Below are 54,392 nucleotides of genomic sequence, written 5' to 3'. Positions count from 1 at the left end.
GCCCCGGAGCCCGCCTGATTTCGCCATAGGTAAGCAATCTGTCGCCCACCGTGACATAGCGAGTCGGCGGGTCGCGTTTCCCGGACCGCCGGAACTGGAATGGTGGGTACGTGCTCCGGGCCGGAAAGCTCCTGGTCGCGCTGGTCACCGCCGGCGCGCTGACGTCCTGCGCCCAGCCGCCGCCCTCGGCCGTCGCGCCCGTGCCCGTGGCCGAGCGCGTGGACGACAGGACCCGCCGCGCCCTGGTCAGGGCGGCGGAACGCTACCTGGAGGGCGACCCCGCCCAGACGGCGGACGGCCTCCTCGCGACGAGGCATTCCTACCTCCAGCCCCGGACCTTCTGCCGGGTGGAGTTCATCGAGACCCGCCGCGTGGCCGCCGCCCGGCTCCTCGCCGTCTACGCCTTCTGCGAGGAACTGGCCCGCTCCGGCGAGGCCCTCATGGTCGGCTCCGGCTTCGCCCGCCTCTACCTCTTCTCCCTCCACGAGACCCCCAGCGGCCGGTTCCAGGTGCGGGACGCCCAGTTCCCGCCCGACGGCCCGGACTACCACGCCTGGATCACCCGGGCCTTCACCCCGCCCGCCGTGCACCGCGCCCTCCGCCTGGATCACGGGGGCACGAACAGCGACCTCCTCCACGCCCAGGCCCGCCGCGTGTTCGGCCTGCCCGCCTACGCACCGGCCGTCTACCCCCGCTGACGGCCGTACGGCGCCGCGCCCGCCGTACTGCCCGCGCCCCTGCGTACTGCCCCGTGCCCCGCCGTACGGCGTCGCGCCGGCCGTGCCGGGACCCGGTGGGGGCGGGGAGTGCGGCGGGACTGTCGGTGGGGGCGGTTAGGGTGCGGGGTATGCGGAGTGCGGGGTCGTTGCGGCTCAGTGTGGTTCCCTCGGTGTTCGCGGTGGAGCATCTGCCGCACGCGACGTTCCCCGAGGACGACGAGTGGGTCGCGCTGGTGCGCGCGCCCGAGGGGCTGACCGTGGTGCGGGAGACGTGGCCCACCGGCGCGGGGGAGCGCTGGGTGGGGTTCTACGCGACCCAGCCGGGCACGGGCCCGGGGGCGGCCGGCGTGCTGCTCGCGATGCTGGAGCCGCTGGAGGAGATGCCCGCCTTCGTGGCCTCGACCTACCACGCCGACCTGGTGCTGGTGCCCGAGCACCGGGCGAAGGAGGCGGTGGCGGCGCTGGAGCACGCCGGGCACCGGGTGGACACGAGGCATCTGCCGGCCGGGTGACCGGCGGACGCGCCCCTCCGGCTCGGGCCGCCGTCGGCGAAGCTCAGGCCACCATCAGCGAGCCCGGCGGCGAGGGCTTCTTCTCGCGGCTTTTGGAGCAGGCCGGGCAGTAGTAGATCGTGCGCGGACGCCACCAGTCGAGGGGGGAGTGGGCGAACTCCGGCTGAGGGGCGTCCCAGGTCCAGTGCGCCAGATCACGGGGTTCGCGGAGTGTGTGCGCCTCCCCGCATCCTCCGCATATCACCGAAACCATCTGTTCTCCTCTCGCGCGCCTCGGCCGTCGCGGCCTCGTCCGTGTTTGTCCGGGAAAACGGCTGGTGAGCGGGCGACGTTCACCACGATCGCATGGTCTGCGCGCGCGGAAGAGCCGTACGCGGGCCTGTTCACTATTTTGAAATGATCGACATGGTGGTGGACATGCGCCGATCGTGTCAAGAGGCTGGTGAAGCGCGGTCATGGGCACAGGTCGGAGCGGCGCGCGCCCCGCCGTTGAAGATCCGCCCCAGCCTCACTAGCCTGATCACGTCGGCCCGCAGGCAGCGGGGGCCCGACCGTTCGGAGAATCACTTGCGCCCGACCTTCGCCGACAAGCTGGATCTGCTGTTCACCACGACGTTGACGACCGACAGGGCGACCGGGCGACGCCGCGAACACCATTACCGCGAGGTGTCCGAGGGCATCGCCGCCGAGACCGGCGTCTCGGTCGCGATCGGCCTGTTGCACAAGCTCCGCCACGGCGGCCAGCAGACCACGACAATCGAACGAGCCGAGGCCATCGCCTCCTGGTTCGGCGAGATCCCCGACTACTTCCTGAACACGCCCGCAGCCGACGCGGCGTACGCCCGCCGTCTGTGGGTCAAGCTACACCGCGAGCGGTCCGCCGGAGAGCACAACGGAAATCCCGATCCGGTCTCCTCCCCGATCCGCCACCGCCGGGCCGTCCTGGCCGGCCGCCTCCGCGCCCTCCGCGAGGCCGCCACCCTCACCCCGGCCCAGGTGGACCACGCGCTCGGCCGGCGGCCCGCCGTACTGTCGGCCCTCGAGAACGGCGACGCCGAGCCGACCCCCACCCTCGTGGGCCGGCTGCTCACGTTGTACGGCGTCCGCGAGCCCCACCAGCGCGAATGCGTCCTGTCCCTGGCCCGGGGCGAACGCGAGCCGCTCTGGTGCGACGACCCCGTGATCCCGTTGTGGCTCGCCACGACGTGCCGCCTGGAGCAGCAGGCGGCGGTGATCCGGACCTACCAGACGCAGTTCATCCCGCCGCTGCTCCAGACCGAGGAGTACGCCAGGGCGGTCGTGTCGGCGGCCACGTCCCAGCCCCTCGACACGGAGTCGGTGGAGGCCGGCCTCCGCCTGACCCTGGCCCGCCAGGACCTCCTGATCCGCCAGGACAGCCCGGTGATCTGGGCGATCGTGGACCAGAGCGCCCTGCGCCGCCGCCTCACCGGCCCCGGCCCCTGGCAGCGCCAGCTCGACGCCCTCATCCTGCACGCCAAGAACCCCAGGATCACCCTGCAGATCGCCCCGATGGAGGCCCCGGCCTACCTCCCGAGGAGCGGGCCCTTCACCCTGATGCGCTTCGCCCGGCCGTACGCCCCCGAGGTCTTCTGCATGCACTCCTTCGAGTCCGACGTCCTCCTCACCAACCCCTCCGACGTCGAGTCCGGGCACAAGGCCTTCACGCGCCTCAGCACCACCGCCACCATGCCCGACGAGACCCTCGCCCTGCTCCACCGCCTCAGGGACGAGGAGATCTGAGCACCGTGCCCGGGGACGGCACGACCCGCGCGGCGAACGCCTCGATCCCGTTGATCACGGCGTGGAAGCGCGCCGAGTCGAACAGGTCGAAGGCGTGCTGCCCGCCGGGGAGCTCGGCGTAGACCACCGGCCGGGCCGAGACGGCGCGCAGCCGTCCGGCGAACAACCGCGCGGACTCCGCCGGGACCACGGTGTCGCGGTCCCCGTGGGCGAGGAAGAACGGCGGCGCGTCCGGGTGGACCCGCGCGACGGGCGAGGTCTCCTGGCCCCGGCCGTAGTAGGGGCCGTAGTAGCCGCCCAGGCCGATCACCGCCGACACGGACGTGTCCGCCTCCTCGAAGCCGGGCTGGAGGGCGGGGTCGTCCGGAGTCAGCGCGGCCAGGGCCGCCATGTGCGCCCCGGCCGAGCTGCCGGCCAGGAAGATCCGGCCGGGGTCGGCGCCGTGGGCCGGACCGTGCTCCCGCACCCAGGCGATCACCCGCTTGGCGTCGATCAGGTGGTCCTCAAGGCCCGCGTCCGGGCGCAGGCGGTAGTTCGCGCTGACGCACACCCAGCCCCGGCCGGCCAGGTGCCGCAGGAGCGGCAGCGACTGGCTGTTCTTCCGACCGGCCGTGTAGCCGCCCCCGTGCAGGTGGATCAGGACGGGCGCGCCGGAGGGACGGGACCGGTGCCGGTGGACGTCCAGCAGGTTGCGCCGCCCGCCAGGGCCGTACGGCAGGTCGGCGATCCGCTCGACGGCGCGGTGCCGCCGCAGGAAGGGGCCGAGCGCGATGCGCGCGTACGGCATGCGCCCGGAGACCGGCACCGGCCCCATGGCACGCCGTACGGCGGGCAGCGCCCGGACGCCGCGCCAGGCGACGAGGCCCAGGCCCGCCGTGGTCGCGGCCGCCGCCCCGGCGAGGACGGGCGAGGAGAGGTCACCCTCGGCGAGCGCGAGGGACGTGGCGGTCAGGAGGTAGGCCGCCGCCAGGAAGGGCAGCTCGTTCAGGGCCACCCCGAGGCGGAAGGCGAGCGCGGCCAGCGGCCGGGGCCCGCGCGGCGCGGCCAGCGCGAACACGGTGGCGGCCGCGATGGGGACCAGGGTGGCCAGGTATCCGTAGGGAATCGTCATCGCCGCGCCTTTCTGCTGGGGGTTCTCACACCGGCACCCTGTCCCGGCGCGGCCGCCGCCCGCATCGGCCGGGCGGTCGCGGCCCGTCCTTCCCCGGCGGGCCCCGGGTCCTACTTCGGTAGGTGCCGGCCCCGCCGCCCGCATGACTAGCCTGAGCTGGTGAGACAGAGGCGATCCCCGGGACCCGCGGCCGTGGCGGCCGTGGTCCTGGGCGTGGGCGCGCTGACCGGCCTGGCGCTGTGGGGACCGGCCGGCGGCCGGATGACGGGCCTGGACGCCGTGGCCGCGGCGGCGGGGCTGGCCTCGGCGGTCGCCCAGTTGTGGTGGCCGGTCTCCGGGGCGCTGACCGCCACGGTCCTGGCCGCGCTCTCCCCGGCGGCCACCCCCGCCGCGTCGCTGGGCGCGTTGCAGACCGCCCAGCGCAGGAGGCCGCCCGTCGCCGCGGCGGTGGCGGCGGCGGGCGTCGGCGCCCACCTGGTCCAGGGGTTGTGGCGGCCGAACTCCGGCATCTCCCTCGGCTGGTGGCTGCTGCTGATCTGCGCCGCCTACGGCGCGCTGCTCGGCTGGGGCGCGCTCGCCCGGTCCCGCCGCGCGCTGCTCGACTCGCTGCGCGAGCGCGCCCGCCGCGCCGAGGCCGAACAGGGCAGGCGGGTCGCCGAGGCGCGGATGGCCGAGCGCCGCAGGCTCGCCAGGGAGATGCACGACGTGCTGGCGCACCGCCTGTCGCTGGTGGCCACCCACGCCGGGGCGCTGGAGTACCGCCCGGACTCCTCGCCCGAACAGCTCGCCCGGGCCGCCGGGGTGGTCCGCGCCGGGGTGCGCCAGGCGCTGGAGGAACTGCGCCAGGTCATCGGCCTGCTCCGCGAGGACGGCGACCTCACGGACGGGCCGGGGTCCCCGCCCGCCCCGCCCGTCCTGGCCGACCTGCCGCGCCTGGTCGCCGAGGCGCGTGACGCGGGGCAGGAGGTGCGGCTCCGCGACGAGACCGGCGAGGAGCCGCCTCCCGCCGTCGGGAGGACCGGCTACCGGGTGGTCCAGGAGGGGCTGACCAACGCGCGCAAGCACGCCCCCGGCCGCCCGGTGGAGGTGCTGCTGCGCGGCGCTCCCGGCGGGGACCTGGAGATCGGCATCCGCAACCCGCTGCCGGAGACGTCCCCGGCCGTGGGGTTCCCGGGGGACGAGCCGCCCGGCGGCGGCCTCGGGCTGGTCGGGCTCACCGAACGGGTCCGGCTGGCCGGCGGGCGGCTGGACCACGAGCGCGCCGGCGGGGAGTTCCGGCTGCGGGCCCGGTTACCATGGCCCGCGTGATCCGCGTGCTCCTGGTCGACGACGACGCCCTGGTCCGCGCGGGGCTGTCCATGATGCTGGACGGCGTCGCCGGCATCACCGTCGTCGGCGAGGCTGGCGACGGCGGGGAGGCGATCGCGGCCGTCGACGCCCACGCCCCCGACGTCGTCCTGATGGACCTGCGGATGCCCGGCGTGGACGGCATCACCGCCACCCGGCGGCTGCGCGCCCGCGCCCGCCCGCTGGAGGTGATCGTGCTGACCACCTTCGACACCGACGAGAACATCCTGCTCGCACTGCGCGCGGGGGCCGGCGGCTTCCTGCTCAAGGACACCCCGCCGCAGCGGATCGTGGAGGCCGTGACGCGGGTCGCCGAGGGAGACCCCATCCTGTCCCCGCAGGTCACGAGGCGGCTGATGGACGACGCCCTCACCCGCGCCGGCGCCTACGAGCACGCCCGCGCCGCGCTGGCCGCTCTCACCCCGCGCGAGCGGGAGGTGGCCCTCGCGATCGCGCACGGCCGGTCGAACGCCGAGATCGGCGCCGAACTCGCCATGGGCGTCACCACCGTGAAGGCCCACGTCTCCAGCATCCTCACCAAGCTGGACCTGGACAACCGCACGCAGATAGCCCTCCTGGCCCACGACGCCGGCCTGGCCTGACCCGGCCGGGTCCGCGCCCGGCCCGCCTCAGCCGTGGAAGAGGGCGGTGAAGGTGCGGCCGCGGGCGTTGCCGTACCAGCCCCACTCGGAGGCGGTGGCGGCGACCGTGAGCAGGCCGCGCCCGCCCTCGCGCAGTTCGTCGGCCGAGCGGGCGTACGGCAGGGGCGAGGGCTCGCTCTCCCCGCCCTCGTCGGACACGGCCACGGTGACCGCGTCGCCCCAGCGGCACACCTCCACGACGTACGCGCCGCCGGGCGCCCCGCTCGCGGTGTGCTGGAGCGCGTTGGCCACGAACTCCGCCACGACCTGCACGACGTCATCGCGCCTGGGGAACCCCTCCAGCAGGAACCGCACGAACCCGCGCGCCGCCCCCGCCTCACGCGGATCCCCCGCGAAAGCGCGCCTCCAGGACTCCCCCTCCGCGCGCGCCCCCCGGCCGTACGGCGGCCCGCCGTACCTCGGGGAGGGGAGGAGTGCGGCGTCGGCGTTCCGGCGGATGACGTCGATGGGCATACGAGCCTCCAGAAGCTTCCGGGATACAAGGAGCGCGGAGCACGAATCCATCCCGGCGACGCGCCTGCCGGGGACCGGCGAGCGGCCCAAGGCGTGATACCGGGGCTCTCACCTGCTCGTGATCACATGGAGTGAGTGATTCGACACGGAAAGAGTCGCAGGCAAGTCTGTGGATGGCAACCTTGCCTGAGAAATTGGGCCAGAAATGCCGAACGGCTTGCCCGCCGTCCGATGCCTCGGGACACTGCTCTCTGGCGCAACTGGAGGTGATGGCATGGTCGCAGCGCGTGCGGAGACCTTTCGCGCACGCCAGCTACGCCTGGAACTCCTGCGCCTCCGCACGACCGCACGGCTGACCCTCGACGACGTCGCCGCCGAACTCGACTGGTCCTCGTCCAAGATCTCGCGTATCGAGTCCGGCCGGAACGGCGTGAGCCCCAGCGACGTCCGCCTCCTCCTCGACGTCTACGGCGTGCGCGATCACGCAACCCGGGAGAAGCTCGTCGAGCTGGCGCGAGCCGCCCGGAGAAAGGGATGGTGGCACGCCTACCCTGAGGTCTTCAGGAGCGCGTACGCCACGGCGGAAGCGGACGCCGTGACCATCTCCACATACGAGAGCGATCTCGTGCCGGGCCTGTTGCAGACGGCGGACTACCAGACGGCGCTTCTCCGGGCTTGCCGGCCGGACCTGCGCGACGCGGAGATCGAGCGCCGTCTCGCGGCCCGCGCCGAAAGGCGCGCCATCCTCACTCGGAGTGATCCGCCCCGCCTGATGGTGGTGGTCGGTGAGGCGGTGTTACGGCGGCCGGTGGGCGGACGGAAGGTCATGCGCGGCCAACTGACCTATCTCATCGAACTCGCCGAGTCGCCCTGGATGTCGTTCCAGATCCTGCCCTCGAACTCGGGATCACACGCGGGCAGGGGCGTTTCCTTCGTGCTCCTCGATCTCGCGGAGGGCGGCCGGCTCGGGGTGGTGTTCCTGGAACACCTCACCGGCCACCTCTTCCTTGAAGCCGAGACGGATGTGGCTCGCTATAGGGAGGAGTTTTCGGTACTGGTGAAGGAGGCGATGGATCCCGAGGAATCCATCGCACTGATTCGGCGGTCGCTGGCGGAGATGTGAGCGAGGGGACGCTTCGAATGATCGTTTGGCGTAGGAGTTCGCGTAGTCAGCCGGATGGTGAGAACTGTGTGGAGGTCGCCGGGGTGGGGGCGGCGGTGGCCGTGCGGGACTCGAAGGATCCGGAGGGGCCGTGGCTGGAGTTCACGCGGGGGGAGTGGGGCGAGTTCCTGGGGCGGATCAAGGGGTGACCCGCGGTCTCACCGGATGAGCGGGTCGGCTTCGCCTGGAGCGCGTTACCGGGGCCGGTAGGGTCGGGGGATGTCTCGGGTGTCGGTTCTGCTGGCCGCGCTGGTCACCGTGGCGGCGGGGCTGGGGGTTCGGGCGCTTCTCGACGGCGGGGTCGCCAAGTACGGCGGGGACCTGCTCTACGCGGTGCTCGTCCACTGGGTGATCCTGTTCTGCCGGCCCCGGTGGCGGCCTCCGGTCGTGGGGGGCCTGGCGGCGGCCGTCTGCTGGGTGATCGAGTTCGCGCAGCTCGGGGAGATCCCGGCGGTCCTGCGGCCCGTCCTGGGGAGCACCTTCAACGCGCCCGACCTGTTCTGGTACCTCGTAGGGGCCGCCCTCGCCACGGCCGCCCACGCCTTCTGGGCCCGGCGCGCCCGCGGCTGAGCCGAGGCGATCGCGGCGGCCGTACGGCTAGCGCCGGACGCAGCAGGTGGCGCAGACCTTGGCGTCGGGCACCGTCACGTAGAGGCAGCAGGTGCGGCGGCGGAACTCGGGGGCGAACTCGACCAGGTGGTCCAGGGCCAGGAGGGACAGGAGCTCCTCGGCCTCGCGCCTGCCGTCGCCGTCGAGGATCAGGGGGGCCAGGCTCAGGAGGGGGTGGGCGAACGCCTCGGCCACGGTGCCCCAGAGGTTGCGCTCACCGGCCCGGGTGGCCGCGTTGATGACCTTGATCAGCGGCGTGAAGTGGCCCTCCAGGATCTCGCGCCGGATCACCCCGGCCAGCGCCCGGCCGGAGGGCACGGCGACCGTGCCCGGCCCGTCGGCGTGCGCGTCCCCGGCCACCAGGGCCGCGCGCGGCGCCCGGATCGCCACCGAGACGCGCGGGTCGCCCACCCGGAAGACCGCGTTGTCCCAGGTGAACAGGGGGACCCGGCGGTTGAGGGCCCAGCCGAGGGCGATGGGGTACGCCGTCCAGTAGGCGTAGGACTTCCAGAGGAACGAGGCGCCCACGTGGCGCGGAGCGCCGTAGCCCGCGGCGATCTCGTCGGACAGGGAGGTCACCAGGCCGGGCGTGAGATCCGCGGGGGAGGACCAGTCCCCGGGGTCGGCGGCCACCAGCGGCGCGTGCACGCCCAGGGGCGCGCCGCGCAGCCGCTCGGCCTCGGCCAGGAGGTCGAGCAGGGGATCGAGCGCCGCCGTCCGTGACAGGGTCCTCATGTTAGGGAAGCCTAACCTATGACGATCATCGCCGGGACAGGACCCGGGTGATGCCGGCCGCGATCGTGGTCGCCGGCATCCAGCCCGCGAGGATGAGCGGCCACGCCCCCCACTGCGCGACGCCGTACGGCGGGCCGGGGCGGGGGGTCCGGGGATGGGTGGGGCCGGGGCCTGAGGGGGCGGAAGGGGACGTACAGTGAAGCCCACCGTTTTCCGCACGAAAGGGTCCCCGGCGTTCTCGTGGACAGCTCTCTGTACGTCTTCGTGGAGGATCTGCGCGGCGAGGGGGCCGCGGCGGTGGTGGACCGGGCGGTGGGGGAGTACGGCGTGCGCGGGGTGACCGTAGGCGCGGCGTACCACCGGACGCGGGACGTGACGCCCCACGGGGCCCGGCGGGTGACCCCGCGGCGGGACGGGGCGCACTTCCCGATCCCTGACGGGCTGTTCACGGGACGCCTGCGGCCGCCGGTCCAGCCCGGCGCGGAGGGGCGCCCCCTCGACGACGCGCGGCGGGAGACGGCCCGGCGGGGCGCGGCCCTGCACGGGTGGGCGGTGTTCCTCCGCAACGAGACCCTCGGCGAGGCGCACCCCGACCTGACCCCCGAGGACTGCTTCGGGGACCGGGGCGCGCCGGCCGACCTGTGCCCGGCGAACCCGCCGGTGCGGGAGTACGCCGTGGACCTGGCGCGGGCGGTGGCGCGGCAGGGCGTGGACACGGTGGCCGCCGAGGCGCTGCACTTCGGGGAGTTCGGCGCGGAGGCGTGCGCCGTCCCGCTGGGGCCGATGGACGCCTTCCTGTTCGGCCTGTGCTTCTGCGAGTGGTGCCTGCGGCAGGCCGAGGACTTCGGCGTGGACGCCGCGGCCGCGCGCCAGGAGTGCCGCCGCGTCGTCGGCGCGGTGCTCGACGGCGGGCCCCCGGCGGAGGGGGCCGTCACCCGGGCGGCGCTCACGGCGTACGCGGGGCCGGAGGTCGTCGCCTACGCCCGCGCCCGGACCGAGACCGTGACCTCGCTGGTCTCGGAGGTGACCGCGGCGGTGCGGGCCGAGGGCGCGAGGCTGGTGTACCTCGACCCGGCCGGGGCCGCCAAGGGGTCCGCCGACGGCGCGCCGACCGGCCCGTACGCCGCCCACGAGGCGTGGCGCTTCGGCGTGGACGTGGTCGCGCTCGGCGACATCGTCCCGTCGTACGGCGTGCGCGCCTACGCCCGCGACCCGAGCCGGGTGGGCGGGGACGTGTCGGCCTACCGGCGTTCGCTGGGCGCGGGCACGGAACTGCGCGTCGTGCTGCGGCCGGGCGCGCCCGACACCGACTCGGCGGAGCACCTGGGGGCCAAGGTCGCGGCGGCACGGGCGGCCGGCGCGGACGCGGTGGACTTCTACCACTACGGGCTGGTTCCGTACGCGGTGCTCGAACGCATCCCCGAAGCCCTCGTTCGGCAGTAGAGTGAGCGCCCATGGCGGCACGACCTCTCCATGAAATCGTCGAAGAAGGCTGGGCCAAGGCCCTCGACCCGGTCGCGGACAAGATCGCCGCGATGGGCGACTTCCTCCGGGCGGAACTCGCCGCCCAGCGGTCCTACCTCCCCGCGGGCGAGAACGTCCTTCGCGCGTTCAAGCAGCCCTTCGACGACGTCCGGGTCCTGATCGTCGGCCAGGACCCCTATCCGACCCCCGGCCACGCGGTCGGCCTGAGCTTCTCGGTCGCCCCCGACGTGCGCCCGCTGCCGCCGAGCCTGGTCAACATCTACAAGGAGTACGTCGCCGACCTGGGCTACCCGATGCCCTCCAACGGCGACCTCACCCCGTGGGCCGAGCGCGGCGTCCTCCTCCTCAACAGGGCGCTCACGGTCATGCCCGGCAAGCCCAACTCGCACCAGGGCAAGGGCTGGGAGGAGATCACCGAGCAGGCCATCCGCGCCCTCGCCGCGCGCGGCCGCCCGATGGTCGCCATCCTCTGGGGCCGCAACGCCCGCAACCTCGCCCCCCTCCTCAAGCCCGTCCCCTGTATCGAGTCCGCCCACCCGAGCCCCCTGTCGGCCCGTTCCGGCTTCTTCGGCTCCCGCCCCTTCAGCCGCACCAACGAGCTCCTGGCCCAGCAGGGCGCCGACCCCATCGACTGGCGCCTCCCGTAACCCCCCGGACCAGCGCAGGCGCGGGACCCGTTCCCGCGCCTTCTTCCTTTTCACCCCCTTCTCGTACGGCTCCCGCCGGGCCGGATCCCCGGGCGGCGCGCCACCTTATTTGACCGATCGTTCTAGATACGGCTAGGGTCCGTCATGAGGCGCGGGACTCGCCGCGGCTCTATCTAGAACGATCGGTCAAATAAGAGGCGAAGGAGCGGGAAGATGCGGTTCACCGGAAAGGTCGCGCTGGTCACCGGGGCGGGGTCGGGCATCGGGCAGGCCACCGCGCGGGCGCTCGCGCGGGAAGGCGCGACCGTCGTCGTGGCGGGCCGCCGGCGCGAGGCCCTGGACGAGACCGTCGCGCTGATCGCGGAGGAGGGCGGCCGGGCCGACGCGATCACCGCCGACGTGACCCGGGCGGCCGACATGGAGCGGCTGGTCGCCGAGACCGTCGCCCGTCACGGCGGCCTGCACGTGGCAGTCAACAACGCCGGGATCTTCACCGCCGGGCGGGTCCACGAGATCGACGAGGCCGACTGGGCCCGCACCTTCGAGGTCAACGTCACCGGCGTGATGCTGGCCATGAAGTACGAGATCGCCCACATGCGCCGGAACGGCGGCGGCACCATCGTCAACGTCTCCTCGAACATCGGCGCCCACCGCAGGCTCCCCGGCCTCGGGGCCTACGCCGCCTCCAAGGCCGCCGTCAGCGCCCTCACCCGCGCGGCCGCCCTGGAGTACATCTCCGAGAACGTCCGCGTCAACGCCGTCAGCCCCGGCCCGCACGCCACCGCCATGTCCCTCTACCCGGGCGAGAGCGAGGCCGAGCGCGTGGCCCGCATGAAGGACGAGTCCCCGATCGGCCGCGTGGGCACCCTGGAGGAGGCCGCCGCCGGCATCCTCTGGCTGGCCGGCCCCGACTCGGCCTACACCGTCGGCCACGACCTGGTCATGGACGGCGCCGCCACCGCCTGATCCCCGCCCCGCCAGGTCCCTCCCCGCGAGGGGAGGGGGAGGGACGGCGGGGGGGCATTTTCGGGCGGAGCGGTCCATAGGGTGGGATTCGGTGAGAGGATCGCGCCTCAGGGGGTGCGGATCATGAGGGCGCTCACGGGGATCCTGGCGGGGGTCGCGCTGGTCGTGGTGGCGTCGGCGCCGCTTCGGGAGTCCACGCAGGACCGGGTGGTGGCCTTCGCGCACGCGGTCCTCACCGGCCGGGTCGAACCCGCGGACTGGGACGGGCGCGACATCCCGTACTCCTGGGGCGGCGGCCACGCCAAGGCCCCCGGGCCCTCCACCGGGACCTGCCGGGGGTACCGGGGCTCCATCCGGCCCTGCCCGGCGGAGCGGACGCGCGGGCTGGACTGCTCGGGTCTCACGCGCTGGGTCTACCACCTCGCCCACGGCCGGGACGTGCTCGGGCCGGGCAACACCAACGACCACCTCGCCCGGCTCCGGCGGGTCCCGGCGGACGAGGCGGTGCCCGGCGACCTCGTCTTCTACGGCCAGGTCACCCCGCGCCGCCGTACCCACCACGTCGGCGTCTACATCGGCGGCGGCCGCATGATCAACGCCCTGAAGACCGGGACCGTAGTCCGCGTGGACCCCATCACCGCGGTCAAGGGCCTGGCCGGCTTCTACCGCTACGACCGCCCCGCACGCCGCCCGGCCGCCCGCTGACCTCCGCCGCCGCGCGCCCCGCCGTACCGGAGGGTCAGCGGATGGCGAGGTAGAGGTCCGCGCCCTCCTCGTGGTGGATCTCCACGTCGGTGGTGAAGGAGCGGGCGGGCGAGCCGCCCGACTCGGTGTGCTTCCAGACCTCGGCCCAGGTGTCGAGCAGCGCCTGCGGCATGGGGCCGCGGGCCGAGAGGCGCAGGCAGCGCGCCGCCGGGACGCGGACCGCGACCAGGTTCTCCGGGATCGCGGCGGGCGAGGTGACCGCGACTCCGACGATCTGGGTGTAGGCCCCGCGGTGGTCGCTCTCGTAGTCCGTCAGCACGGCGTACAGGTTCTCGTCCATCCGGCCCGGCACGTGCGCGAACGCGCCTGGTTGGGACGCGCGCCCCCACAGGGCGGGGAGCAGGGCGCGGGCCGGGTCGGCCTCCGCGGCGTTCGAGGTGCGCACGGCGTAGCCGACGACGAAGAACTCCGCACGGTCGAGGACGAGCAACGTGATCTCCTTACTGAACCCTGTGACTAACCCTGAGCGTGCCGGCCGCGGTACTGGGCCTTGGACATGAACGTCGCGAACTCGTCGAGGGAGATCCGCCCGTCGCCGTTCCGGTCGATGCTCGCCACCGCCTCCAGGGCGGCGGCGACGCTGAACTCCAGGCCGAGGGCGGCCATCAGCCGCTGCATCTCCTCGGCGGAGATCCGTCCGTCGCCGTCGGTGTCGACCAACTGGAAGGTCGCCGCGTACTCGTTCGTGTCCGCCATCGTCTCCCCCTCGCTCGGGCCGGGCTCCCGGCCGACGCGAAATCAGCCGGGAGAACAATATCCGTAAGGGGTCGGGCAGGGTTAAGGAGGTCGGTCAGGCGGCCGCTCGCAGGTCCGTCCCGGCCCGCAGGTCCGTCCCGGCGTCGTGGAGGTGCCGCAGCATCTCGCGGTACGACTCGGTCAGGCTCGTCTCGGTGTACGGCACGCCGACCTCCTCGCAGTAGGCGCGCACGATGGGCTGGGCCCGGTGCAGGTTGCCGCTCGGCATGCTCGGGAAGAGGTGGTGCTCGACCTGGTAGTTGAGGCCGCCCATGAGGTGGTCGGTCAGGCGCCCGCCGCGGACGTTGCGCGAGGTGAGCACCTGGCGGCGCAGGAAGTCCAGCTCCTCCTCGGGGCCGACCATCTTCATGCCCTTGTGGTTGGGCGCGAACACCGAGCCCATGTAGAGCCCCCACAGGCCCTTGTTCACGGCCGCGAACGCCAGCGCCTTGCCCGGGGGCAGCACCAGGGCCAGCGCCCCGACGTACGTCACGAAGTGGCCGACCAGGAGGCCGCCCTCCAGCAGCGGGCGCCGCACGACGCCCCTGAACAGCGCCTGCATGGCGCCGAGGTGCAGGTTGAGCCCCTCCAGGAGGCACAGCGGGAAGAACAGCGGGGCCTGGTGGCGGTTGATGAAGCCGACCACGCCGCGCCCGCCCTGGCCGCGGGCCTGGCCGCGGGTCCAGACGAGCACGCCGGGCGCCACGTCGGGGTCGCGCTCCTCGTGGTTGGGGTTGGCGTGGTGCCGGTTGTGCTTGTCCATCCACCAGCCGTAGCCGAGGCCGATGCCGATGTTGCCCAGGAGGCCGGCGTTCTCGGCCGTGCGCCGCGACTTGAAGACCTGCCGGTGCCCGATGTCGTGCCCGAGGAACGCCGCCTGCGCGAACGCGTACGCCAGCACGACCGCCACGGCGAGCGTCCACCACGAGTCGCCGACGACGAAGAACGCCGCCCAGCCGCCGACGAACATCACCAGCACGAACACGGCCCGGGCGAGGTGGTACCCCGGTCGTCGTTCCAGCAGCCCGGCCCGCTTGATGCGCTGGGAGAGCTCCGCGAAGTCGCTCCCCCGGCGAGTCCCGATCACCGCTGTCTGTTCCCGCACTTTCGCTCCGTCCTGAAGTCCGACAAGGCCTCTATGGACCGGAACGGTACGCATCAGCCCAGCTCAGCACGTCACCTCGCAGAGCCATCTCCCATCTACCCCAGCAGTACCCCCTACCCTCGACCCCTCCCCGCGACGGCTCTTCCGTCGCAGGTGGGCGGGGGCGCGGGGGTGGTGTAGGGGTCGGCGGGCCGCGGGCCGGCGCGGGCGGGGCCGGCGCGGTCAGCTCTCGGTGGGGGCGGGGTTGGGGGCGTCGCTGGGCTCGGGCTTGGGGGAGTCGTCCGGCTTGGGCGGGTCGCTCGGCTTCGGAGAGTCGTCCGGCTTGGGGGATTCGTCCGGCTTCGGGGACTCGGAGGGCTTGGGGCTCTCGCTGGGCTTGGGGGTCTCCGAGGGCTTGGGGTTCTGCGAGGGCTTGGGCCGGCCGGTGGGCTTGCCGGTGGGCTTGGGCCTGGCGGTGGGGGCGGCGGCGCGGGCCGGGTCCGCCGGGCGGTCGGCGAAGGAGCGGGGCGGGGAGGCCGGGGCGCCGGTGGTGGCCCCCGCCGGGGCCGGCCTCGGCGTCCTGGGCGAGGCCGGGGCGGTCACCGGGGTGCCGGTCGCGGAGAGGGGGACGACCGTCGTGGTGTCACCCGGGGCGGTGGCAACCGGGCGGGCCTCGGCGCCCGTGCGCTCCGCCAGGGCGCTCCCGCCGTAGAAGGCCACGGCGGTCGCCGACGCCACGGCCAGCACGCGCAGGGCCGCGTTGCGGAGCGGACCGATGATCGTCTCGCGGCCGGCCAGCAGCGCCCGGGGGAACTCGGTGGCCTGGAGCGTCGCGCGGATGCCCAGCTCCGCCGCGCCCACCCGCCGCCAGTCGGCCCCGAGGTGCAGGTCCGCCAGGTCCTCCAGCTCCGCGAGGTACACCTCGGGGTCCGCGGGGCGGGCCGAGGGCTCCTTCGCCAGGCCGCGCCGGACCGCCGGCCGCAGCTCCGCCGGCACCCGCTCCACCGGGATCGGGGCCCGCTCGTGCCGCCCGCGCGGGTCGTCCCCGACGTACGGCGGGGCGCCCGTGAGGCACTCGAAGAAGACGGCCGCGGCGGCGTACATCGAGGTCTGGAGGGTGACCGGCCGCTCGGCCCACTGCTCGGGCGCGGTGTAGGGGTTGCGCTCCAGGGACGGCACGTCCAGGCAGAACCCGCTGAGCCGGACCGTGCCGCGCGAGTCGAGCAGGATCTTGCCCGGCGTCAGCGAGGGGTGCGGCAGCCCGGCGTCGCCGGCGGCGCCCAGGCCGCGCAGCACCTGGCCGAGCAGCACGACCGCCGCCTCGGGGCCGAGGGGGCCGCGCGCGGAGAGCACCGTGCGCAGGGACACGCCCTGGACCAGCTCCATGACCAGCGCCGCGCCGCGCTCATGCCGTACGAAACCGCGGACGCGGACGACGTGCGGGTCCTCGACCGAGGCGAGCAGCCGGGCGCGCTTCTCGACGTCGCCCAGGAACCGGGGGACGGTGATCAGCTCGGCGGGCAACTGCTTGATCGCGACGAGCGCGCCGCTGTCCTGATGGCGGGCGATCACCACCCGGCCGGAACCGCCCCGGTCGAGCTCCCGGATCTCCTGGAAGCCGACGATGCCCGGATTCACGCTCACACTCCTGTTCGCCACGATCTCACGGAAACACGTCGCGGTCGCGTTCTGGTCACAGACCCCTTTATAGGACGCAATTCTCGTGATTTCCGGAGAATCCCCCGACTTTGTGACCACCCCGAGTCCTTGACCCCGTCACTCGGAGCTGAGTAGGTTCGCGTAGAGAACGTCGGTTCGACAGGCGAACACGGAGGAGGCGGCGTGGCTCGGGTGGTTCCGCTGGCGGACGCCGTGGCGGAGCTGGTGCGCGACGGGGACTCGGTGGCCCTGGAGGGGTTCACCCACCTCATCCCGTTCGCGGCCGGGCACGAGATCATCCGGCAGGGGCGGCGTGACCTGACGCTGATCCGCATGACGCCGGACCTCGTGTACGACCAGCTCATCGGCATGGGGTGCGCGCGCAAGCTGGTCTTCTCCTGGGGCGGCAACCCGGGGGTGGGCTCGCTGCACCGCTTCCGCGACGCCGTGCAGAACTCCTGGCCGCGCCCGCTGGAGATCGAGGAGCACAGCCACGCCGGGATGGTGAACCGGTACGTCGCGGGCGCGTCGGGCCTGCCGTTCGCCGTGCTCCGGGGGTACGCCGGGACCGGGCTGGCCGAGCACACGGAGACGGTCAAGCCGATCACCTGCCCGTTCACCGGCGAGGAGCTGACGGCGGTGCCCGCGCTCAACCCGGACGTGTCGATCGTGCACGCCCAGCGCGCGGACCGGCGGGGCAACGTGCAGCTCTGGGGCATCACCGGCGTGCAGAAGGAGGCCGTGCTGGCCGCGCGCAGGTCGCTGGTGACCGTCGAGGAGGTCGTGGACGAGCTGGACGACCGGCGCGGCGCGATCGTGCTGCCCTCGTGGGCGATCTCCCTGGTCAGCCACGCGCCGCGCGGCTCGCACCCGTCGTACAGCCTGGGATACACCGTCCGCGACAACGACTTCTACGTCGCCTGGGACGCGATCAGCCGCGACCGCGACGCCTTCACCGCCTGGATGAGGGAGCACGTCCTGTGAGCGCCGAGAATCCCCTGACCCCGGGCGGCCCGGTGACCCCCGACGAGATGATGACCGTCACCGCCGCCCGCCGGCTGCGCGACGGCCGGTCCTGCTTCGTCGGCATCGGCCTGCCGAGCACCGCCGCCAACCTGGCCCGCCGCACCCACGCTCCGGAGCTGGTGCTGATCTACGAGTCGGGCACGATCGGGGCCAAGCCGGACCGGCTGCCGCTGTCGATCGGCGACGGCAACCTCGCCGAGACCGCCGACACCGTGGTCGGCGTCGCCGAGATCTTCAACTACTGGCTCCAGCCGGGCCGGATCGAGGTCGGCTTCCTCGGCGCCGCCCAGATCGACCGGTACGGCCGCGTCAACACCACGGTCATCGGCGACTACGCCGATCCCGAGGTCCGCCTCCCCGGCGCCGGCGGAGCGCCCGAGATCGCCTCGGCCTGCCGCGAGGTGATCGTGATCGTGCGCCAGACGCCGCGCTCCTTCGTGGAGCGGGTGGACTTCGTGACCTCGGTCATCCGCGGCCCGCTCACGGTGATCACCGACCTCGGGGTCCTGGAGCCCGACCCGGAGACCCGCGAACTCCGCCTGACCGCGCTCCACCCCGGTGCCACCCTGGAGGAGGCGCGCGAGAAGACCGGCTGGGACCTTTCGGCGGTCCCCGGCCTGGCGGTCACCGAGCCTCCCACCGAGGCGGAGCTGACCGCCCTGCGGAACCTGGAATGAGCGGCGGCGCCTCCGGTACGGCGGGCGGCCGGGCCCCGCGGCGGAGCGGGCCGCGCCCCGCCGGGAAGGCGGGCGGAAGCCGTACGGACGGCTCAGGGAGGGCGAAGTGAACGACGTGTTCATCCTGGACGCGGTGCGGACGCCGATCGGGCGGTACGGCGGGGCGCTGGCGGACGTGCGGCCGGACGACCTCGCGGCGGAGGTGGTGCGCGGGATCGCCGAGCGCGGCCCCGGGCTGGACCCGGCGGCCGTGGACGACGTGTTCTTCGGGGCCGCGAACGGCGCGGGCGAGGACAACCGGAACGTCGCGCGCATGGCCGCGCTGCTGGCCGGGCTGCCGCCGACGGTGCCGGGGACGACCGTGAACCGGCTCTGCGGGTCCGGCCTGGAGGCCGTGATCGGCGCGAGCCGCGCGGTGGCGGTCGGGGACGCCGAGCTGGTGATCGCGGGCGGCTCCGAGTCGATGAGCCGCGCGCCGTGGGTCATGCCGAAGCCGGAGAAGGGGTTCGCGCGCGGCCCGCGGACGATGTACGACACGGCCCTGGGCTGGCGCATGGTCAACCCGCGCATGCCGGCGGAGTGGACGGTGGCCCTCGGCGAGGGCGCGGAGATCCTGGCCGGCCGGTACGGCCTGAGCCGCGCCGCGCAGGACGAGTTCGCGCTGCGCAGCCACCAGCGGGCGGCGGCGGCCTGGGAAGCGGACCGGTTCGCCGACGAGATCCGGCCGCTCGACGGGCTGGATCGCGACGAGAGCGTGCGAGCGGACACCACGCTCGCGGCTCTCGCCCGGCTGAAGCCCGTCTTCAGGAAGGACGGGACGGTCACCGCCGGGAACTCCTCCCCGCTGAACGACGGCGCGGCGGCGCTGCTCGTCGGCGACGAGCGCGGGGCCGCCAAGGCCGGGCAGGCGCCGCTGGCGCGCGTCGCGGCGCGGGCGGCGACCGGCGTGGAGCCGCACCTGTTCGGAGTCGGGCCGGTCGAGGCGGCGCGGATCGCGCTCAAGCGGGCCGGGATCGGCTGGGGCGACCTGGCGGTGGTGGAGCTGAACGAGGCGTTCGCCGCGCAGTCGCTCGCCTGCCTGGCCGAGTGGCCCGACCTCGACCCCGAGATCGTCAACCCGAACGGCGGGGCCATCGCGCTCGGCCACCCCCTCGGGTGCTCCGGCGCCCGCATCCTCGGCTCCCTGGCCTGGGAGCTGCACCGCCGCGGGGGCGGCTACGGCCTCGCGGCCATCTGCATCGGCGTGGGCCAGGGCCTCGCCGTCGTACTCGAAGGAGCCTGATGGACGAGCTCGACGAGCTGGGCGTCCACCCCCCGCTGGACTGGCCCGACTACAGGTCCACGCGGCTGCGCCACCCGAAGCGCCCGCTGGTCCAGCCCCGGCTGGGCGCGGCCGACCTGGCGTCGCCGTACCTCGGGCACGAGCGGGTCGGGGAGCTGGACCACGACCTGACGCGGCAGCACGCGGGGGAGCCGCTGGGGGAGCGGATCATCGTGACCGGGCGGGTGACGGACGCCGACGGGCGGCCGGTGCGGAACCAGCTCGTGGAGGTCTGGCAGGCGAACGCCGCCGGGCGGTACGTCCAGAAGGAGGACCAGCACCCGGCGCCGCTGGACCCGAACTTCACCGGCGTGGGGCGGTGCCTGACCGACGACGATGGGGCGTACCGATTTATCACGATAAAGCCGGGCGCTTATCCGTGGCGGAACCACGAGAACGCCTGGCGCCCGGCGCACATCCACTTCTCGGTCTTCGGCACGGCGTTCGTGCAGCGGCTCGTCACGCAGATGTACTTCCCCGGCGACCCGCTCTTCGAGCACGACCCGATCTTCAACTCGATCCGCGACCCGAAGGCCAGGGACCTCCTCGTGTCCCGCTTCGACCTGGACACCACCGTGCCGGAGTGGGCGCTGGGCTACCGGTTCGACATCGTGCTCGGCCGTACCCCGATGGAGGACTCGTGATCACGCCGTCGCAGACCGTGGGCCCGTTCTTCAAGTTCGCGCTGCCGTACGACAAGGGTCCGCACGTCGGGGAGGGCGGCACCGTGCGCCTGTCCGGGACGGTGTACGACGGGGCGGGGGAGCCGGTGCCGGACGCGCTGATCGAGGTGAACCACCCCGGCGGGTACGGCCGGTGCGAGACGGACGAGTCCGGGAACTTCCACTTCGTCACCGCGCGGCCGGACGCCGGGCACCTCAGCGTGATCGTGAACGCGCGCGGGCTGCTGCGGCACCTGGTCACCCGCGTCTACTTCCCCGGGGCGCGGGACGAACTGCTCGAATCCCTCGGGGAGAGGGCCGCCACGTTGGTCGCCGCCGGGGACGGGGATGATCTGCGGTGGGACATCAGGCTGCAGGGGGACCGGGAGACGGTCTTCTTCCGGGTCTGAGGTACCGTCGATCAAGGTCGCCCCGCCTGGAGGTCCGATGTTCGAGTCCCCCGCCGACGTCCGCGCACGCCTGACCAGGGCGGGATACCTCCCCGACGAGGCGATCGCCACCACCGTCTTCCTCGCCGCCGCCCTCGGCAAGCCGCTGCTCGTCGAGGGCCCGGCCGGCGTCGGCAAGACCGAGCTGGCCAAGGCGGTGGCGGCCGCGACGGGCGCGGAGCTGGTCCGCCTGCAGTGCTACGAGGGCCTGGACGAGCCCCGGGCCCTGTACGAGTGGAACTACAAGAAGCAGCTCCTCCGCATCCAGGCGGCCCCCGACGACCAGACCTGGCAGGACGTCCACGACGACATCTTCACCGAGGAGTTCCTGCTGGAACGCCCGCTCCTCGCCGCCATCCGCCGCGAGGGCCCCACGGTCCTGCTCATCGACGAGACCGACAAGGCGGACGTCGAGGTGGAGGGGCTGCTCCTGGAGATCCTGTCCGACTACCAGGTCACGATCCCCGAGCTGGGCACCATCAAGGCGGCCTCGACGCCCTTCGTCGTCCTCACGTCCAACGCCACGCGCGACCTCTCCGAGGCCCTGAAGCGCCGCTGCCTGTTCCTCCACATCGACTACCCGGCCGCCGACCGCGAGCGGGACATCGTGCTGACCCGGGTCCCGGGGATCTCGGAGTCGCTGGCCGCGCAGGTGGTCAACATGGTGGGCACCCTCCGCTCCCTGGAGCTGAAGAAGTCGCCCTCGATCGCCGAGACCATCGACTGGGCCCGGACCCTCATCGCCCTCTCCCTCCCCGCCCTCGACGCCGCGGCCGTCTCCGCGACGCTGGGCGTGGTCCTCAAGCACGCGAGCGACCAGGAGCGCGCGGTGAAGGAACTCGCCCTCGATGCCTGACCGCCCCGGCCGCCGGTCACGGCGAGAGTCCCCCGGCGAGCGCCCGGCGGAGGCCCCGCCGGGGAACCCTGCCGGCCACCCGCCCGAGGCCCCGCGCGAGGTCCCGACCCGGGTCCCGTCTGAGGTCCCGTCTGAGGCCCCGCCCGCCCCCGTCGAGTCACGGCGAGAATTCCCCGGCGGGAACCCGCACGAGACCTTGCCGGGGAATTCCGGCGGGCGCCCGCCCGAGGCCCCGCCCGGGGTACTGCCTGTGGCGTCGCATGCCTCCGCCTCCGCGGACGAGCCGCGCGATTCGCCGTCCGAGGCCCGGGCCGGGGTCTCGCCCGCCGCCGCCTTCGCGGGCGAGTCCCGGGATCATCCGTCCCGGCCCGCGGTCGCGGGGGCGGGGCCGCTGGTGGAGCGGCACGTGGGGTTCCTCGGGGCGTTGCGGGACGCGGGCGTGCCGGTCTCGCTCGCCGAGGGGCTGGACGCGGCGCGGGCGCTCGCGGTGATCGACGTCGCGGACCGGTGGGCCTTCCGGGAGGCGTACGCCGCGACCCTGGTGAAGCGGGCGTCGCACCGGCCGGCGTTCGACACGCTCTTCGACCTGTGGTTCCCGGCGGCGGTCGGGGACGGCACGCCGTACCGGATCGCCGGGCACGGCGAGCGGGGCCGCGACCGGGACCGCGACCGGGACGTCGCGGCGATGCGGGACGAACTGGCCGAGCTGCTGCTGAGCGGGGACGAGGCCGCGCTGGCCGGGTTCGCGCGGGAGGCGGTGCGGCTGTTCGGGCGCGCGCCGGCGGAGCGCGGGCGGCAGGCGTGGTTCTCCTACGACGTGATGCGCGAGCTGTCGCCCGAGACGCTCATGTCGCGGCTGCTGGCGGAGGTGCTCACCGGGCAGGAGCGCGGCGGGCTGGCCGAGAGGGTCGCCCGGCAGCGGCTCGGGGCGCGGATGCGGCGGTTCGAGGACCTGGTCGGCACCGAGGTGCGGCGGCGCATCGCGGAGGACTCGGGCATCGAGAAGATCGCGCGGACGGCCGTGAAGCCGCCGCTGGAGCAGGTGGACTTCCTGCGCGCGACCCGGGCCGACCTGGCGCGGCTGCGGCGCGAGGTGCAGCCGCTGGCCCGGCGGCTGGCGGCCCGGCTGCGGATCAAGCACGGCGCGCGCGGGCGGCTGGACTTCCGGCGCACCGTCCGGGCCTCCCTGTCCACCGGCGGCGTCCCCGTCGTGACCCACCACCGGCCGCGCCGCCCGCACCGGCCGGAACTGGTCATCCTGTGCGACGCCAGCGACTCGGTCTCCTCGTTCGCGCACTTCACGCTGCTGCTGACGTTCGCGCTGCGGGAGCAGTTCAGCAAGGTGCGCGCGTTCGCGTTCATCGACACCGTGGACGAGATCACCCGCTTCTTCGCCCCCGGCGCGGACGTGGTGGACGCCATGACGCGCATGACGCGCGAGGCCGACCTGGTGTGGATCACCGGCCACAGCAACTACGGCAACGCGTTCAAGGTCTTCGAGGAGCGGTACGGCGACGCGGTCGGCCCCCGCACGTCGCTGCTGGTCCTGGGCGACGCCCGGTCCAACTACTCCGAGCTGTCCCTCCCGGTGGTACGGCGCCTCGCCGACGCCGCGCGCGGCGCGTACTGGCTGAACCCCGAGCCCCGCAGGGACTGGGACACGGGGGACTCGGCCGCCACGCCGTACGGCGAGATCATTCCCATGCACGAGTGCCGCAACGTGCGGCAACTGTCCGGGTTCATCGAGGAGATCGGCTGAGACCCTCGACCTTGGCTGAGGTTTGGCTAGCATGGCGGGCATGGCTCACCTTCCCGCGGACGTCCACGAGCTCACCGTCGGCCAGCTCGCCGCGCGCAGCGGCGTCGCCGTCTCGGCCCTGCACTTCTACGAGGCCAAGGGCCTGATCCGCAGCCGCCGCACGGCGGGCAACCAGCGGCGCTACAGCCGCGACACCCTGCGCCGGGTGGCCTTCATCCGGGTCTCCCAGCGCGTGGGCATCCCCCTGAAGACCATCCGGGAGGCCCTGGACCGGCTCCCCGAGGAGCGGACCCCCACCCGCCGCGACTGGATCCGCCTCTCCTCGGTCTGGCGGACCGAGCTGGACGAGCGCATCGACCAGCTCACCCGGCTCCGCGACGACCTGACCGAGTGCATCGGCTGCGGGTGCCTGTCGCTGGGCCGGTGCAAGCTGGCCAACCGCGATGACACGCTCGGCGACGACGGTCCCGGTCCCCGCAGGCTCCTGACCGCCGCCGCCTCGGAGAACGAGGCCGCCGCCGCCCCGGCCGCCGCCCCCGAGGAGGCGGCGGAGGCCGCGGACGGCGACGCCGAGCCGCTGCCGGTGGACGTCCCGTCGGCGAGCTCCGATCCGGCGGCGGTGCTGTCCGGCGTGGGGGCTCGGGGCGGGGAGCCCTGCGCGCCGTTCATCTGCGACCCCGAGGTCTGATCCGCTTCACGCCTCCCGGGCTCCCGGGCTCCCGGCCTCGCCGGGCTCCCGGGTTCCCTGGCTGGCAGCCTCCGGGGCCCGTGGCCTCCTGGGCTCGGGGGTTCCTGGGCTCCCGGTTCCCCGGGCTCCCGGGTTCCCTGGCCGGCGAGCCTCCGGGGCTCGTGGCCTCCGGAGTCTCGTGGCCTCGTGGCTTCCTGGGCTCACTGGACTCCCGGGCTCCCGGGTTTCCTGGCCGGCGAGCCTCCGGGGCTCGTGGCTTCCGGAGGCTCGGGGCCTCCTGGGCTCGGGGGCCGGGGCCGGTCAGTAGGCGCGGGCGAAGATGACGCGCTTGCCGTAGGCGGACGGGCGGTGGCAGCGGACGCACTCGCCCGTCTCCTCCGGGGCGTTCAGGGGGACGCAGCGGGGCGTCGCCTTGGTCTCGGCCTTGATCTCGTCCTCGCAGGCGGGGACGCCGCAGTGCAGGGCGCGGGCCCAGCCGGTGGACACGGCGGATGCGAAGGAGTCCCAGTCGTCCACCGTCGCGGTGTTGGCGTCGCGGAACTCGGTGGCGCGCCGCAGCAGGTAGGCCTGGAAGTCGTCGAGCACGCCGGTGATCATCCCGGGGAGGCGGTCCAGCGGGACCGGCTCCTTGGGGTGGTCGCCGAGGCGGCGGGCCATGACGGCGGTGCCGGCGGCGAGATCGCGGGGGCCCAGTTCGAGGCGGACCGGGACGCCGCGCATCTCCCAGTCGTTGAACTTGAAGCCGGGGGACAGGTGCGTGCGGTCGTCCACGTGGACGCGCACGCCCGCCGTGCGCAGGGACGCGGCCAGCTCCACGGCGGCGGGCATGACCTCGGCGGCGTCGCGGCCGACGGGGACGATCACGACCTGGTGCGGCGCGAGACGCGGCGGGAGGACGAGCCCCTTGTCGTCGCCGTGGGTCATGACCACCGCGCCGATCATGCGGGTCGTCATGCCCCAGGACGTCGTGTGGCAGTACTCCAGGCGGCCCTCCTCGCCGGTGTACTGGATGTCGAAGGCGCGCGCGAAGTTCGTGCCCATGTAGTGGGAGGTCCCGGCCTGGAGGGCGCGGCCGTCGCGCATCATGCCCTCGATCGTGAACGTGCGCGCGGCGCCCGCGAACCGCTCGCCCGGGGTCTTCTCCCCGGGCACGACGGGGAGGGCCGCGAGGTTGGTCGCGACGTCGTCGTACAGGTCGAGGGCGAGCATCGTCTCGCGCATCGCGTCGTCCTCGCCGGCGTGCGCGGTGTGCCCCTCCTGCCAGAGGAACTCGGTGGTCCGCAGGAACGTGCGCGGCCGCAGCTCCCACCGCACCACGTTGGCCCACTGGTTGAGCAGCAGCGGCAGGTCCCGGTGGGAGCTGATCCACTTCGACATCATCTCGCCGATGACGGTCTCGGAGGTTGGCCGCACCACCAGCGGCTCGTCCAGTTCCTTGCCGCCCGCGTGCGTGACGACGGCCAGCTCCGGCGCGAACCCCTCGACGTGCTCGGCCTCCCGCTTCAGGTAGCTCTCCGGGATGAGCATCGGGAAGTAGGCGTTCTCGTGCCCGGTCTCCTTGATGCGCCCGTCCAGCTCCGCCTGCAGCAGCTCCCACATGCGGTAGCCGTAGGGCCGGATGACCATCGTGCCCTTGACCGGCCCCCGGTCCACCAGGCCGGCCTTGGCGACCAGCTCGTTGTACCAGGCGGAAAAGTCCTCGCTCTGGGGGGTCACCCCACGTTCATCACGCGCCATCCTCAGAGCGTAGCGCCCCCTCCACGCCGTTTTTCCGTCCTCGTACGGCCGCGAGGCCGGTGACGCGCCCGGCGCTCCGGCGGGGGCCCGGCGCGGCCCGGGTGCGGACGCGCCGTGGCCGGGACCCGGTGCGGGCGGGTTGCGCTGTGGCCCGGGTCCGGGGGTGCGTGTGGCGGTGTGCGGTGGTCGGTCAGGATTCGGCGGTGGCGGCCAGGCGGGCGCGGCGGGCCTCGCGGCGCTCCTCGAAGCGGGTCGCCGTCTTGTCGAGGTCGCCGAGGAAGGTGGCGAGCTCCTCGCGGGCGCGCTCGCCGTCGCCGGACAGGCCGGTGCGGTCGAAGACGTTCCACTGGCGGAGGACGGGGGAGAGCACGTCGTCGTGGTGGAGGCGCAGGTCGTAGATGCCCTCCATGGCGATGTTGAACGCCTTGCGGGTGAAGCCGGGGATGCCGTGGCCCGGCATCTGGAATGCCTTTACGACGTCGGTGACCGCGCGCATCGTCTGGTCCGGGGAGATGTCGAACGCCGCGTTCAGCAGGTTGCGGTAGAAGAGCATGTGCAGGTTCTCGTCGGCGGCGACGCGGGCGAGGAGCTGCTCGCAGAGCGGGTCGCCGGCGGCCCTGCCCGTGTTGCGGTGGGCGATCCGGGTCGCGAGCTCCTGGAACGACACGTAGGCCAGGGCGTGCAGCATCTGCCCGTCGTGGTCGTTGGTGTAGCCCTCCTGCATGTGGCTCATGCGGGCGCGCTCCAGCTCGACCGGGTCCACGATGCGCTTGACCGTCAGGTAGTCGCGGATCGCGATGCCGTGCCGGGCCTCCTCGGCGGTCCACCGGTGCACCCAGGTGCCCCAGGCCCCGTCGCGCCCGAACGTCGTCGCGATCTCGAAGTGGTAGCTCGGCAGGTTGTCCTCGGTGAGCAGGTTGACGATCAGCGAGTCCCGCACCGTCGTCGGCATGTCCGAGTCCTCGGGTGACCAGGCCTCACCCCCCATGAGCCCGTCATAGTTGCGCCCCTCGCTCCACGGCACGTAGTCGTGGGGGAACCACTCCTTCGCCGTGGCGAGGTGGCGGTTCAGCTCCGTCTCGACGACGGGCTCCAGCGCGTGCAGCAACTCGACAGTGGTCTTGGCGGTCGACCCCATGCCATCCCTTCCCGCGAAAACCCGGTACGAATGGCGACATTACGCCATTCTTGCCCCTTCTCGCCCCATTCCGCGTCGCAGCCCCGCGCGGTGGGCCCCTCTATTTCACACCGCCCGTGCGCCCGCATCGCGGCGAACACTCACGTTGCCCCGAGAACCACGCGGTCAGGGCCGGGGCCGGACGGCTCCCCGATAGATGGAGGCGTAGTGGCGGGAGTGCGTGAACCGGGTGCGCCTGACGACGTCGCCCGTGCGGGGAGCATGGATCATGACGCCCCGGCCGAGGTAGAGGCCCACGTGTGTGGGGGCGCCCCGGGAACCTCCGCCGAAGAAGACGAGGTCGCCTCGGCGCAGGTCGGAGAAGCGGACGCGCCTGCCGTGTCGGAACTGCGCGCCGGTGTAGTGGCCCAGCCTGACCCCCGCCTTGGACCAGGCGTGGAGGGTCAGCCCCGAGCAGTCGAAGCCGACGCGCCGCGCCCCGTGCGCGACCCCCCTCGTGGGCCCCGCCGTCCCGCCCCCACCCCAGGTATAGGGGGTGCCCAGCCAGCGCAACGCCGCCCGCGCGGCGACCTCCCCCGGTGACACCCGCCGCATCTGCCGTCGCTGTGGCCGCTTCGCCTTCCTCGCGTCCCCGCCCGCCTTCTCGCCCCGGGCGGCCGCGCCCCTTCGTCCCGCCCCGGCCCTCTCAGCCGGCCGGCCCCGGGGACCCGCGCCGCCGGAACCGCCGGAGGCGCTCACGCTTCCCGGCCGGCTCACCCCGCTCCGGCCGCCGCGCGCCTCGCCCGCTCCGCTGGAGACTCCTCCGCCCATTCCGCCGAAGGCGCCCTGACCGCCGGAGGAGTCTTCCTCCAGGCCGCCGTACGCGCCGGCCTCCCGGCCGCCGGCAAGGCCCTCGCCCGGGCCGCCGGCAGGGGCTTCGCCCGGGCCGGCGGAGACGATCCCGCCCAGGCCGCCGGGCATGCCTCCATCCGAGTCGCCGTGGGCTCCACCCGCGCCCTCCACGTCATCGCCGCCGGTGACGCCGCCCGGGGGCGCGTCCGGGGCCGCGCCCGGCGCGGGCATGTGGGGAAGCGGGATGCCGGCCACGGCGCGAGGTGCGGGGACCACCGGGACATGGGGAGGCGGGCTGACCAGGTCCCTCCCCGGCAGCGGCCAGGGTGGAGCGTCCTCCGGAGGGGCCGGGAGGAACGGCCCCTCGTCCTCGGGAGGCGGCTGGAGGGACGGAGGCAGGCCCTCCACCGCCTGGGGGCAACCGTCATCCGCGCTCGTCTCCGCGGGCCCGTGACCCGGCGGCGGCATCCACCTCGTCCACACCCCCACGGGCCCGGCCCCCGCCCCGCCCACGGAGACGACCGCCCACCGGGGCGCCCGCACTCCGGATCCCGGCCCGTCCACGGGCGGCTCCGCACCATGGACGGCACCGGCCCGCACGGCAGAGCCGAGCCCGGGCGCGTATGAGTCCGACCGGGCGACCGCACCCCCATCACCGGCGCTCCGATTCCCGTCGGGCCCGTCGCGCCCCGGCGCGGAGGGACGTGAAGCGGCCGTCCGCTCGCCCCGCCGCTCGCCCCCGCCATCGCCGGGCGCGCCGTGCCACGGCCCCGGCGTGCGCGACGGGGCGGCCGCCTCTTCAAGGCCGCGAGCCAAGCTCGTCTCGGGCGCGGCGAGTCCCGGGACGGGCGCGCGCGGGAGAGAGGGCGCCTCGCCGTACGCGACCGAGGCCGCCGGTGAAGGCGCGTCGCCCGGGGCCTGCCCGCCCCGCCCGGTCCCGGGCAGCCCGCGAACAGGCCGAGGTGGGCCGGAGTCGCGGGACCGGCCCGGAGCGCCGCCCTCCTGGGCGGACGCGGGTGCGGGGGACGGGGCGAACGCCGGGGCGGGCGCCGGCAGCGGGGCGTCGGCGCCGGTCGCGGCCGGTGGGGTGCCGTGGACCTCGCCGGGGGCGGGCAGCGGCGGCGGGCCGGAGGGGGCGTCGGCCGAGGCGGGGGCGGGTGGCGGCGGGTCGGCGCGGGGGACCGGCGGATGGGCGGGCGCCTCGCAGCGGTGGGGACGGGGGAGAGAGGGGGAGGCGGCGGCGGGCTCGGTGACGAGGGCGGCGCCGGCCGCCACGGCCGCGGTGACCGTCGCGAGGGGACGCGCGGGGAAGTGAGGTGACATCGGGGGACCTCCGTTCCGGGGACGACTGGCGACCAGGATCGCCAACCGCCCGGCTCCGGCACGGGCCCGAACCCCATTCTGTGGACAACGCGATTCGCCCCGATTCGTCGGTGGATAACTCGGGGTCGGCGCGGCGCGCGAGCCGTACGGACGGCGCCCGCCCGGGCCGTACGGGGGCGGCCCGCGGAGGTCAGGAGGGCGGGAGCGTGAGGGTCTGCAGGCCCTCGGCCAGGGCCTTGGCCGTGAGGCGGGTGCGGCTGTCGCAGCCGAGCTTGGTGAAGATGCGCTCCAGGTGCGTGGTGACGGTGCGCACGCTGAGCACGAGGGCCTCGGCGATCTGGGGGTTGGAGTCGCCCCGGGCGACGCGGGACAGGACCTCCAGCTCACGGTAGGTGAGCCCGTACGGCAGGCCCCGGCGCCGCTCAGCGATGATCACGCCCTGGATGGAGCCGTGGAGGCCGACGCCGGCGCGGAGCAGGCGGACCTCGCGCCATTCGCCGTCGCCCGCCAGCCACAGGCCGCGCCGTCCCAGCTCGCGGGAGTCGATGAACTCGCGCGCCAGCTCGGCCATCGCGGGCTCGGCGGCGATCACCTCCGACTCCGGCCACCCCGCGACGGGGCGGCGGCGGCCGCTGCGCTCGAAGGCGACGGCGCTGAACCCGGAGGGCAGGCCCAGGGGCTCGACGACGCAGCGGGTCAGATCGGTGACCTGGGCGAGCGCGGGGCAGACCGCGCTGATGACCATGAGCGTCGTCTCGCCGAAGGCGTCCGGATCGCGCGCGTTGAGGTGGAGCAGGCCGGTGTAGCGGCCCTCGGGGAGGAAGAGCGCGGCGGTCAGGCCGGCGCGCCAGCCGTACGGCTCCAGGTGCCGCCGGTAGTAGACGGTGCCGGGGTCCATCGGGACCGGCGTGCGGCGGCGCATCAGCTCACGGTAGGACTCCAGGCGGGTGAACTCCTCGGCGGCGTCCTCGTCGACGCGCGGGTAACCGTCGGAGACGAGGCTCTCGTGCAGGCCGGTGGCGGGGTCGTAGGCGACGAACTCGTACGCCTCCAGGGGCACGACCTGGCGCAGCGCGGTCATCGCCGCGCGCCCCCCGGCCGCCCCGGGCAGGCCGGCCACATGCACGCCGATCTCGGCGAACGCCCTGAGGTGGCGGCCGCTGAGCGTCATCCGGGCATCGAGGACTGTCTTCATGACCCTCCGCCTCGGGCCTGCCGCGTCGCGCGAGCACGGCGCGGCGAGCCGAGCACATGAGCCGACAACCGGCGCTGTGCCGAGCTTATGGGTCCAGGGTGGCGGAAGACGGGCCCCCGGGAGAATACGTAAACCTTCCGATGTGCGGTTGTGACACGACTACCTACCCTCTCCGGCATCACGCCGGAGGGCCGGAGAGGGGGGTCCGGACAGGGGGGCCGCAAAGGGTGCGATCCCCGGCGAACCCGAATCAACGGAAGGGTCGTGACCAATGAAGAATGTCGTCCGGAGGGCGGGCTGGGCCGCGGTCCTCACCGCGGCGGCACTCGTCGCCGGCGCCTGCGGAGGCGGGGGCGGCGGCGGTGGTGAGGGCCAGAAGGCGAGCAGGTTCTCCGTCGCGCTGACCGAGCCCGACCATCTGACCCCCGGCGCCACGTCCAGCAGCTACTCGATCACCGTGCTTCAGGCGATCTTCGAGCCGTTGGTCGAGATCGACCCCAAGACCGGCAAGCCGGTCATGCTGGCGGCCGAGTCGATCACGTCCACCGACCAGAAGGTCTGGACGATCAAGATCAAGCCGGGGCAGAAGTTCCACAACGGCGAGCCGGTCACGGCCGAGAGCTTCGCCGACGCCTGGAACGCCACCGCGTACGCCCCCAACGGCTGGACCAACAACTACTACTTCGAGAACGTCGTCGGCTACGAGGACCTCAACCCCGAGGAGGAGGGCGCCAAGCCCAAGGCCGACAAGCTCTCCGGGCTCAAGGTCGTGGACCCGAACACGCTCGAGGTCACGCTGAAGGCGCCGTTCAGCCAGTTCCCGATCATGCTCGCCTACACCGGCTTCGCGCCGATGCCGAAGGCCGCGTTCGCCGACCTCAAGGCGTACGACGTCAAGCCGATCGGCAACGGGCCGTTCATGCTCGACGGCGAGTGGCAGCGCAACCGGCTGATCAAGACCAAGGCGTTCAAGGAGTACGGCGGGCCGCGCAAGCCCAAGTCCGAGGGCATCGACTTCAAGATCTACGCCAGCCGGGACACGGCCTACGTGGACCTGCGGGCGAACAAGGTGGACCTGCTCACGACGATCCCCGCCGCCAACGTGAGCGAGGCCAAGGGCCTGCTGGGCGACCGGTTCGTCTCCACCCCCGGCGGGACCATGGACTACCTGGGCTTCCCGGTGTACGACAAGCGGTACGCCAAGCCCGAGCTGCGCAAGGCGATCTCGATGGCGATCGACCGTGAGGGCATTGTCCAGGCCGTCTTCAACGGGACGTACAAGCCGATGGGCTCGCTGGTGCCGCCGCTCGTGCCGGGATACCGCGAGGGGATCTGCGGCGAGGCGTGCAAGTTCGACCCGGCCAAGGCCAAGCAGCTCTTCGACCAGGCCGGCGGGTTCACGGGCACGCTCAACCTGTACTTCTCCAACGCCGACCCCAGCTACGAGCAGTGGATGCAGGCGGTCGCCAACCAGCTCACGCAGAACCTGGGGATCAAGGACATCAAGTTCCGCAAGATCCCGGCCGCGGACTACCTGAAGACGCTGCGCGAGCACAAGCAGGACGGGCCGTACCGCAACAACTGGGTCATGGACTACCCGAGCCCGCAGAACTACCTGGAGTCCATGTGGGGCGCCGGCAACCGCATGGGCTGGGAGAACAAGGAGTTCCAGGAACTGATCGAGAAGGCCAACTCGGCGCCGAGCATGGAGGCCAGCATCCCGCTCTACCAGCAGGCCGAGGACCTGGCGATCAAGGAGATGCCGATGGCCCCGCTGTGGAACTGGCAGGACCAGGCGGGCTACTCCAAGAACATCGAGAACGTCACGATCGACGCCTACAGCGCGAACCTGGACCAGATCACTGTCAAGAAGTAGCGGCGCGACAGGAGGGCGCGGGTCCCGGCGGCCCGCGCCCTCTCCGCCCGTTCACGTCCCCGCCGGACCGCCTCGCCGCCGACACCGCCGGCCGTACGGCAGGTGGTGGTACGGCGGGGCGGCGCGCCGGCGGGAGCCGTACGGCGGGGGCGAGGTTGTCCACAGGCGTTTCGTTGTCCACAGGCCGGGCGTGACGGCCTTCGCGGGGCCGGGCTCCGGCGTAGCGTGCGGAGCGGGCGATCCGGGAGCGAGCAGGGAAGGAGGGGACCGGTGGGGCGCTATGTCGTGGTGCGGCTGCTGCAGATGATCCCCGTGTTCTTCGGGACCACGTTCCTGATCTACGCGATGGTCTTCGCGCTGCCCGGGGACCCCATCCTGGCGCTGGCGGGGGACAAGCCGCTGCCGCCGGCCGTGCTCAACGCGCTGCACGACCGCTACAACCTGGACGATCCGCTGATCGTGCAGTACGGCAAGTACATCGGCGGGCTGCTCCAGGGCGACCTGGGGGAGACGTTCACCGGGCAGCCGGTCGGCGAGCTGCTGAGCGACCGGTGGACGGTGACGCTGCAGCTCGCGCTGACCGCGTGGGTGTTCGAGCTGGTCGCCGGCGTGGCGCTCGGCGTGATCGCGGCGCTGCGGCGCGGCGGGATCATCGACACGCTCGTGCTCGGCGGCACGACGTTCATCATCGCGATCCCGGTGTTCGTGTTCGGATACACCGCGCAGATCGTGCTGGGGCTGCACCTCGGGCTGTTCCCGACCTCCTACGAGGGCGACTGGCCCGGCAGCTTCATCCTGCCCGCGATGGTGCTCGGCTCGTTCGGCATCGCCTACGTCGCGCGGCTGGCGCGGGCGAGCCTCATCGAGAACCTCCGGGCCGACTTCGTCCGCACCGCCCAGTCCAAGGGCGTGGCGCGAAGACGGATCATCGGCGTGCACACGCTGCGCAACTCGCTGATCCCCGTGGTCACCTACCTCGGCGTCGACTTCGGCAACCTCATGGCCGGGGCGGTCGTCACCGAGGGCATCTTCAACCTGCCCGGCATCGGCCAGCAGGTGTTCCAGTCCATCCAGCTCCAGGAGGGCACCGTCGTGGTCGGCGTGGTCAGCCTCCTCGTGCTGGTCTACCTCCTCGTCAACCTGCTCGTCGACCTGCTGTACGGCGTGCTCGACCCGAGGATCAGCCATGGTTGAGGCGATCGCGGCCCCGCCGACCGGTGAGGTCGAGCCCATCTCGCAGCGCGGCTCGCTCTGGCAGGACGCCTGGCACCAGCTCCGCCGCCGCGTGACGTTCTGGCTGTCCGCGCTGATCCTGACGGTGGCGGTCGCCATGGCCGTCTTCCCCGGCCTGTTCACCTCGCTCGGCCCCAACGAGGGCTGCAACGTGCGCCGGGCCCGCGTGCGCCCGTCCGACGCCGCGATCTTCGGCTTCGACAACCAGGGCTGCGAGTACTGGTCGCAGGTGGTCTACGGCGCGCGCCCCTCGATCCTGATCGGCCTGGCGGTGACGGTGTTCTCGCTGCTCATCGCGATCGTGCTGGGCCTGCTCGCGGGCTACTACGGCGGCTGGGTGGACGGCCTGATCTCCCGGCTCACCGACATCTTCTTCGGCATCCCGTTCGTCCTGGGCGCCACCGTGGTCCTGATCGCCTTCCCCGAGCGGGGCATCTGGGCGATGACCCTGGTCCTGGTCCTCCTCGGCTGGACCACCATGACCCGCATCATGCGCGGCCAGGTCCTGGCCGTGAAGGACACCGACTACGTCCGAGCCGCCCGCGGCCTGGGCGCGGGAGACCTGCGCATCATGCGCAAGCACATCCTCCCCAACGCCATCGCCCCGGTCTTCATCGTCGCCATGCTCAACGTGGGCAACGTCATCAGCGGCGAGGCCACCCTCGACTACCTCGGCGTGGGCCTGCAGTTCCCCGAGGTGAGCTGGGGTCTGCAGCTCAACGTCGCCCGCAGCTTCTTCTTCGAGTTCCCCCACCTGCTGATCTTCCCCGGCCTCTTCCTCACCGCCACGGTCCTCAGCTTCCTCATGCTCGGCGACGTCGTCAGAGACGCCCTGGACCCCAAACTCCGCTGACGCGGGAGCCGGCCGTCCCGCCCGTGGCCGCACGCGCGCCGCGGCGGGTGGCACCCGCGCGCCGGCGGGCGGGGGTCACTGCAGGAAGGGGATGGGGGTTACGAGCCAGGGGATGTCGAGGCCCACCAGGCCGGTGAGGAGGCCGAAGACGTTGAGGAGCCAGAGGGTCGCCACGACGATGAGGCCGGTGAGGCCCATGACCAGGAGGCGGACGGCCACGTGCCGGCGCTTGAGCCAGGCGGCCCAGGCGTCGTACTTGCCCTTGGCGAAGCGCAGGACGCGCTCGGCCCAGGAGAACTCGGTCGCGAGGATGGCCAGGCCGGCGAAGACCACGAGCCAGCCGGGGCCGGGGTACGGGATCAGCACGATGCCGAGGACCAGCACCAGGCCGCCGAGGACGCCCACGCCGATCCGGTAGGCGAGGTTCAGCGTCGGGTTCTGGCGCAGGCGGTCACGGAACCCGAGGCGGCCGGCGATGCCGCCGAGGAGGTCATCGCCGTCGCGCGGGTCGAGCACCGGGGTCTTGCCCTCGGCCTCCAAGCGGCGTTCGTGCTGCTGCTCCGACGTCAACGGTCCATCCTCGCTCCGGCCGACTCCAGTCACCACAGATTACGCGCAACTCCGCCCCGGAGTTCCGGATCCGGCCGTCTCCGGCACGGCCCCGGGGAACCCGGGGCCCCGTGACGCCCCTGTGGACGGACACCTTCCACTCTCGCGCCGATCAGGCGATTTCCGCCACACCCCGCGGGCGGAATCGCGCCCGACGCCCGGGGCGCCTTGCCGTACGGCGTGTGCGCGGGGCGGGCCGGTGAGTGGTCAGGAGGCGGGCGGGGTGACCCTCGGGAGGACGGTGAGGAGGCGGGCGGCGACGGCGCCGGGGGCCGTGAGCTGGTGGAGGTGGGTGCCGGGGAGGTCGGCGACCGGCCAGCCCCGCCGGCGGGCCTCCTCGGCGGCCTCGGCGTAGGCGGGGGAGAAGCGCAGGTAGAAGCAGGGATGGCCGTGCCACGCGGCGGGGACCGGGATCCGAGCCTCGAAGTACGCCAGGGGGAGGCGGGGCTGCTCGGCCTCGACGGCGCGACGCTGGGCCGGGTCGGGGAACATCGGGGCGATGTGGCGCTCGTCGAACCAGGAGGTCCACGGCGGGAGCAGCCCCTCGTCGTCGGCCAGGTCACGCAGGAACCCGAGCTGCCGGGGCGTGGCGAGCGGGCTGGAGCCCGACTCGGCGGGCAGCAGCGCGTCGGCGAAGACCGTCGCGGCCAGCCGCCCGCCCAGGCTGCTGGCCAGCGCGGGCGCGTAGGGACCGGCGCCGCTGTGGCAGACCGCGACCAGCGGGGCGTTCACGCCCTCGACGGCCTGGCGCACGGCGTCCACGACGCGGGGCCAGTACGGCGGGCCGGCCGCGACCGCGTCGAGGAGGCTGGGGACGATCGCCTCGTGGCCGCGTTCGCGCAGCTCGCGGGCGACGGGACGCCACGTGAGCGGTCCGACCGCCGGGCTGTGGACGAGGACGAACACCGCGCGCATAGATCCATGCTGGCGGGGGAGGCCAGGGAAAGCCAAATCGGCCGTCCTCCCCCCGCCGAGCCGTTGAACCCTGCCTCACCAGCGGAGATCCGACATGATTCGCAAAGCCGTCATCCCGGTCGCCGGTCTGGGGACCCGGTTGCTGCCCCTGACGAAGGCGCTCCCCAAGGAGATGATGCCGATCCTGGACCGCCCGGTGATCCAGCTCCTCGTGGAGGAACTGGTCGCGGCCGGGGTGGAGGACGTCTACATCGTCACCACGTTGCGCAAGAGCCTGGTCCAGGAGCACTTCGCCCCGGACCCCGACCTGGAGAACGAGCTGCGGAGCCTCGGCAAGGACAAGGAGGCCGACGAGATCCGCCGCATCTGGACCGAGGTGCGCATCAGCTACCTCTACCAGCAGGGGCCGTACGGCAACGGCACGCCCGTGCTGAACGCGAGCCGGGTGATCGGGGACGAGCCGTTCATCGTGCTCTGGGGCGACGACTTCTTCCAGTCGGACACGCCGCGCGCCCGCCAGCTCGTGGACGCGTACGACCAGGTGAACGCGCCCGTCATCGCGCTCACGCCGGTGCCGAGAGAGCGGGCGAGCAAGTACGGCATGGCCCGGCTGGGCGAGGAGGCGGGGGACCGGCTGTTCCGCGTCGAGGAGATCGTGGAGAAGCCCGCCGTGGAGAACGCGCCGTCGGAGTACGCCTGCGTGGGCGGCTACGTCGTGACTCCGCCGATCATGGAGGAGCTGGAGCGGCTGGGGCCGGACGAGTCCGGCGAGGTCTACCTGTCGGCGGCGCTCGACCGGTACGCCCGGCGGAACCCGATGTACGGGCAGGTCATCGAGGGCATCTGGCACGACACCGGCACGCTCAAGTCCTACCTGGAGACCGTGCTCCAGGCCGCCCTGCGCGACCCCGACCTCAAGGAGTCCCTGCGCCCGGTCATGGAGCAGTACCTCCGCTGACGGCCTGACGCCGCACGGGGCCCGTGTGGGGCCCTTGCGGGGCCCCGGACCCGTGGTGGTTCCGGGGCCCTCCGCGGGTCAGGAGGTGGGGCCGATGTCGGGTTCGGGGCGGGGCATGTCCGACTCGTCGGTGTCGCCCTCGGGCTTGCCGCGGCCGCGTCCCTCGGCGGCCTCCGGCGGCGGGAGCGGCCCGCCCGGTCCCAGCTCCCCGCCGGCCCGCTCGGCGACGGTCTCGCTCTCGCCCGAGATCCGCGCCTCCTGCCGGGGCGACGGCCCGCCCCGGTCGGTGGAGGTGGGCGGCAGCCGCTCGGCCGCGCCCTCGGCCTGCTCGGGCGGGTTCTGGCTGAGGCCGGGCTCGGAGACCTCGGTCACCGACCCGGCCGATCCGGGGGTGTCGTCGACGCGCTGGCCGCCCGTTCCGCCCGGTTCGGGGACGAGGGAGTCCCCCCTGAAGCCGCTGTCTTCCGGATTCTGCGTCATGCCCGGCCCCTGCCCGCGTCAAGCGCGATCATGCCCGCCCCGCCCCTTCCAAGATCGAGACGTACGGCCGGGCGCGGCCCCGCGCGCCGCGCCCCGGGAGGCGTACGTCGGGGACGCGCCTCCCGGGGCGTACCGGACCACATGGGGCGTACCGGGGCGTACCGGAGCACGGGGTGCACGGGGGCGCACTGGAGCGCACGGGGCGCACCGCGGCCGCGCGGAAGGGCGAGGCTCAGGAGCGGACGAGGCGGGCGATCGCCTCGGACGCCTCCTTGACCTTGAGCCGGGCCTCCTCGCCGCCCTTCTCGGTGGCCTCGGCCACGCAGTGGGCCATGTGCTCCTCCAGGAGCTTCAGCGAGAACGACTGGAGGGCCTTGGTCGCGGCCGACACCTGGGTCAGGATGTCGATGCAGTACTGGTCCTCCTCGACCATGCGCTGCAACCCCCGCACCTGGCCCTCGATGCGGCTGAGACGGCGCTTGTAGTCGGCCTTGTCATGCGCGTAGGCGGTCATCGGCGTACTCCTCCTCGGCTCGGCGCACCCAGTGCAACCATATACCCCCGATGGGTATTCCGAGCGGAGTCGCGCGAGCCCGTCAGCCGGGCAGGGTCTCGCCGCCGATCGGGGCCAGCACCTCGCCCGTGTAGTACGACGACAGGCGCTCCGACGCGAAGAACACGTACGACGGGGCGATCTCGTCCGGCATGGCCATCCGCCCCATCGGCACCTGCGAGCCGAACTGGTCCACCTTCTCCGCCGGGAACGTCGAGGGGATCAGCGGCGTCCACACCGGCCCCGGCGCCACGCAGTTGACCCGGATGCCGCGCTCGGTCAGGGCCTGCGCCATGGAGTACGTCCAGGCCAGGATCGCGCCCTTGGTCGCCGAGTAGTCGATCAGCGTCTTGTTGCCGCGCAGCCCGTTGATCGACGACGTGTTGATGATCGCGCCGCCGCGCGGCAGGTGGCTCAGCGCGGCCCGGGTCACCCGGAAGTACGCGTGGATGTTCAGGTCGAACGTGCGCGTCCACTGCTCGTCGGAGATGTCCTCGGGGTTCTGGACCGGCGTCTGCGTGCCGGCGTTGTTCACCAGCACGTCGAGGCCGCCCAGCTCGGCCACGGTCCGCCGGACGACCTCCTCGCAGTGGGAGCGGTCGGTGAGGTCGCCGGGGATGGCGACGCAGCGCCGCCCCTCGGCCTCGACCAGCTCCCGCGTGCGCCGGGCGTCGTCGTCCTCGGACAGGTAGGCGATCGCGACGTCGGCGCCCTCCTTGGCGAACGCGACCGCGACCGCGCGCCCGATGCCCGAGTCCCCGCCGGTGATCAGGGCGCGTTTGCCCGCGAGGAGGTCCCGGCCGACGTAGTCGCGCATCTCGTCGGCGGGAGGCGGGTCCATGCCGGCGGTGTCGCCGGGGTACGGCTGTTGCTGGGGCGGCGGTGTGGGATCGGATGCTTGCGACATGCGGCAGCGCTACCCGGGGCGATCGAGGTGAAACGACCGCTCAGGAGCCCCGGGCGAGAGGGATACGTAAAACATCCGATGTGCCTGGCCGCCGGTATGCCTACCGTCTGAGCGTCGTCACCGGCCGCCCGCAGGGCCCGGCCGCCCCGGCGTCCCAAGCCCCGAAGCCCGCCCGTCCCGAAGCCCGCCCCAGAGTCCGCGTCCAAAGCCCGCGTCCAGAGCCCGCCCCAGAGTCCACCTCAGAGCCCGCTCCAGAGTCCACCGCAGAACCCGCCCCCGGAATCCGCCCACCCAGAGCCCGCCCGCCGCGGCCGTCCCCGTTACAGTTCTCGCTCGGCCGCGGGCGCCCACCCGTCCACGTCCCAGTCCCCACCCCAGTCCCGCGATCGGAGCGGTGATGTCTGCCCAGCCGACCACGGCGAGCATCGTGCTGCACCGGTTCTCCGGCCTGCCCGCGTACGGCGAGGCCGAGGGGCTGGCCGAGTACCTCGACCCGTTCGGCGGCGGCAGCCGTACGTGGGAGGTGGCGCGGTGGACGGGGGAGGAGTGCGAGATCGGCTTCCCCGCGACCGAGCTGGTGCCGTCCTGGATCGCGGACACGCCCGGCGGCACGTGGATCGAGGTGGGGCTGCGGGCGCGGACCGTGGACGACACGCTGACCAAGTGGTACGTCCTCGGGCGCTGGACCTCGGGCGACGCCGTCCACCGGACCACCCTGCCCGGGCAGGGGGACGCCGACGGCGACGTCGCGGTGGACACCTTCGTCGCGGTGCGGCCCGTGGTGTCCTACCGGTTGCGGGTGACCGCGCACCGGCTGGTCGGGGCGCGCGCGTGGCCCCGGCTGCGGTCGCTGCGGGTGATGGCCTCCGCCGTGCACCATCCGGCCCCGGTGCCGGTGAGCCCGCCCGGGCCGGCGGCGGGACTGGAGCTGGCCGTGCCGTGCCGCTCGCAGAAGGTCCACGCCGGGCACTTCCCGCAGTGGGACGGCGGTGGCGACAACTGGTGCAGCCCCGCGTCGGTGACCATGGTGCTGGAGTACTGGGGCCGCCGCCCCGACCCCGCCGAGCTGACCTGGATCGACCCCGGCGACCCGCACCCGGCGGTGGACCACGCGGCGCGGCACATGTACGACCACGGGTACCAGGGCACCGGTAACTGGCCGTTCAGCACCGCGTACGCCGGGGGCTTCGGCCTCGACGCGTTCGTGACGCGGCTGCGGTCCCTCACGGAGGTGGAGTCGTTCATCGCCGCGGGCATACCGGTGATCACGTCCCAGGCCTTCCGCGAGCATGAGCTGCCGGGCTCCGGGTACTCCACGAGCGGCCACATCATGGTCGTCACGGGCTTCACCGCGGCCGGCGACGTGATCGCCAACGACCCGGCCGCGCCCGACGACGCGACCGTCCGCCGCGTCTACCCGCGCGCCGCGTTCGAGAACGTCTGGCTGCGCTCGTCCGGAAGCGGCGGGATCGTCTACATCGTCCGCCCGCCCGAGATCCCTCTCCCGCCCCTGGATTCCGTCTCCGAACAGGAGGACAGCCGGTGACCGTGTTCCGCCGCTCCCCGATCAGCGCCCTGGACGTGGCGCGGATGGATTCCGCGCCACTGTGGGTGGAACAGGTCGGCGACGAGGTGTGGTGGGACGACCCGCGCCCCCACGAGGGCGGCCGCCGCTGCGTCGTACGGCTGACGCCGGACGGCGAGATCCGCGACGTGCTGCCGCCGGGCTGGAACGCGCGCAACCGGCTCATCGAGTACGGCGGGCGGTCGTGGCGGCCGGTCCCCGGCGGCGGGGTGGTGTTCACGAACTGGGCGGACCAGCGCCTCTACCTGCACCGCGAGGGCGGGGAACCGGTCGCGCTCACGCCGGGCGACGGGTCGCACTACGGCGACCTGGTGGTCCGCGGCGACGAGGTGTGGTGTGTGCGCGAGCGCGGCCCGCGGCGGGACCTGGTCGCGGTGCGCCTCGACGGTGGCGGCCTGCGGACCGTCCTCACGTCGCACGATTTCCTGATGAATCCGCGTGTGTCCCCGGACGGCACGCGGGTCGCCTGGATCGGCTGGAACCACCCGAACATGCCCTGGGACGGCACCGAGCTGTGCGTCGCCCCGCTGCGCGAGGACGGCACGGCCGGCGAGCGCCGCGTGGTGGCGGGCGGCGCGGACGAATCCGTGGTCCAGGCCGAATGGCGCGACGACGACACGTTGTACGCGGTCACCGACCCCACCGGCTGGTGGAACCTCTACGAGATCCCGCTCGACGGCCGCCCGCCGCGCAACCTCGCGCCGCGCGAGGAGGAGTTCGGCACCGGCACGTGGAAGCTGGGCTACGCCTACTTCGGCTTCACCGGGGACGGCAGGGTCGCGGCGATCCACGGCACGGGCGACGGCAAGGCGCTGGGCGTCCTCGACCCGGCGACCGGCGTGATCACCGACGTCGGGTCGCCGCACACCGCCTGGGGCTCGACGATCTCGGTCCGGGGATCCCGCGCGGTCGCCGTGGCCTCGACGCCGTACTCCCCGTACCAGGTGATCGAGGTGGACCTGGAGTCCGGCGAGGTGCGCGGCCTGTCGCGCCTGCAGGACCCGCCGCCCCGCGAGCACCTGCCGACGCCGCGCGCCACGACGTACCCCGGCGCCGACGGCCGCCCGGTCCACGCCCACGTGTACCCGCCGGCGGAGGCCGCCGGGCGCGAGCCGTACCTGATCTTCGTGCACGGCGGGCCGACGGGGTGCTGGCCGCTGGGGCTGGACCTGGAGGTCGCGTTCTTCACGAGCCGGGGGATCGGCGTCGCCGTGGTCAACTACGGCGGCTCCACCGGGTACGGCAGGGCGTACCGCGAGCGGCTGCGCCACGGGTGGGGCCTCGTGGACGTGGAGGACAGCGCGGCGGTCGCGCGGGGGCTGGTCGCCGAGGGGCTGGCGGACCCGGCGCGGCTGGCGATCCGGGGCGGGAGCGCGGGCGGCTGGACCTCGCTGTGCGCGCTGGTGCGGACCGACGTGTTCCGGTGCGCGGTGGCGTTCTACGCGATCACGGACGCGGAGGCGTGGGCCGGGGAGACGCACGACTTCGAGTCGAGGTACCTCGACGGCCTGATCGGGCCGCTGCCCGAGACGCGGGAGCGGTACGCCGACCGGTCGCCCACCACGCACGCGGCGCGCGCCTCGGGCCCGGCGCTGCTCATGCACGGGCTGGAGGACGTGATCGTGCCGCTCGCGCAGACCGAGCGGTTCGTGGCGGGGATGCGCGACGCGGGCCATTCGTGCGAGTTCATCACGTTCCCCGGGGAACAGCACGGCTGGCGGCGCGAGGAGACCATGGTCGCCTCGCTGGAGGCCGAGCTGGCCTTCTATGAGAAGATCTTCGGCTCCGGAGGCTCCGCGGGCCTCGGCTGACCCGGACGTATCGGAGAAGCCGGGCATATCGGAGAAAAGTCGGGGAAGCTCGCAGAGGAACCGCGAGAGCCCAGGGAAAGGCACGGGGGACACCTCATGACGGACGAGGTCGCCGGCATCTGCTCGGACCTGATCCGCTTCGACACCAGCAACTTCGGGGACGGCCGGGGTGACGAGCGCGCCGCCGCGGAGCACGTCGCCGGGCTGCTCGCCGAGGCGGGGGCCGAGCCGGTCGTGTTCGAGTCCGCGCCCCGCCGTACCAACGTGGTGGCGCGGGTCCCCGGGGAGAGCCCGGACGCGCTCCTCATCCACGCCCACCTGGACGTGGTCCCGGCCGACGCCGCCGACTGGAAGATCCACCCCTTCTCCGGGGAGATCGACGGCGGCGCGGTGTGGGGCCGGGGCGCGGTGGACATGAAGGGCTCGGCCGCGATGACCCTGGCGCTCCTGCGCCGCTGGGCGCGCGAGGGGTCCCGGCCCAAGCGCGACGTCGTCGTGGCGTTCCTCGCCGACGAGGAGTCCACCGGGGAGTACGGCAGCCTGCACACGGTGACCGAGCACCGCGACCTGTTCGAGGGCTGCACCGAGGCGATCAGCGAGTCGGGCGGCTTCAGCGTCCACGTGCGCGACGACCTGCGGATCTACCCGATCGCGGTGGGCGAGCGCGGCACCGCCTGGATGCGTCTGACGGCGGACGGGGTGGCCGGGCACGGGTCCAAGCCGGCGAAGGACAACGCGGTGGCCGAGATGGTCCACGCCCTGTCCCGCCTGGCCTCCCACGAGTGGCCGGTACGGCTGACGCCCGCCGTGCGCGCCCTCCTGGCGGGCCTGTCCGAGGCCCTGGGCGAGTCCATCGACCACGACCGCCTGGACGAGGAGGCCGAGCGGCTGGGCCCGGTCGGCGACCTGTTCCGCGGCACGATCCGCAACTCGGCGAACCCGACCATGCTCGACGCCGGCTACAAGGTCAACGTCATCCCCGGCACCGCGAGCGCCCACGTGGACGGCCGCTTCCTCCCCGGGCAGCGCGAGGAGTTCTTCGAGACCCTGGACCGCCTGCTCGGCCCCAAGATCACCCGGGAGTTCGTCTCCTACGAGGACGCCCCGGACTCCAACCTCGACGGCGACCTCTTCACCGACCTGCGGGCCGCCCTGCGCGCCGCCGACCCCGCCGCCGCCCCCGTCCCCTACGTCATGTCCGGCGGCACCGACGGCAAGGCGTTCGCCCGCATCGGCATCCCGTCGTACGGCTTCGCCCCGCTCCTCCTGCCCCCCGACCTGGACTACTTCGCCATGTTCCACGGGGTCGACGAGCGCGTCCCCGTCGCGGGCCTGGAGTTCGGCGTCGACGTCCTCCACAACCTCCTCACCGCCTGAGGAACGAGCCCCCGGCCCCGGACGGGGTGTGGCGGGGTGTCCCCGAGGGGGGCCGGGGGGTGTCCCTGAGTTGTCCCTGGGTTCGGGGCTCCGGCCTGGTGGCGGGCGGTGGCGGGACCTAGCTTGGACGCATGGGACGAATTCTTCTGATCATCGCGGCCGTGGTCGTCGGGTTCATGGTGCTGGGCACCGTGATCGGCCTGTTCTTCACGGCGCTCAAGTGGGCGCTCATCGTCGGGTTCATCGCGCTGCTCGTGGTGGGCGTGTCCAAGCTGGCCAAGTCGATGCGGTAGGCCCCGCCGCGCGAAGGCTGCTCTGTTCGGTTTGCGTGCTTTCTGGGGTTATCTGCACTTCTGGGGGGAAGTCAGAGAATCGCACGAAAGGCCGACATGGGGGGAATCATGGCCGAGAATCGAGAGCAGCTTCACGACCTTCGGAAGAAGGGGCACGAGGCGGGCATCCAGGGGAGCTCGAAGATGACCGCCGGTGAGCTGCGGGGCGCGCTGCGGGACACCAAGCGGGGCAAGAGCCCGGAGCAGGCCAAGAAGAAGGCCAAGAAGGGGCGCTGAGCCCCAGCGGGAACGGCCCGGCCCTCGCGCCGGGCCGCCCGCCTGCCCGCCCCCGCCCCCGCCGCGCCCGGGAGCCGGCGAGGGTCAGGCGGTGGCGTGGCGCGGGGGGACGTATTCGAAGTCGAGGTCGGCGGCGTAGACCGCGCGGGAGCAGCCCGAGCAGTGGTACACCACCGGGCCCGCGTCGAGCGAGCCGCGGCAGTGCGGGCAGGGGCGGCGGGGTCCGGTCCGAGGGGTCCTGGTCATGGTGGCCTCCTGAGTGGCCCTCCGTGCGCTTACGCCCTCATTGGAGCCCACCGCGCTTGATGTCCGCCTGCAGCCCACTTGCCGTTGATCTCCGGTTCTCCGCAAGCGGGCGAGGGCGGCCGGATCTCAGCTCGTCAGCGCCTCGAAGGTGATCGCGGCGACCACGCCGTACGCCAGGTGCGGGATCGCGTCGCTCAGCCAGTCCGACCCGCTCCACGTGCTGACGCGGCTGATCCCGGTGACGGTGAGCGGCACGTCGCTGGCCGCCTGCGCCGCCGCCCCCAGCGCGAGCGCCGCGATCGGGACCGGGACGCGCGTGCGCGCCGGCAGCGCCGCCCGGGCCAGGCCGTACATCCCTCCGGTGACGACGCCGGTGGCGATGCCGAGCAGGCCCGCGACGCCGGAGCGCCGGTTCGGGTCCTGGTCGTGGTCGCCCAGCGCGCCCGCGGTCTTGCCCACGAGCTCCTCCGGCGCCTGGCTCGGGGGCCGGGACCGCATGATCATGTCGAGGTACGTCACCGCGTTCAGCGCGGTCACCCCGGCGGCCCCGGCGGCCAGCCCGCTCAGCAGCCGCCCGCCCGTCCCGTCACGCATCGCGCTCCAACTCCCGCAGGAACGGCCCGGCCGCCGCGTTCAGCTCGTTCACGATCGCCTCCAGCGAGGCCTGGGCGTCCACGAGGTTCGGCAGGCCCTCCGCCTGCGACGCGGTGGGTGTCGGCATGCGCTCCTCCAGGATCGGGACCCGCAGCTCCAGCCGTCCCAGCGCGGCCTTCGCGTCGTACGGCGGAGCCACGCGCGCCGTGCCGACGCCCTCCTCGCGCCGCCAGGTGTGCCAGCCCGGCGGCAGCTCGCCCGGCGGCGGCATGGCCAGCTCGATCACCGCGAGGACCAGGTGCGTCCCCGAGGGGCGGTGGCACGCCACCGACAGCACCCGCGGATGGTGCCGCACGTACGGCGGGTCCGCGCCCGGCCCGACCGCGACGTCCCAGGCGGCCAGGGCGAACCGGAGCGGGTTCGCGGTCACGTCGCCGTCCGCCCGCGTCTCGTCCGAGGCGGTGAAGCCGTGCCGCCACGCCCGCAGGCGCTCGCCGTACCGCTCCTGCGCGCTCTTCCCGCCGGAGACGCCCGCGTCGATCCAGAAGGCCGTCAGCTCATGAGCCATACGGGGACCCGATCCCGCCCGCCGCGTCGGCGATCACCGAGTCCACCGTGTCCGCCAGGTCGAGGTCGAGCACGGTGACCGCGTTCACCGACGACGTGCACAGCTCCAGCTCCGCGACGCCGCCCGGGTGCCGCGTGATCATGGGGGCGCGGCGGGCCGGCCCGGTCTTGATCCGCTCGACCCGCTCCAGCACCCGGTCGAGCTGGTCCTCCGGCAGGGTCAGCGTCCGGCGGATGCCGTGGCAGTCCCCGGTCCAGTCGGGCAGCCCCTCCAGCCCGGCCCGGACCTCCTCCTCGGTCAGCGGGGCGGCCCCGCCCACCGGGCCGGTCAGGCCGCCCCCGGCCGAGGGCGGTTCGAACAGCGGCCGGATGCCCGGGGGCACGCGCAGCTCCTCGACCAGCTTCGGTTCCTGCTCCACCAGCGCGGACAGCACGGCCTGGGCCCGCAGCCGGGCCTGCTCCGGCGGGCGGCGGCCGAGCAGCGACACCGCGCGCACGAACCCCGCCTCGTCGTAGTCCTGCGGTTCGCCGTCGATCGGGAAGTCGTTGGTCAGCTCGTTGGGCACCTCGCTGAGCAGCCGCCCCCGCTCCGGCTCGCCCAGGCTGCGGCCGAGCGCCGTGATGGTGGCCTCCGCGGCCGCCCGCGCCGCCCCGGAGTCCAGGCCGGTCATCCGGCAGACCGAGTCGAGCAGCTCCCTGTACTGCACCGGCATGATTCCCCCGAGTCATCTCAAGTCGGCGACAGGATGGACAGCTACCCAGCGCCCCGCGTTCGTAACTGTCCGGATCGCCGCCCCGCGCCCTAAACTCCCGGTATGCGGTGGATCTTCGTGTCCGACCCCTCCGGCCTGCCCGCGGACGCCGAGTCCTGGCTCCGGCGCGACCCGATCCGCAACACCGTCCCGCTCACCGTCCTGCACCAGATCGCGCACCACAACCTGTGGCGGGACAACCTGCTGCTCGGGAGCCTCGTGGACGACGGGCGGGTGCGCGGCGTCGTCGTCCACACCCCGCCGCACCACCTCGTGCTCGGCGACATCCCGCCCGAGTCCGTCCCCGCGCTCGCCTCCGCCCTCGCGGGCCGCGACCTGCCGGGCGTGAACGGACCGCTCCCGCTCGTCGAGGCGTTCACCCGGTCGTACGGCAGGGCCGTGGCGAGCCGGATGGCGATGCGGCTGTACGGCCTGCGGGCGCCGGCCGAACCCGGAGCCGAGGGCTCGCCGCGGCGGGCGGGCCCCGGCGACCTGGACCTGGTCACGCGCTGGTTCGCGGCGTTCCTCGCGGAGTCCCTGCCCGGCGAGGCAGGCGACCCGGCCGGGCAGGCCCGGGTCCGGGTCGGGCTGGGCGAGGTGACGCTGTGGGAGGCCGGGGGCGGGCCCGTGGCCATGGCCGCCGCCTCCACGCCCGTCGCGGGGATGTCGCGGGTGGGGCACGTCTACACGCCGCCGGAGTTCCGCCGCCGGGGGTACGGCGCGGCGGTGACCCACGCGGTGACCCTGGCGGCGCTCGCGGCGGGGGCCGAGGACGTCGTGCTCTTCACCGACCTGGCCAACCCCACGTCGAACTCCATCTACCAGGCCATCGGCTACGCGCCGGTCGCGGACTACGCCACGGACGCCTACGCGCCGCGCTGACCCCGGGCGTGCCCGCGAGAACCGGGGCGTGCCCGCGAGAACCGGGGCGTGCCCGTGAGACCGTGCTTGCCCGTGAGACCCGGGCGTGCCCCCGCGAGAAGCGGCCGGTCAGCCGGTTTCTAGACTCGGATCGGCGAACGATTCATCGGGGGTGGCCGACATGGGCAGAGTCAGTGGGAAGACCGTGATCGTGACCGGCGGCGCGCGGGGCCTGGGCGCCGCCATCGTGTCGTCGCTGGTGGCCGAGGGCGCGCGGGTCGTGGTGGCGGACCTGCTGGAGCCCGAGGGCAGGGCCCTGGTGGAGAGGCTGGGCGGCCAGGCCCGGTTCCTGAAGCTGGACGTGACGGACGAGCAGGCCTGGCAGCGGGCGGTGGCCTTCGCCGAGGAGGAGTTCGGCCCGGTGAACGCGCTGGTGAACAACGCGGGCATCGTGCACGAGGAGAGCATGGAGACGCTCTCGGAGGCGAACTACCGCAAGGTCATCGACGTCAACCAGGTCGCGGTGTTCCTCGGCATGAAGTCCGTCGTGCCCTCGATGAAGAAGGCCGGCGGCGGCTCGATCGTGAACATCTCCTCGATCGGCGGCATCATCGCCTTCAGCGGCATCATGGGCTACGTCGCGTCCAAGTGGGCCGTCCGCGGCATGACCAAGGCCGCCGCGCAGGAGCTCGGCCCGCTCGGCATCCGCGTCAACTCGGTGCACCCGGGCTTCGTCACGACCGAGATGACCGAGGGCACCGGCGTGGACCAGATGGCCGCGATCCAGCCTCTCCGGCGCACCGGCAGGCCGGACGAGCTCGCCGCGCTGGTCCTCTTCCTCGTCTCCGACGAGTCGAGCTACTCCACCGGCTCGGAGTTCGTCGCCGACGGGGGTTTCACCAGCATGTGACGCCGCCCGCCTGCCGCGGCCCGCCGCCCGCCGTACACCGGCCTCCGCGCGCCGTCTCCGCGTGCCGTACGGCGCCGGCGGGGGTACGGCGGGGCGGCGGTCAGCGGACGCGGGGCCAGAGGCGGCGCTCCACCCGCAGCGGGTCCTCCACCAGGCCGCTCCCGGTGTCGAACACCATCGTGATCCGCTCGGGCTCGCGGTAGGCGGGCCAGCCGGGGGTGCCGGAGTCGGCGAACGCCACCCAGGCGGCGTGCATGCGCGTGGCCAGCTCCTGCGGCGGATCCTCACCGCAGACCCCTTCCACGCCGTTGCCCGCCAGGGTGTCGAACACGAACGGCAGGTCCACGCAGTGCCCCGCGCCCGCCCGGCCCGCGTTCGCCCCCGAGCGCCACCGGAACTCGTAGACGTAGGCCGGCCGCCCGGACGCGGCGTGCGCCTCGGCGACCCGCACCGCCGGGACCCGGAAGATGCGGTCGGTCAGCACCTGCCCGAGCACCTCGCGGGGCTCCCCGAACCGCCCCTCGTAGAACGCGCGCGCCTCGTCGTCCACCTCCTGCCGCCGCAGCGCCTCGGCGTAGTCCCGCTCGCCGATCTCCGGCAGCGACCGCATGCTCTCGTTGAACTCCTCCGAGGTCGTCCCGATCAGCAGCGCCGCCGGATGCGCGCTCCCGTCGCGGATCATGTCGTACGGCGAGCGCCGCACGATCTCCCCGTCGTTCACCGGGTTGAACCCCTTGGCCCCGCCCGCCCCGAAGATCGCGTCCAGCGGCGAGCCGGAGTCCTCCTCCCGCCGCGGGGCCGCCCCCAGCTCCTCGTACGCGGCCACCAGCCGGCCCGGCTCGAACCCCGACAGCGCCTCCCGCGTCGGCCGTACGCCCAGGTGGCGGGCCAGGGCCCGGGTCGCCTCGACGGCGCGCTCCAGCGGCTCCCAGGTGATCGAACCGCCGCTCATGTCGATGACGCGCGCGAACAGCCCCCGGGCGCGCGGCACGGCGAGCAGCGTCGCGGCGGCCTGCCCGCCCGCGGACTGCCCGCCGACCGTGACGTTGCCCGGGTCGCCGCCGAACGCCGCGATGTTGTCGCGGACCCAGATCAGCGCGGCGACCCAGTCCAGCACGCCGAGATTGGGCGGCGCCCCCTCAGGCGCGAGGAACCCCTCAACCCCGAGCCGGTAGTTGATCGCCACGAACACCACGCCGTCGCGGGCGAACGCCGTCCCGTCGTACCAGGGACTCGCGTTGCCGCCCGCCCGGAACGCGCCGCCGTGGATCCACACGATCACCGGCAGCCCGGCGGCCCCCAGCTCCGGCGTGAACACGTTGAGATTGAGGAACTCGTCCCCCGGGATCCGCGGCCCGTCCCCGCCGGCCTGCGGCGCCGTGGGGCCGTACGTCTCGAACTCCCGCACCCCGTCCCAGGACGGCGGGGGAGCGGGCGCGGCGAACCGCAGCGGCCCCGCCGGCGGCGCGGCGTAGGGGACGCCGAGGAACCGCGCCACCCCGGCGTCCCAGCGTCCTCGCGCGCGCCCGGCCGACGTGATGACGAGGGGATCCATGGGAGCAGCAAAGCGCCGGTCACCACCCGCTGTCAACGCTCCGTGCCAGGTAAGACACCCTCCGCGATCACGTCGGGTCAGATCGCGGTGGGCTTCGGCGCCGCGGGAGCCGCGGCGGTGGGCTCCGCGGCCACGGGCGCCGGGCCCGGCTCCTCGGGGGCCGGGACCGCGGCGGGCACCGGCAGCGCGGGGGCCGCGGTGGCCGTGGCCAGCTCGGCGGGCGGGCGGGCGTCGAGGATGAGGGCCGGGCCCAGCGGCTCGCTCGCGGCGATCTTGCGCTCGATCGCGTCCAGGATGGCCTCGCAGACCTGTTCCTTGTCGAAGCCGCCCAGGCCGGGGAACGAGTTCGTCTCGATCACCACCGGGCCGTCCGCGCCGCGCAGGATGTCGATGCCGGCGAGGTCCAGCTCGGTCGCGCGGGCGGTCCGCTCGGCGACCTCGATCTCCTCCTGTGTGAGGGTGACCGGGTGGATCGTGTCGCCGTGGCCGTTGGAGCGGAAGTCGCCCTCCGGCCCGCGCTGCTCCATCGCGGCCACGAACCGGCCGCCCGCGACGATGACGCGCAGGTCGCGGCCCGCCGCCTCGGCCACGAACCGCTGCACGATCAGGGGCACGCCGCGCTCGCGGATCGACTCGGCCTTGGCGATCAGCTCGCCCTCGTGCCGGGCCAGCGTGACCTCGGTCCCGCGCGCGCCGTCGGGCTGCTTGAGCACGACCGGGTACCCGTACGCGCGGGCCCACGCGGTCAGCTCCGCGTCGTCGCTCACGAACGCGGTGTCCGGCGTCGGGATGCCGCGCTCGCGCAGCCGTACCCCGGTGGCGAACTTGTCGGCCGAGCGCAGCACCGCGTCCACGCCGTTGAGGTGCGGGATCTGGTCCTCGACGGACGCGAGCAGGGCCAGGCCGTCCCGCGCGTCGGTGGACATCTGGTGGATGATGCCGTCCACGTGCAGCGGGCGCCCCTCCCTGCAGAGCCGGGCGCCGTTCTCGGAGAGGGCCACGCTGAGCGTCGGCCAGGGCAGGACGAGCGGTTCGTGACCGGCCGCCGCGACCACGTCGAGCAGGACCTCGATATCGGAATTTGGCTTGTCATCGCCCAAGATGATCGCAAGGCGGCGCAATCCGCCGGGCTTTCCCCCGATTCTCATGGGCTACTCCTGCCCCTGCTGCCGCTTCTTATCCACCCGTTATGCGCTGATCGCCCAGGTCATGAGGGTGATGTGAACGAAGGGCGGCATGCGTAAAGCGCTCCGGAGGGGAGGGAAGAGCTCGCCGTGAGCGTTTCCCCGCATTCTTAATCTTTGGTTTTCTCCCGCATAAGCAGCCTTTGCCGGATAGAAAGGAAAAGCCCGCCATCGGGGTACGGCGGGCCGAAGCCGTGACCCAATCCCCGCGCATTCGCGGCGCGACGGGCCACGGTCACTTAGAGTCATCTCGCCAGTACGCTCTGGCCTGCACAGACAACGGGGAACCGGGGGAACCCGGGACCATCGATGGGGGATCCAATGAGCACACTCCGACCGGTCCGCGCCCGCCGCCGGCTGCTCGCCGCCGCCGTGGCCGCCGCGTCCGTCCTCGCCGGTGTCGCCGCCGCGGCCCCGGCCTCGGCCACCGCGTCGGGCGCCGGGAGCGACCTGCCCGGGCTGAACGACATCCCCGCCCTCTCCGCGCTCCGGCCGATCGTGGGGCAGGCCCTGGGCGGGCTCAAGGAGGACCGGCGGGCGCCGCAGCGGCTCCCGCTGGTCGCCATCCACCGTGACGCGGCCCAGGGCGGCACCACCCTGTACTTCCGCCGGCCGGACGGCCACCTCGTCCGCGCGGGCCGCATGCCCGAGGGGCACGTCGGCATCAACCTCTCGCCCGGCGGCACCCGCATCGCGACCAAGCTGCCGAACGCCAAGGGCGGGTACGACCTCGCCGTCGGCCCCCTGAGCGGGCGCGGGTTCCGCCGGATCGCCACCGGCGTCACGGGCGAGCAGTGCGACTCCATCCGCTGGGTCGGCGACACCCGCCTCGCCTACGCCACGAGGGCGAACATCCGGATCGTGGGCGCCGACGGCGCCGGCGGCCGCGTGCTGACCACCAAGACCCGCGGCTGCGCCCCCGGGGTCAACTCCCGGGCCGACCGCATCCTCCTCCTGCGCGACCGCCTCGTCACCATGCGCCCCGACGGCACCGGCGTGCGTCCCGTCCCCGTCCCCGCCGGGCGCTTCCCCGAGCTGATCGGCCCGTACTCCCCGGACGACCGCTGGTTCGCCGTCGGCATGACCTTCAGCGGGGCGGGCGCGTCCGGCGACGCGCGCAAGGGCAACGTCCCCGAGTACGGCTACGAGATCTACGACGCCCCCCGCCACCGCGTCCTGCGCGCCGAGACCGGCGGGCGCGCCCAGTCCGTCTACTTCCCGAGCTCCGGCAGCGGCCCCGCCATGCTCGTGGAGGCCCGGGACGGCACCCGCTGGTTCACCGTCCTGCGCCCCAACCTCAAGCTCGCCTACCGCTTCCGTCCCCCCAAGAACGCGGCCAGCTACGACTTCCCCGGCCTGGCCGTCCACTCGAAGTGACGCCCGCGGCGCCCCCCGGCGCCGCGGAAACCCCGCGCGGCCGTACGGCCGGCCCTCCCCCCGGCCCGCCGTACGGCCCGCGCGCCCTCTTCCCGCTTCCCTCCGGGCGGGAGCGGGGTGGAGTCGGCGGGCGGGGCGAGGGCGCGCGGGTGGTCTGGGGGTGGCTGGGGCATTGGCGACCATGACCTACCGTTGATGAGTATTTTGCTTCCGCTTGCCGTGAACGCGTTACCTCTACTACATTGCTCCGCAATCGGCCCGTGACCTTACCTCCAGCCGGGAGGTAGCGGGCCGATCGCCGAGTCCGCGCGGCGCAGCAGGCGTCGCGGGAGCCGGGGACCCAACAGTCTCAGGGGTGAATCCGCCACGTGCGGTAGGGCGTCTCCTGGCCCGAACCCGTCAGCTAACCCGGTAGGCAGCCGAGGGAGAAAGGCCGGATGGACCCAGTAGGCAAGAAGCTGCTCGACGTCGCCAAGAGCCAGCTCGGTTACCGCGAGAAAGCCGACGGATACACCAAGTTCGGCGAGTGGTACATGAAGAACATCGACGGCGACAACGAGCCCTACTTCAAGACCGCCCCGTGGTGCGACATGTTCCTCGCGTGGGCCGCGGACCGGGCGGGGGTCGAGCACCAGGCGGGGCAGTTCGCCTCGACGATCCAGCACGCGAAGTGGTTCAAGCAGCAGGACGCCTGGGGCACCAAGCCCAAGCCGGGCGCCATCGTCTTCTTCAACTGGGCCGGTTCCAAGGACCTGGACGACATCCAGCACGTCGGGATCGTCGAGAAGGTCGTCGGCGGCCAGATCCACACGATCGAGGGCAACACCGACCGCGTCCACCTCAAGCGCAAGATCCGCGACGCCGACCAGATCGTGGGCTACGGGTACCCCTCCCAGGTCAAGGTCATCGCCGAGCCCGCCCCCGCGCCGGCCGTCGAGAAGTACGTCCCGCGCCACGCGGCCCCCGCGCCCGCCGCCGAGACCCTGAACGACGCGACGCCCGACACCGTGAGCACGATCGGCAAGGACGGCCTCTCGGCGCAGGAGTCCTTCGCCCAGCACCAGGAGGCGATCCTGGGGGGCCTCCTCGCCGCCGTGCTCTTCGGCACCGTGGCCATCGCCGTGGGCCGCAACCGCGCGTCCAAGCTCCGGAACGCTCCACCGGTCCGCATCCGCAAGCGCGGCGCGCACCACAAGGTCGCCGCCCCGGTCTCCCTCCCCGCCGAGGTCACCGTCGAGGACCTGGAGGACGCCGGCGCCCAGACGTTCATCATGCCCGCGATCTCCGCGCAGGCCGCGCAGGCCGCCGAGGACCGCGAGTTCTGGGGCCGCATCGCCCACCTGGAGGAGGACGAGGAGCTCGCGTTCTGGAACACCCTGCACGACGAGGTGTCCCAGTCCGCCGGCATCACCGACCTGTGGGAGCCCCACCGCCCGGTGGACCGCGCCCCCGCCCCGGAGTTCGTCCCCGGCCCCTGACCGTCCAGCGCGTACGGCTCCCGCCAACCCCCCGGCGGGAGCCGTACCCGTTCCCGCGCCGGGGCCGGTGGCATCCGCGCTGTTTCGCCGGGGGTGAACGGGGAGTGATGGCTTGGAACGTTCGCGGGATTCACGGGGGTTCGGGTCATTAGGATCGCGTTGTCGCTCCGAGTGCTGGGAGGCCCGTCTTGGAAGAGATGCCGCGCGAAGCCGGGGGCGCTGACGCGGGCCGGGCGGGCATAGCCCGGGTCTATGACAGCTTCCTGGGCGGGAAGGACAACTTCGCCCCGGACCGGGACGTCGTACGGCGGTGCGCCGAGATCCTCCCCGACAGCGGCACGGGCGCGCGGGCCAACCGGGCGTTCCTGCGGCGGGCCGTGACGTGCATGGCGCGCGCGGGCATCCGGCAGTTCCTCGACATCGGGGCGGGGCTGCCTGAGGACGAGACCGTGCACGGCGTGGCGCGGGAGGTCGATCCGGCGATCCGCGTCGCCTACGTGGACAACCACCCGATGGTGCTGTCGCACGCCAGGGCGCTGCTGGGACGCGCCGAGGGGACCCTCGCGGCGGAGGGGGACCTGCGGAAGCCCGAGGAGATCTTCGACGACCCGCTGATCCGGGAGCACCTCGATCTCGGTCGGCCGGTCGGCGTGCTGCTGCTCGGGGTCGTGCACCACGTCCGGGACGAGGAGGACCCGTCCGGGATCATGGCGCGCGTCCGGGAGCGGATGGCGCCGGGGAGCATGCTGGCGCTCTCGCACTTCTGCAACCCCGGCGAGGAGCGGCCCGAGGACGCGGCGCTGGCCGCCGAATGCGAGCGGGTCCTGAGCGAGACCCTGGGCACGGGGCGGTGGCGCGCGCGCGGCGAGATCCTGTCGTATCTCGGTGACTTCGAGGTGCTGGAGCCGGGGCTCGTCCCGTTGCCGGAATGGCGCCCGGACCCCGATGAGGTCCTCGTCCGCGGGCGCGGCCACCACCTGTTCCTCGGAGCGGTCGCCCGCAAGCCCTAGGGCGTGTTTTGTGGTTCTTGGTTGAGCCACATGATCAGGCTGGCGATGGTGATGGCGG

Annotated in this window: 57 protein-coding genes, 1 pseudogene and 1 riboswitch (1 of these 59 running past the window's edge); of the genes and pseudogenes, 35 read left to right on the top strand and 23 right to left on the bottom strand. The window is 73.6% G+C overall.

Annotation, left to right across the window (positions count from 1 at the left end; all coding sequences use genetic code 11):
- The 3 genes from D5H75_RS22570 to D5H75_RS22560 all read left to right on the top strand — a co-directional run.
- On the top strand, positions 1-18 hold the end of the coding sequence (locus D5H75_RS22570; protein ID WP_119928509.1) for an NAD(P)/FAD-dependent oxidoreductase. Its footprint begins 1,170 nt before the window's first position; 18 of the gene's 1,188 nt are visible here — the last part of the coding sequence; its start codon lies off the left edge, out of view; it ends in the stop codon at positions 16-18.
- 92 nt (positions 19-110) lie between these two features.
- Positions 111-698, top strand: coding sequence for a hypothetical protein (locus tag D5H75_RS22565; protein WP_119928508.1), 588 nt, complete (start codon positions 111-113; stop codon positions 696-698).
- A gap of 149 nt (positions 699-847) precedes the next feature.
- The gene (locus D5H75_RS22560; protein ID WP_119928507.1) at positions 848-1,231 is read left to right on the top strand and encodes an ACT domain-containing protein; all 384 of its coding nucleotides are present in this window, start codon (positions 848-850) and stop codon (positions 1,229-1,231) included.
- A 43-nt stretch (positions 1,232-1,274) separates the two neighbouring features.
- Here the strand turns inward: D5H75_RS22560 and D5H75_RS40920 are convergent, their stop codons facing one another.
- Positions 1,275-1,484, bottom strand: a complete 210-nt coding sequence (locus D5H75_RS40920; protein WP_147425247.1) for a hypothetical protein — start codon at positions 1,482-1,484, stop codon at positions 1,275-1,277.
- A gap of 314 nt (positions 1,485-1,798) precedes the next feature.
- Between D5H75_RS40920 and D5H75_RS22555 the strand changes: the two genes are divergently transcribed.
- Entirely contained in the window at positions 1,799-2,992 is a 1,194-nt protein-coding gene (locus D5H75_RS22555; RefSeq protein ID WP_202638400.1) for a helix-turn-helix domain-containing protein, read from the top strand.
- Here D5H75_RS22555 and D5H75_RS22550 read toward each other — a convergent pair.
- Positions 2,973-4,103: an alpha/beta hydrolase gene (locus D5H75_RS22550; protein ID WP_119928505.1), complete on the bottom strand. Its 1,131-nt coding sequence runs from the start codon at positions 4,101-4,103 to the stop codon at positions 2,973-2,975. The genes D5H75_RS22555 and D5H75_RS22550 overlap by 20 nt on opposite strands.
- Positions 4,104-4,262: 159 nt before the next feature.
- Between D5H75_RS22550 and D5H75_RS44225 the strand changes: the two genes are divergently transcribed.
- Entirely contained in the window at positions 4,263-5,411 is a 1,149-nt protein-coding gene (locus D5H75_RS44225; protein ID WP_277949964.1) for a sensor histidine kinase, read from the top strand.
- Entirely contained in the window at positions 5,399-6,052 is a 654-nt protein-coding gene (locus D5H75_RS22540; protein ID WP_119928504.1) for a response regulator, read from the top strand. The genes D5H75_RS44225 and D5H75_RS22540 overlap by 13 nt, the downstream gene beginning before the upstream one ends.
- 27 nt (positions 6,053-6,079) lie before the next feature.
- On the opposite strand, the gene D5H75_RS22535 is transcribed toward D5H75_RS22540, so the two are convergent.
- Entirely contained in the window at positions 6,080-6,565 is a 486-nt protein-coding gene (locus tag D5H75_RS22535) for an ATP-binding protein (RefSeq protein ID WP_119928503.1), read from the bottom strand.
- Positions 6,566-6,839: 274 nt separating this feature from the next.
- Between D5H75_RS22535 and D5H75_RS22530 the strand changes: the two genes are divergently transcribed.
- From D5H75_RS22530 to D5H75_RS22520, 3 genes are all read left to right on the top strand, one after another.
- Positions 6,840-7,688, top strand: coding sequence for a helix-turn-helix domain-containing protein (locus tag D5H75_RS22530; RefSeq protein WP_202638399.1), 849 nt, complete (start codon positions 6,840-6,842; stop codon positions 7,686-7,688).
- A gap of 17 nt (positions 7,689-7,705) precedes the next feature.
- Entirely contained in the window at positions 7,706-7,876 is a 171-nt protein-coding gene (locus tag D5H75_RS22525; RefSeq protein ID WP_119928688.1) for a DUF397 domain-containing protein, read from the top strand.
- 70 nt (positions 7,877-7,946) lie between these two features.
- Positions 7,947-8,297 carry a ribosomal maturation YjgA family protein gene (locus D5H75_RS22520; RefSeq protein WP_119928501.1) on the top strand — a complete coding sequence of 117 codons (351 nt, stop codon included), beginning with the start codon at positions 7,947-7,949 and terminating at the stop codon, positions 8,295-8,297.
- A gap of 27 nt (positions 8,298-8,324) precedes the next feature.
- Here D5H75_RS22520 and D5H75_RS22515 read toward each other — a convergent pair whose 3' ends face one another.
- Positions 8,325-9,071, bottom strand: coding sequence for a (2Fe-2S)-binding protein (locus tag D5H75_RS22515; RefSeq protein WP_119928500.1), 747 nt, complete (start codon positions 9,069-9,071; stop codon positions 8,325-8,327).
- A 240-nt stretch (positions 9,072-9,311) separates the two neighbouring features.
- Between D5H75_RS22515 and D5H75_RS22510 the strand changes: the two genes are divergently transcribed.
- The 4 genes from D5H75_RS22510 (at position 9,312) to D5H75_RS22495 (ending at position 12,874) form a co-directional block, all read left to right on the top strand.
- Entirely contained in the window at positions 9,312-10,514 is a 1,203-nt protein-coding gene (locus D5H75_RS22510) for a hypothetical protein (RefSeq protein ID WP_119928499.1), read from the top strand.
- An 11-nt stretch (positions 10,515-10,525) separates the two neighbouring features.
- Complete coding sequence (locus D5H75_RS22505) at positions 10,526-11,203, top strand: uracil-DNA glycosylase (protein ID WP_119928498.1); 678 nt, start codon at positions 10,526-10,528, stop codon at positions 11,201-11,203.
- A 213-nt stretch (positions 11,204-11,416) separates the two neighbouring features.
- Positions 11,417-12,169, top strand: coding sequence for an SDR family NAD(P)-dependent oxidoreductase (locus D5H75_RS22500; protein WP_119928497.1), 753 nt, complete (start codon positions 11,417-11,419; stop codon positions 12,167-12,169).
- Between the two features lie 123 nt (positions 12,170-12,292).
- On the top strand, positions 12,293-12,874 hold the full coding sequence (locus D5H75_RS22495; protein ID WP_119928687.1) for a C40 family peptidase: 582 nt from the start codon (positions 12,293-12,295) through the stop codon (positions 12,872-12,874).
- A 34-nt stretch (positions 12,875-12,908) separates the two neighbouring features.
- Here D5H75_RS22495 and D5H75_RS22490 read toward each other — a convergent pair whose 3' ends face one another.
- The 4 genes from D5H75_RS22490 to D5H75_RS22475 form a co-directional block, all read right to left on the bottom strand.
- A complete protein-coding gene (locus D5H75_RS22490) occupies positions 12,909-13,364 on the bottom strand; it encodes a GyrI-like domain-containing protein (RefSeq protein WP_119928496.1) in 456 nt (151 codons plus the stop codon).
- Between the two features lie 26 nt (positions 13,365-13,390).
- Positions 13,391-13,630, bottom strand: a complete 240-nt coding sequence (locus D5H75_RS22485) for an EF-hand domain-containing protein (protein WP_119928495.1) — start codon at positions 13,628-13,630, stop codon at positions 13,391-13,393.
- Between the two features lie 94 nt (positions 13,631-13,724).
- Positions 13,725-14,774, bottom strand: a complete 1,050-nt coding sequence (locus D5H75_RS22480; protein WP_242454438.1) for a fatty acid desaturase family protein — start codon at positions 14,772-14,774, stop codon at positions 13,725-13,727.
- Between the two features lie 222 nt (positions 14,775-14,996).
- The gene (locus D5H75_RS22475) at positions 14,997-16,391 is read right to left on the bottom strand and encodes a serine/threonine protein kinase (protein ID WP_206781965.1); all 1,395 of its coding nucleotides are present in this window, start codon (positions 16,389-16,391) and stop codon (positions 14,997-14,999) included.
- A 204-nt stretch (positions 16,392-16,595) separates the two neighbouring features.
- Between D5H75_RS22475 and D5H75_RS22470 the strand changes: the two genes are divergently transcribed.
- The 8 genes and pseudogenes from D5H75_RS22470 to soxR all read left to right on the top strand — a co-directional run.
- The gene (locus D5H75_RS22470; RefSeq protein ID WP_119928492.1) at positions 16,596-17,396 is read left to right on the top strand and encodes a CoA transferase subunit A; all 801 of its coding nucleotides are present in this window, start codon (positions 16,596-16,598) and stop codon (positions 17,394-17,396) included.
- A 47-nt stretch (positions 17,397-17,443) separates the two neighbouring features.
- Positions 17,444-18,115, top strand: coding sequence for a CoA-transferase subunit beta (locus tag D5H75_RS22465; RefSeq protein ID WP_119928686.1), 672 nt, complete (start codon positions 17,444-17,446; stop codon positions 18,113-18,115).
- Between the two features lie 106 nt (positions 18,116-18,221).
- On the top strand, positions 18,222-19,397 hold the full coding sequence (locus D5H75_RS22460; RefSeq protein WP_119928491.1) for a thiolase family protein: 1,176 nt from the start codon (positions 18,222-18,224) through the stop codon (positions 19,395-19,397).
- Entirely contained in the window at positions 19,397-20,080 is a 684-nt protein-coding gene (gene pcaH / locus D5H75_RS22455) for a protocatechuate 3,4-dioxygenase subunit beta (RefSeq protein ID WP_119928490.1), read from the top strand. The genes D5H75_RS22460 and pcaH overlap by 1 nt, the downstream gene beginning before the upstream one ends.
- Positions 20,077-20,508 (top strand): carboxypeptidase regulatory-like domain-containing protein, encoded by a 432-nt coding sequence (locus D5H75_RS22450; RefSeq protein ID WP_119928489.1) that lies wholly within the window; start codon positions 20,077-20,079, stop codon positions 20,506-20,508. The genes pcaH and D5H75_RS22450 overlap by 4 nt, the downstream gene beginning before the upstream one ends.
- A 37-nt stretch (positions 20,509-20,545) precedes the next feature.
- Complete coding sequence (locus tag D5H75_RS22445) at positions 20,546-21,403, top strand: AAA family ATPase (RefSeq protein ID WP_119928488.1); 858 nt, start codon at positions 20,546-20,548, stop codon at positions 21,401-21,403.
- Between the two features lie 394 nt (positions 21,404-21,797).
- Positions 21,798-23,162 (top strand): VWA domain-containing protein, encoded by a 1,365-nt coding sequence (locus D5H75_RS44220; protein WP_422674050.1) that lies wholly within the window; start codon positions 21,798-21,800, stop codon positions 23,160-23,162.
- A 40-nt stretch (positions 23,163-23,202) separates the two neighbouring features.
- Positions 23,203-23,658: pseudogene (gene soxR / locus D5H75_RS22435) on the top strand (redox-sensitive transcriptional activator SoxR); the annotation flags it as partial.
- Positions 23,659-24,150: 492 nt separating this feature from the next.
- Here the strand turns inward: soxR and proS are convergent.
- The 4 genes from proS to D5H75_RS22415 form a co-directional block, all read right to left on the bottom strand.
- Positions 24,151-25,587, bottom strand: coding sequence for a proline--tRNA ligase (gene proS / locus D5H75_RS22430; protein WP_242454437.1), 1,437 nt, complete (start codon positions 25,585-25,587; stop codon positions 24,151-24,153).
- A gap of 190 nt (positions 25,588-25,777) precedes the next feature.
- A complete protein-coding gene (locus tag D5H75_RS22425) occupies positions 25,778-26,725 on the bottom strand; it encodes an acyl-ACP desaturase (protein WP_119928485.1) in 948 nt (315 codons plus the stop codon).
- Between the two features lie 165 nt (positions 26,726-26,890).
- Positions 26,891-27,319, bottom strand: a complete 429-nt coding sequence (locus D5H75_RS41825; RefSeq protein WP_202638397.1) for an NlpC/P60 family protein — start codon at positions 27,317-27,319, stop codon at positions 26,891-26,893.
- Positions 27,320-29,069: 1,750 nt separating this feature from the next.
- Positions 29,070-30,074 (bottom strand): helix-turn-helix transcriptional regulator, encoded by a 1,005-nt coding sequence (locus D5H75_RS22415; protein WP_119928483.1) that lies wholly within the window; start codon positions 30,072-30,074, stop codon positions 29,070-29,072.
- A gap of 271 nt (positions 30,075-30,345) precedes the next feature.
- Here D5H75_RS22415 and D5H75_RS22410 point away from each other — a divergent pair, with 271 nt between their 5' ends.
- The 3 genes from D5H75_RS22410 (at position 30,346) to D5H75_RS22400 (ending at position 34,036) form a co-directional block, all read left to right on the top strand.
- Entirely contained in the window at positions 30,346-31,950 is a 1,605-nt protein-coding gene (locus D5H75_RS22410; protein WP_119928482.1) for a peptide ABC transporter substrate-binding protein, read from the top strand.
- Positions 31,951-32,220: 270 nt separating this feature from the next.
- Positions 32,221-33,144, top strand: coding sequence for an ABC transporter permease (locus D5H75_RS22405; RefSeq protein ID WP_119928481.1), 924 nt, complete (start codon positions 32,221-32,223; stop codon positions 33,142-33,144).
- Positions 33,137-34,036 carry an ABC transporter permease gene (locus tag D5H75_RS22400; RefSeq protein WP_119928480.1) on the top strand — a complete coding sequence of 300 codons (900 nt, stop codon included), beginning with the start codon at positions 33,137-33,139 and terminating at the stop codon, positions 34,034-34,036. The genes D5H75_RS22405 and D5H75_RS22400 overlap by 8 nt, the downstream gene beginning before the upstream one ends.
- Before the next feature lie 75 nt (positions 34,037-34,111).
- On the opposite strand, the gene D5H75_RS22395 is transcribed toward D5H75_RS22400, so the two are convergent.
- The gene (locus D5H75_RS22395; RefSeq protein WP_242454436.1) at positions 34,112-34,606 is read right to left on the bottom strand and encodes a TIGR02611 family protein; all 495 of its coding nucleotides are present in this window, start codon (positions 34,604-34,606) and stop codon (positions 34,112-34,114) included.
- Positions 34,607-34,852: 246 nt separating this feature from the next.
- Positions 34,853-35,560: an alpha/beta hydrolase gene (locus D5H75_RS22390; protein WP_119928479.1), complete on the bottom strand. Its 708-nt coding sequence runs from the start codon at positions 35,558-35,560 to the stop codon at positions 34,853-34,855.
- A 94-nt stretch (positions 35,561-35,654) separates the two neighbouring features.
- On the opposite strand from D5H75_RS22390, the gene D5H75_RS22385 reads away from it, so the two are divergent.
- Positions 35,655-36,518 (top strand): UTP--glucose-1-phosphate uridylyltransferase, encoded by an 864-nt coding sequence (locus D5H75_RS22385; RefSeq protein WP_119928478.1) that lies wholly within the window; start codon positions 35,655-35,657, stop codon positions 36,516-36,518.
- Between the two features lie 78 nt (positions 36,519-36,596).
- Here the strand turns inward: D5H75_RS22385 and D5H75_RS22380 are convergent, their stop codons facing one another.
- From D5H75_RS22380 to D5H75_RS22370, 3 genes are all read right to left on the bottom strand, one after another.
- Positions 36,597-36,998 (bottom strand): hypothetical protein, encoded by a 402-nt coding sequence (locus D5H75_RS22380; protein WP_119928477.1) that lies wholly within the window; start codon positions 36,996-36,998, stop codon positions 36,597-36,599.
- A gap of 232 nt (positions 36,999-37,230) precedes the next feature.
- Positions 37,231-37,512 (bottom strand): metal-sensitive transcriptional regulator, encoded by a 282-nt coding sequence (locus D5H75_RS22375; protein ID WP_119928476.1) that lies wholly within the window; start codon positions 37,510-37,512, stop codon positions 37,231-37,233.
- Positions 37,513-37,594: 82 nt separating this feature from the next.
- Positions 37,595-38,458 (bottom strand): SDR family oxidoreductase, encoded by an 864-nt coding sequence (locus D5H75_RS22370; RefSeq protein ID WP_242454435.1) that lies wholly within the window; start codon positions 38,456-38,458, stop codon positions 37,595-37,597.
- Between the two features lie 397 nt (positions 38,459-38,855).
- Here D5H75_RS22370 and D5H75_RS22365 point away from each other — a divergent pair, with 397 nt between their 5' ends.
- From D5H75_RS22365 to D5H75_RS41815, 5 genes are all read left to right on the top strand, one after another.
- Positions 38,856-40,004 carry a C39 family peptidase gene (locus D5H75_RS22365; protein ID WP_119928474.1) on the top strand — a complete coding sequence of 383 codons (1,149 nt, stop codon included), beginning with the start codon at positions 38,856-38,858 and terminating at the stop codon, positions 40,002-40,004.
- Positions 40,001-41,854 (top strand): S9 family peptidase, encoded by a 1,854-nt coding sequence (locus D5H75_RS22360; RefSeq protein WP_340137769.1) that lies wholly within the window; start codon positions 40,001-40,003, stop codon positions 41,852-41,854. The genes D5H75_RS22365 and D5H75_RS22360 overlap by 4 nt, the downstream gene beginning before the upstream one ends.
- 96 nt (positions 41,855-41,950) lie before the next feature.
- Positions 41,951-43,231 carry a M20/M25/M40 family metallo-hydrolase gene (locus D5H75_RS22355; RefSeq protein ID WP_119928473.1) on the top strand — a complete coding sequence of 427 codons (1,281 nt, stop codon included), beginning with the start codon at positions 41,951-41,953 and terminating at the stop codon, positions 43,229-43,231.
- Between the two features lie 131 nt (positions 43,232-43,362).
- A complete protein-coding gene (locus D5H75_RS41820) occupies positions 43,363-43,524 on the top strand; it encodes a hypothetical protein (RefSeq protein WP_202638396.1) in 162 nt (53 codons plus the stop codon).
- Positions 43,525-43,632: 108 nt separating this feature from the next.
- The gene (locus D5H75_RS41815; RefSeq protein WP_202638395.1) at positions 43,633-43,800 is read left to right on the top strand and encodes a hypothetical protein; all 168 of its coding nucleotides are present in this window, start codon (positions 43,633-43,635) and stop codon (positions 43,798-43,800) included.
- 84 nt (positions 43,801-43,884) lie between these two features.
- Here D5H75_RS41815 and D5H75_RS41810 read toward each other — a convergent pair whose 3' ends face one another.
- From D5H75_RS41810 to D5H75_RS22335, 4 genes are all read right to left on the bottom strand, one after another.
- Complete coding sequence (locus D5H75_RS41810; RefSeq protein ID WP_202638394.1) at positions 43,885-44,046, bottom strand: hypothetical protein; 162 nt, start codon at positions 44,044-44,046, stop codon at positions 43,885-43,887.
- A 126-nt stretch (positions 44,047-44,172) separates the two neighbouring features.
- Positions 44,173-44,640, bottom strand: a complete 468-nt coding sequence (locus D5H75_RS22345) for a hypothetical protein (protein WP_119928471.1) — start codon at positions 44,638-44,640, stop codon at positions 44,173-44,175.
- Positions 44,633-45,208 carry a hypothetical protein gene (locus D5H75_RS22340; protein ID WP_119928470.1) on the bottom strand — a complete coding sequence of 192 codons (576 nt, stop codon included), beginning with the start codon at positions 45,206-45,208 and terminating at the stop codon, positions 44,633-44,635. Before D5H75_RS22340 ends, D5H75_RS22345 begins: the two co-directional genes overlap by 8 nt.
- Positions 45,198-45,920: a DUF2267 domain-containing protein gene (locus D5H75_RS22335; RefSeq protein WP_119928469.1), complete on the bottom strand. Its 723-nt coding sequence runs from the start codon at positions 45,918-45,920 to the stop codon at positions 45,198-45,200. Before D5H75_RS22335 ends, D5H75_RS22340 begins: the two co-directional genes overlap by 11 nt.
- Positions 45,921-46,022: 102 nt before the next feature.
- Here D5H75_RS22335 and D5H75_RS22330 point away from each other — a divergent pair, with 102 nt between their 5' ends.
- Together D5H75_RS22330 and D5H75_RS22325 are read left to right on the top strand one after the other, a co-directional pair.
- Positions 46,023-46,841, top strand: a complete 819-nt coding sequence (locus D5H75_RS22330; RefSeq protein WP_119928468.1) for a GNAT family N-acetyltransferase — start codon at positions 46,023-46,025, stop codon at positions 46,839-46,841.
- Positions 46,842-47,001: 160 nt separating this feature from the next.
- Positions 47,002-47,730, top strand: coding sequence for a glucose 1-dehydrogenase (locus tag D5H75_RS22325; RefSeq protein WP_119928682.1), 729 nt, complete (start codon positions 47,002-47,004; stop codon positions 47,728-47,730).
- 100 nt (positions 47,731-47,830) lie between these two features.
- Here D5H75_RS22325 and D5H75_RS22320 read toward each other — a convergent pair whose 3' ends face one another.
- A complete protein-coding gene (locus tag D5H75_RS22320; protein ID WP_119928467.1) occupies positions 47,831-49,285 on the bottom strand; it encodes a carboxylesterase/lipase family protein in 1,455 nt (484 codons plus the stop codon).
- A gap of 77 nt (positions 49,286-49,362) precedes the next feature.
- Positions 49,363-50,433, bottom strand: coding sequence for an ATP-grasp domain-containing protein (locus D5H75_RS22315; RefSeq protein ID WP_119928466.1), 1,071 nt, complete (start codon positions 50,431-50,433; stop codon positions 49,363-49,365).
- A 357-nt stretch (positions 50,434-50,790) separates the two neighbouring features.
- On the opposite strand from D5H75_RS22315, the gene D5H75_RS22310 reads away from it, so the two are divergent.
- The 3 genes from D5H75_RS22310 (at position 50,791) to D5H75_RS22300 (ending at position 54,334) form a co-directional block, all read left to right on the top strand.
- Positions 50,791-51,846, top strand: coding sequence for a hypothetical protein (locus D5H75_RS22310; RefSeq protein ID WP_119928465.1), 1,056 nt, complete (start codon positions 50,791-50,793; stop codon positions 51,844-51,846).
- A 286-nt stretch (positions 51,847-52,132) separates the two neighbouring features.
- Positions 52,133-52,279, top strand: a riboswitch (cyclic di-AMP (ydaO/yuaA leader).
- A gap of 4 nt (positions 52,280-52,283) precedes the next feature.
- A complete protein-coding gene (locus D5H75_RS22305; RefSeq protein ID WP_119928464.1) occupies positions 52,284-53,324 on the top strand; it encodes a CHAP domain-containing protein in 1,041 nt (346 codons plus the stop codon).
- Positions 53,325-53,521: 197 nt separating this feature from the next.
- Positions 53,522-54,334, top strand: a complete 813-nt coding sequence (locus D5H75_RS22300) for an SAM-dependent methyltransferase (protein WP_119928463.1) — start codon at positions 53,522-53,524, stop codon at positions 54,332-54,334.
- Positions 54,335-54,392 lie beyond the last annotated feature (58 nt).

Source organism: Bailinhaonella thermotolerans (genome assembly GCF_003594875.1).
Classification (GTDB): domain Bacteria; phylum Actinomycetota; class Actinomycetes; order Streptosporangiales; family Streptosporangiaceae; genus Bailinhaonella; species Bailinhaonella thermotolerans.
The sequence above is the reverse complement of the archived record's forward strand: the minus strand, read 5'-3'. Positions and strand labels throughout refer to the sequence as shown.

Excerpts from the sequence above, each read along its gene's own strand:
- D5H75_RS22520 (WP_119928501.1), top strand. The coding sequence starts at position 7,947 with ATGTCTCGGGTGTCGGTTCTGCTGGCCGCGCTGGTCACCGTGGCGGCG.
- D5H75_RS22525 (WP_119928688.1), top strand. The coding sequence starts at position 7,706 with ATGATCGTTTGGCGTAGGAGTTCGCGTAGTCAGCCGGATGGTGAGAAC.
- D5H75_RS22335 (WP_119928469.1), bottom strand. The coding sequence starts at position 45,920 with ATGCCGGTGCAGTACAGGGAGCTGCTCGACTCGGTCTGCCGGATGACC.
- D5H75_RS22385 (WP_119928478.1), top strand. The coding sequence starts at position 35,655 with ATGATTCGCAAAGCCGTCATCCCGGTCGCCGGTCTGGGGACCCGGTTG.
- D5H75_RS22505 (WP_119928498.1), top strand. The coding sequence starts at position 10,526 with ATGGCGGCACGACCTCTCCATGAAATCGTCGAAGAAGGCTGGGCCAAG.
- D5H75_RS22530 (WP_202638399.1), top strand. The coding sequence starts at position 6,840 with ATGGTCGCAGCGCGTGCGGAGACCTTTCGCGCACGCCAGCTACGCCTG.
- pcaH (WP_119928490.1), top strand. The coding sequence starts at position 19,397 with ATGGACGAGCTCGACGAGCTGGGCGTCCACCCCCCGCTGGACTGGCCC.
- D5H75_RS22315 (WP_119928466.1), bottom strand. The coding sequence starts at position 50,433 with ATGAGAATCGGGGGAAAGCCCGGCGGATTGCGCCGCCTTGCGATCATC.
- D5H75_RS41825 (WP_202638397.1), bottom strand. The coding sequence starts at position 27,319 with ATGCGGCGGGTGTCACCGGGGGAGGTCGCCGCGCGGGCGGCGTTGCGC.
- D5H75_RS22540 (WP_119928504.1), top strand. The coding sequence starts at position 5,399 with ATGGCCCGCGTGATCCGCGTGCTCCTGGTCGACGACGACGCCCTGGTC.
- D5H75_RS40920 (WP_147425247.1), bottom strand. The coding sequence starts at position 1,484 with ATGGTTTCGGTGATATGCGGAGGATGCGGGGAGGCGCACACACTCCGC.
- D5H75_RS22515 (WP_119928500.1), bottom strand. The coding sequence starts at position 9,071 with ATGAGGACCCTGTCACGGACGGCGGCGCTCGATCCCCTGCTCGACCTC.
- D5H75_RS22345 (WP_119928471.1), bottom strand. The coding sequence starts at position 44,640 with ATGCGTGACGGGACGGGCGGGCGGCTGCTGAGCGGGCTGGCCGCCGGG.
- D5H75_RS22465 (WP_119928686.1), top strand. The coding sequence starts at position 17,444 with ATGATGACCGTCACCGCCGCCCGCCGGCTGCGCGACGGCCGGTCCTGC.
- D5H75_RS22380 (WP_119928477.1), bottom strand. The coding sequence starts at position 36,998 with ATGACGCAGAATCCGGAAGACAGCGGCTTCAGGGGGGACTCCCTCGTC.
- D5H75_RS22560 (WP_119928507.1), top strand. The coding sequence starts at position 848 with ATGCGGAGTGCGGGGTCGTTGCGGCTCAGTGTGGTTCCCTCGGTGTTC.
- D5H75_RS22325 (WP_119928682.1), top strand. The coding sequence starts at position 47,002 with ATGGGCAGAGTCAGTGGGAAGACCGTGATCGTGACCGGCGGCGCGCGG.
- D5H75_RS22300 (WP_119928463.1), top strand. The coding sequence starts at position 53,522 with ATGCCGCGCGAAGCCGGGGGCGCTGACGCGGGCCGGGCGGGCATAGCC.
- D5H75_RS41820 (WP_202638396.1), top strand. The coding sequence starts at position 43,363 with ATGGGACGAATTCTTCTGATCATCGCGGCCGTGGTCGTCGGGTTCATG.
- D5H75_RS22390 (WP_119928479.1), bottom strand. The coding sequence starts at position 35,560 with ATGCGCGCGGTGTTCGTCCTCGTCCACAGCCCGGCGGTCGGACCGCTC.
- D5H75_RS41810 (WP_202638394.1), bottom strand. The coding sequence starts at position 44,046 with ATGACCAGGACCCCTCGGACCGGACCCCGCCGCCCCTGCCCGCACTGC.
- D5H75_RS22330 (WP_119928468.1), top strand. The coding sequence starts at position 46,023 with ATGCGGTGGATCTTCGTGTCCGACCCCTCCGGCCTGCCCGCGGACGCC.
- D5H75_RS22305 (WP_119928464.1), top strand. The coding sequence starts at position 52,284 with ATGGACCCAGTAGGCAAGAAGCTGCTCGACGTCGCCAAGAGCCAGCTC.
- D5H75_RS22400 (WP_119928480.1), top strand. The coding sequence starts at position 33,137 with ATGGTTGAGGCGATCGCGGCCCCGCCGACCGGTGAGGTCGAGCCCATC.
- D5H75_RS22340 (WP_119928470.1), bottom strand. The coding sequence starts at position 45,208 with ATGGCTCATGAGCTGACGGCCTTCTGGATCGACGCGGGCGTCTCCGGC.
- D5H75_RS22415 (WP_119928483.1), bottom strand. The coding sequence starts at position 30,074 with ATGAAGACAGTCCTCGATGCCCGGATGACGCTCAGCGGCCGCCACCTC.
- D5H75_RS22425 (WP_119928485.1), bottom strand. The coding sequence starts at position 26,725 with ATGGGGTCGACCGCCAAGACCACTGTCGAGTTGCTGCACGCGCTGGAG.
- D5H75_RS22535 (WP_119928503.1), bottom strand. The coding sequence starts at position 6,565 with ATGCCCATCGACGTCATCCGCCGGAACGCCGACGCCGCACTCCTCCCC.
- D5H75_RS22550 (WP_119928505.1), bottom strand. The coding sequence starts at position 4,103 with ATGACGATTCCCTACGGATACCTGGCCACCCTGGTCCCCATCGCGGCC.
- D5H75_RS41815 (WP_202638395.1), top strand. The coding sequence starts at position 43,633 with ATGGCCGAGAATCGAGAGCAGCTTCACGACCTTCGGAAGAAGGGGCAC.
- D5H75_RS22500 (WP_119928497.1), top strand. The coding sequence starts at position 11,417 with ATGCGGTTCACCGGAAAGGTCGCGCTGGTCACCGGGGCGGGGTCGGGC.
- D5H75_RS22310 (WP_119928465.1), top strand. The coding sequence starts at position 50,791 with ATGAGCACACTCCGACCGGTCCGCGCCCGCCGCCGGCTGCTCGCCGCC.
- D5H75_RS22485 (WP_119928495.1), bottom strand. The coding sequence starts at position 13,630 with ATGGCGGACACGAACGAGTACGCGGCGACCTTCCAGTTGGTCGACACC.
- D5H75_RS22445 (WP_119928488.1), top strand. The coding sequence starts at position 20,546 with ATGTTCGAGTCCCCCGCCGACGTCCGCGCACGCCTGACCAGGGCGGGA.
- D5H75_RS22365 (WP_119928474.1), top strand. The coding sequence starts at position 38,856 with ATGTCTGCCCAGCCGACCACGGCGAGCATCGTGCTGCACCGGTTCTCC.
- D5H75_RS22320 (WP_119928467.1), bottom strand. The coding sequence starts at position 49,285 with ATGGATCCCCTCGTCATCACGTCGGCCGGGCGCGCGCGAGGACGCTGG.
- D5H75_RS22410 (WP_119928482.1), top strand. The coding sequence starts at position 30,346 with ATGAAGAATGTCGTCCGGAGGGCGGGCTGGGCCGCGGTCCTCACCGCG.
- D5H75_RS22375 (WP_119928476.1), bottom strand. The coding sequence starts at position 37,512 with ATGACCGCCTACGCGCATGACAAGGCCGACTACAAGCGCCGTCTCAGC.
- D5H75_RS22495 (WP_119928687.1), top strand. The coding sequence starts at position 12,293 with ATGAGGGCGCTCACGGGGATCCTGGCGGGGGTCGCGCTGGTCGTGGTG.
- D5H75_RS22370 (WP_242454435.1), bottom strand. The coding sequence starts at position 38,458 with ATGTCGCAAGCATCCGATCCCACACCGCCGCCCCAGCAACAGCCGTAC.
- proS (WP_242454437.1), bottom strand. The coding sequence starts at position 25,587 with ATGGCGCGTGATGAACGTGGGGTGACCCCCCAGAGCGAGGACTTTTCC.
- D5H75_RS22355 (WP_119928473.1), top strand. The coding sequence starts at position 41,951 with ATGACGGACGAGGTCGCCGGCATCTGCTCGGACCTGATCCGCTTCGAC.